The organism is Paenibacillus tyrphae (genome assembly GCF_027925525.1).
Classification (GTDB): domain Bacteria; phylum Bacillota; class Bacilli; order Paenibacillales; family NBRC-103111; genus Paenibacillus_G; species Paenibacillus_G tyrfis_B.
Genome location: NZ_BSDJ01000014.1, coordinates 57,672 through 115,342, shown reverse-complemented (window position 1 = coordinate 115,342; position 57,671 = coordinate 57,672). Strand labels below are relative to the sequence as shown.

Annotated in this window: 46 protein-coding genes and 2 riboswitches (2 of these 48 cut by a window edge); of the genes, 36 read left to right on the top strand and 10 right to left on the bottom strand. The window is 56.6% G+C overall.

The features are described from left to right. The 4 genes from QMG93_RS18610 to QMG93_RS18595 all read left to right on the top strand — a co-directional run. Positions 1-10: the 3' end of a sensor histidine kinase gene (locus QMG93_RS18610; RefSeq protein ID WP_281939019.1), read on the top strand. The gene continues 1,073 nt to the left of window position 1, outside the view; only the last 10 of its 1,083 coding nucleotides appear in the window; the start codon falls outside the window, past its left edge; its stop codon occupies positions 8-10. Between the two features lie 249 nt (positions 11-259). Continuing rightward, complete coding sequence (locus tag QMG93_RS18605; protein WP_281939017.1) at positions 260-1,264, top strand: LacI family DNA-binding transcriptional regulator; 1,005 nt, start codon at positions 260-262, stop codon at positions 1,262-1,264. Positions 1,265-1,315: 51 nt separating this feature from the next. Beyond that, a complete protein-coding gene (locus QMG93_RS18600) occupies positions 1,316-2,080 on the top strand; it encodes a glucosamine-6-phosphate deaminase (RefSeq protein ID WP_281939015.1) in 765 nt (254 codons plus the stop codon). Positions 2,081-2,105: 25 nt separating this feature from the next. Next, a complete protein-coding gene (locus QMG93_RS18595; RefSeq protein ID WP_281939013.1) occupies positions 2,106-3,335 on the top strand; it encodes an N-acetylglucosamine-6-phosphate deacetylase in 1,230 nt (409 codons plus the stop codon). A gap of 43 nt (positions 3,336-3,378) precedes the next feature. On the opposite strand, the gene QMG93_RS18590 is transcribed toward QMG93_RS18595, so the two are convergent. Both QMG93_RS18590 and QMG93_RS18585 read right to left on the bottom strand, forming a co-directional pair. Next, complete coding sequence (locus QMG93_RS18590) at positions 3,379-3,741, bottom strand: response regulator (RefSeq protein WP_281939011.1); 363 nt, start codon at positions 3,739-3,741, stop codon at positions 3,379-3,381. A gap of 97 nt (positions 3,742-3,838) precedes the next feature. Continuing rightward, complete coding sequence (locus tag QMG93_RS18585; protein WP_281939009.1) at positions 3,839-4,975, bottom strand: response regulator; 1,137 nt, start codon at positions 4,973-4,975, stop codon at positions 3,839-3,841. 484 nt (positions 4,976-5,459) lie between these two features. Here QMG93_RS18585 and QMG93_RS18580 point away from each other — a divergent pair, with 484 nt between their 5' ends. The 7 genes from QMG93_RS18580 (at position 5,460) to QMG93_RS18550 (ending at position 16,100) form a co-directional block, all read left to right on the top strand. Then, positions 5,460-6,032 carry an S-layer homology domain-containing protein gene (locus tag QMG93_RS18580; RefSeq protein WP_281939007.1) on the top strand — a complete coding sequence of 191 codons (573 nt, stop codon included), beginning with the start codon at positions 5,460-5,462 and terminating at the stop codon, positions 6,030-6,032. A gap of 209 nt (positions 6,033-6,241) precedes the next feature. Further along, positions 6,242-7,402: a glycosyl hydrolase family 8 gene (locus tag QMG93_RS18575; protein WP_281939005.1), complete on the top strand. Its 1,161-nt coding sequence runs from the start codon at positions 6,242-6,244 to the stop codon at positions 7,400-7,402. Continuing rightward, positions 7,383-8,237 carry a GGDEF domain-containing protein gene (locus QMG93_RS18570; protein WP_281939004.1) on the top strand — a complete coding sequence of 285 codons (855 nt, stop codon included), beginning with the start codon at positions 7,383-7,385 and terminating at the stop codon, positions 8,235-8,237. Before QMG93_RS18575 ends, QMG93_RS18570 begins: the two co-directional genes overlap by 20 nt. After that, positions 8,203-9,951: a polysaccharide deacetylase family protein gene (locus QMG93_RS18565; protein WP_281939002.1), complete on the top strand. Its 1,749-nt coding sequence runs from the start codon at positions 8,203-8,205 to the stop codon at positions 9,949-9,951. Before QMG93_RS18570 ends, QMG93_RS18565 begins: the two co-directional genes overlap by 35 nt. Next, positions 9,944-11,218 (top strand): glycosyltransferase family 2 protein, encoded by a 1,275-nt coding sequence (locus QMG93_RS18560; protein WP_281939000.1) that lies wholly within the window; start codon positions 9,944-9,946, stop codon positions 11,216-11,218. Before QMG93_RS18565 ends, QMG93_RS18560 begins: the two co-directional genes overlap by 8 nt. A 23-nt stretch (positions 11,219-11,241) precedes the next feature. After that, positions 11,242-13,530 carry a cellulose biosynthesis cyclic di-GMP-binding regulatory protein BcsB gene (locus tag QMG93_RS18555; protein WP_281938998.1) on the top strand — a complete coding sequence of 763 codons (2,289 nt, stop codon included), beginning with the start codon at positions 11,242-11,244 and terminating at the stop codon, positions 13,528-13,530. Positions 13,531-13,601: 71 nt separating this feature from the next. Beyond that, complete coding sequence (locus QMG93_RS18550) at positions 13,602-16,100, top strand: stalk domain-containing protein (protein WP_281938996.1); 2,499 nt, start codon at positions 13,602-13,604, stop codon at positions 16,098-16,100. Positions 16,101-16,158: 58 nt separating this feature from the next. Here QMG93_RS18550 and QMG93_RS18545 read toward each other — a convergent pair whose 3' ends face one another. From QMG93_RS18545 to QMG93_RS18530, 4 genes are all read right to left on the bottom strand, one after another. Further along, complete coding sequence (locus QMG93_RS18545; protein ID WP_281938994.1) at positions 16,159-16,506, bottom strand: DoxX family protein; 348 nt, start codon at positions 16,504-16,506, stop codon at positions 16,159-16,161. A gap of 110 nt (positions 16,507-16,616) precedes the next feature. After that, positions 16,617-17,759, bottom strand: a complete 1,143-nt coding sequence (locus QMG93_RS18540) for a GNAT family N-acetyltransferase (protein ID WP_281938992.1) — start codon at positions 17,757-17,759, stop codon at positions 16,617-16,619. A 32-nt stretch (positions 17,760-17,791) separates the two neighbouring features. Beyond that, on the bottom strand, positions 17,792-18,703 hold the full coding sequence (gene murQ / locus QMG93_RS18535; protein WP_281938990.1) for an N-acetylmuramic acid 6-phosphate etherase: 912 nt from the start codon (positions 18,701-18,703) through the stop codon (positions 17,792-17,794). Positions 18,704-18,717: 14 nt separating this feature from the next. After that, positions 18,718-19,659: a BadF/BadG/BcrA/BcrD ATPase family protein gene (locus tag QMG93_RS18530; protein WP_281938988.1), complete on the bottom strand. Its 942-nt coding sequence runs from the start codon at positions 19,657-19,659 to the stop codon at positions 18,718-18,720. Between the two features lie 209 nt (positions 19,660-19,868). Here QMG93_RS18530 and QMG93_RS18525 point away from each other — a divergent pair, with 209 nt between their 5' ends. The 13 genes from QMG93_RS18525 (at position 19,869) to QMG93_RS18465 (ending at position 34,724) form a co-directional block, all read left to right on the top strand. Next, complete coding sequence (locus QMG93_RS18525) at positions 19,869-20,741, top strand: MurR/RpiR family transcriptional regulator (protein ID WP_281938986.1); 873 nt, start codon at positions 19,869-19,871, stop codon at positions 20,739-20,741. A gap of 16 nt (positions 20,742-20,757) precedes the next feature. Beyond that, complete coding sequence (locus tag QMG93_RS18520) at positions 20,758-22,134, top strand: ABC transporter substrate-binding protein (protein WP_281938984.1); 1,377 nt, start codon at positions 20,758-20,760, stop codon at positions 22,132-22,134. Between the two features lie 97 nt (positions 22,135-22,231). Further along, positions 22,232-23,176 carry a carbohydrate ABC transporter permease gene (locus QMG93_RS18515; protein WP_231884857.1) on the top strand — a complete coding sequence of 315 codons (945 nt, stop codon included), beginning with the start codon at positions 22,232-22,234 and terminating at the stop codon, positions 23,174-23,176. Positions 23,177-23,188: 12 nt separating this feature from the next. Then, a complete protein-coding gene (locus QMG93_RS18510) occupies positions 23,189-24,022 on the top strand; it encodes a carbohydrate ABC transporter permease (protein WP_216790982.1) in 834 nt (277 codons plus the stop codon). A gap of 17 nt (positions 24,023-24,039) precedes the next feature. Continuing rightward, the gene (locus QMG93_RS18505; RefSeq protein ID WP_281938981.1) at positions 24,040-25,152 is read left to right on the top strand and encodes an ABC transporter ATP-binding protein; all 1,113 of its coding nucleotides are present in this window, start codon (positions 24,040-24,042) and stop codon (positions 25,150-25,152) included. A 208-nt stretch (positions 25,153-25,360) separates the two neighbouring features. Further along, complete coding sequence (locus QMG93_RS18500) at positions 25,361-26,080, top strand: hypothetical protein (protein ID WP_281938979.1); 720 nt, start codon at positions 25,361-25,363, stop codon at positions 26,078-26,080. Between the two features lie 3 nt (positions 26,081-26,083). Next, positions 26,084-27,259: a DUF1343 domain-containing protein gene (locus QMG93_RS18495; protein WP_281938977.1), complete on the top strand. Its 1,176-nt coding sequence runs from the start codon at positions 26,084-26,086 to the stop codon at positions 27,257-27,259. After that, positions 27,256-28,875, top strand: a complete 1,620-nt coding sequence (gene nagZ / locus QMG93_RS18490; RefSeq protein ID WP_309299675.1) for a beta-N-acetylhexosaminidase — start codon at positions 27,256-27,258, stop codon at positions 28,873-28,875. Before QMG93_RS18495 ends, nagZ begins: the two co-directional genes overlap by 4 nt. Next, complete coding sequence (locus QMG93_RS18485; protein WP_281938975.1) at positions 28,869-30,059, top strand: anhydro-N-acetylmuramic acid kinase; 1,191 nt, start codon at positions 28,869-28,871, stop codon at positions 30,057-30,059. The genes nagZ and QMG93_RS18485 overlap by 7 nt, the downstream gene beginning before the upstream one ends. A 163-nt stretch (positions 30,060-30,222) precedes the next feature. Further along, the gene (locus QMG93_RS18480) at positions 30,223-31,323 is read left to right on the top strand and encodes a PAS domain-containing sensor histidine kinase (RefSeq protein ID WP_281938973.1); all 1,101 of its coding nucleotides are present in this window, start codon (positions 30,223-30,225) and stop codon (positions 31,321-31,323) included. Then, complete coding sequence (locus QMG93_RS18475; protein ID WP_281938971.1) at positions 31,247-31,891, top strand: response regulator; 645 nt, start codon at positions 31,247-31,249, stop codon at positions 31,889-31,891. The genes QMG93_RS18480 and QMG93_RS18475 overlap by 77 nt, the downstream gene beginning before the upstream one ends. A gap of 133 nt (positions 31,892-32,024) precedes the next feature. Beyond that, positions 32,025-33,224 carry an FAD/NAD(P)-binding oxidoreductase gene (locus QMG93_RS18470; protein ID WP_281938969.1) on the top strand — a complete coding sequence of 400 codons (1,200 nt, stop codon included), beginning with the start codon at positions 32,025-32,027 and terminating at the stop codon, positions 33,222-33,224. Between the two features lie 54 nt (positions 33,225-33,278). After that, positions 33,279-34,724 carry an MBL fold metallo-hydrolase gene (locus QMG93_RS18465; protein WP_281938967.1) on the top strand — a complete coding sequence of 482 codons (1,446 nt, stop codon included), beginning with the start codon at positions 33,279-33,281 and terminating at the stop codon, positions 34,722-34,724. 81 nt (positions 34,725-34,805) lie between these two features. Here the strand turns inward: QMG93_RS18465 and QMG93_RS18460 are convergent, their stop codons facing one another. From QMG93_RS18460 to QMG93_RS18445, 4 genes are all read right to left on the bottom strand, one after another. Beyond that, positions 34,806-36,200, bottom strand: coding sequence for a hypothetical protein (locus QMG93_RS18460; protein ID WP_281938965.1), 1,395 nt, complete (start codon positions 36,198-36,200; stop codon positions 34,806-34,808). A 172-nt stretch (positions 36,201-36,372) separates the two neighbouring features. Beyond that, entirely contained in the window at positions 36,373-37,170 is a 798-nt protein-coding gene (locus QMG93_RS18455; RefSeq protein ID WP_281938964.1) for a transglutaminase-like domain-containing protein, read from the bottom strand. Positions 37,171-37,184: 14 nt separating this feature from the next. Then, positions 37,185-37,275, bottom strand: a riboswitch (cyclic di-GMP riboswitch). 42 nt (positions 37,276-37,317) lie between these two features. Further along, on the bottom strand, positions 37,318-37,995 hold the full coding sequence (locus QMG93_RS18450) for a class D sortase (protein WP_281938962.1): 678 nt from the start codon (positions 37,993-37,995) through the stop codon (positions 37,318-37,320). 72 nt (positions 37,996-38,067) lie between these two features. Then, on the bottom strand, positions 38,068-42,375 hold the full coding sequence (locus QMG93_RS18445) for a SpaA isopeptide-forming pilin-related protein (protein ID WP_281938960.1): 4,308 nt from the start codon (positions 42,373-42,375) through the stop codon (positions 38,068-38,070). 58 nt (positions 42,376-42,433) lie between these two features. Continuing rightward, a riboswitch (cyclic di-GMP riboswitch) is annotated at positions 42,434-42,515 on the bottom strand. A gap of 302 nt (positions 42,516-42,817) precedes the next feature. On the opposite strand from QMG93_RS18445, the gene QMG93_RS18440 reads away from it, so the two are divergent. The 12 genes from QMG93_RS18440 to QMG93_RS18385 all read left to right on the top strand — a co-directional run. Beyond that, a complete protein-coding gene (locus QMG93_RS18440; RefSeq protein WP_281938958.1) occupies positions 42,818-43,996 on the top strand; it encodes an ROK family transcriptional regulator in 1,179 nt (392 codons plus the stop codon). A gap of 78 nt (positions 43,997-44,074) precedes the next feature. Continuing rightward, positions 44,075-45,172, top strand: a complete 1,098-nt coding sequence (locus QMG93_RS18435; protein WP_281938956.1) for an extracellular solute-binding protein — start codon at positions 44,075-44,077, stop codon at positions 45,170-45,172. 57 nt (positions 45,173-45,229) lie between these two features. Then, a complete protein-coding gene (locus tag QMG93_RS18430) occupies positions 45,230-46,309 on the top strand; it encodes an ABC transporter ATP-binding protein (protein WP_281938954.1) in 1,080 nt (359 codons plus the stop codon). 15 nt (positions 46,310-46,324) lie between these two features. Continuing rightward, the gene (locus QMG93_RS18425) at positions 46,325-48,040 is read left to right on the top strand and encodes an ABC transporter permease (protein WP_010498458.1); all 1,716 of its coding nucleotides are present in this window, start codon (positions 46,325-46,327) and stop codon (positions 48,038-48,040) included. A 112-nt stretch (positions 48,041-48,152) separates the two neighbouring features. Continuing rightward, complete coding sequence (locus tag QMG93_RS18420) at positions 48,153-50,702, top strand: NEW3 domain-containing protein (protein WP_281938950.1); 2,550 nt, start codon at positions 48,153-48,155, stop codon at positions 50,700-50,702. A gap of 96 nt (positions 50,703-50,798) precedes the next feature. After that, on the top strand, positions 50,799-51,563 hold the full coding sequence (locus tag QMG93_RS18415) for a creatininase family protein (protein ID WP_281938948.1): 765 nt from the start codon (positions 50,799-50,801) through the stop codon (positions 51,561-51,563). A gap of 4 nt (positions 51,564-51,567) precedes the next feature. Then, on the top strand, positions 51,568-53,076 hold the full coding sequence (argH, locus tag QMG93_RS18410; RefSeq protein ID WP_281938945.1) for an argininosuccinate lyase: 1,509 nt from the start codon (positions 51,568-51,570) through the stop codon (positions 53,074-53,076). Further along, a complete protein-coding gene (locus tag QMG93_RS18405; RefSeq protein ID WP_281938943.1) occupies positions 53,076-54,077 on the top strand; it encodes an N-acetylglucosamine kinase in 1,002 nt (333 codons plus the stop codon). Before argH ends, QMG93_RS18405 begins: the two co-directional genes overlap by 1 nt. 237 nt (positions 54,078-54,314) lie before the next feature. Continuing rightward, a complete protein-coding gene (locus QMG93_RS18400) occupies positions 54,315-55,064 on the top strand; it encodes a PIG-L deacetylase family protein (RefSeq protein WP_281938941.1) in 750 nt (249 codons plus the stop codon). Positions 55,065-55,213: 149 nt separating this feature from the next. Next, positions 55,214-55,984: an NUDIX domain-containing protein gene (locus QMG93_RS18395; RefSeq protein ID WP_281938939.1), complete on the top strand. Its 771-nt coding sequence runs from the start codon at positions 55,214-55,216 to the stop codon at positions 55,982-55,984. An 82-nt stretch (positions 55,985-56,066) separates the two neighbouring features. Beyond that, positions 56,067-56,711, top strand: coding sequence for a nicotinamide riboside transporter PnuC (gene pnuC, locus QMG93_RS18390; RefSeq protein WP_281938938.1), 645 nt, complete (start codon positions 56,067-56,069; stop codon positions 56,709-56,711). After that, positions 56,708-57,671, top strand: the 5' portion of a protein-coding gene (locus QMG93_RS18385; protein WP_281938936.1) for an AAA family ATPase. It continues 65 nt past the right edge of the window; only the first 964 of its 1,029 coding nucleotides appear in the window; its start codon is at positions 56,708-56,710; the stop codon falls past the right edge of the window. The genes pnuC and QMG93_RS18385 overlap by 4 nt, the downstream gene beginning before the upstream one ends.

The window sequence follows — 57,671 nt, the reverse complement described above, 5'->3', positions numbered from 1 at the left end:
TCTGCCTTGAGCGGTTGCACCCGAGAATATCCGTATAAAATCGAGGGTGCCGCTTCGGCGCACGCTCGATTTTTTTACGTCGACGTTCGCAGCGCTAGCCTTGCTGCAGCTTGACAGGACGAGCAATGAGGGCATATAATACAGAAAAATTGAACCGGTTCAAATTAGTTATAGATTATGATGGAAATGTTTTTATTAAAGCATTTCCTTTTATTAAAAAATAAATTTGAACCGGTTCAAAATTGAGGAGGCGCGGATCGTGAAGCTCACCATTAGCGACTTGGCGAAAATGACCGGTCTCGCCAAAAGCACCATATCGGGCGTGCTGAACAACAAGGACGGATTTTCGGAGAAAACGAGACAGAAGGTGCTGAAGGCAGCCGAGCAGTACGGCTACGTTCCGAATGAGATTGCCCGGGGATTGTCTACGAAATATACGAAAACGATCGGGCTTGTCATCAAGGACATCACGAATCCGTTCTATAGCAAGCTGACCAAGGGGGTCCAGGAGGTCGCAAGCGAATACGGCTATACGGTATTTCTATGCAGCAGCTTCGAGGATCACCGGACTGAAAAAGAGCAGATTCAAGCGATGCTAAGCAGACGCGTGGATGGCCTGATCGTTGCACCGCTGCTCGAGGAGGTGACGTTCGACCACTTGTTCGATCTGAAAGCGAAGTCCGTCCCTTTCGTATTGCTCGGAAGCGTGCCGGGGCTGGACAACTCGTATGTCGAGTTCGACGATTACGACGGCGGGCGGCAGGTGACGGAGCATTTGCTCGAACGGGGCCATCGCAGCATCGGCTTCGCTGCCGGGCTTCCCACGTCCAGGGCCTCGCGGGAGCGCCTTCGGGCATGCCAGGATGTTTTGTCGGCGCGCGGGCTTGCTTTGCGGGCGGAGTTTACTTTCGAGGGAGCCCAGGAGCTCGCGGATGGGGTAGAGATCGGCCGGAAGCTGATTGCGTTGAAAGAACGGCCGTCGGCGCTCATCTGCTTCGACGACGTGGTCGCGCTGGGAGTCGTCAAAGCTTTTCAAAGCGAAGGCCTTCGGATTCCGGAGGATATGTCCTTGATCGGCTTTGACGATATCGACCTGATGATTTTTCCGCTGACAACCGTCTCTATCCCAACCTATGAGGCGGGCAAAGCGTTGGCACGTACGCTGTTCGGGCGGATTTTCGGCGGGCCGGATACTCCGGCGCAGCGCATCATCTTCGACGAGAAGCTCGTCGTACGGCAGTCCGTCCGAACGGTGACGAACTGAAATAAGTCTTGAGACTTGAGCCGGAAACAAACGATTGGAGGAGGACGGATAATGAAGCAATGGACGATCGAACAGGTGACCGCCGAGGCGTACGATAGCCGGGAAGCCATGGGGCAAGCGGCGGCGCAGCGGCTGGCGGAAGTGATCCGGACGAAGCTGCAGGAGAAGGAGACGATCGCGGTCGTATTTGCTTCTGCTCCGTCGCAGAACGAATTTTTGCGTTCATTGCGTACAATAGACTCGGTCGCATGGGAGCGCATCCGCTGCTATCATCTGGACGAATATGTCGGTCTGCCGACTGAGGCGCCGCAGAGCTTTGCGACGTATTTGCGGACGGAGCTGTTCGCATTCCGGACGCCGCTCAAATTTCATGCATTGAACGGCTTGAACGATCCTGTCGAAGAGTGCGTCCGCTACACGGAGCTGCTGGAGCGGCACCCGATCGATATTGCCTGTATCGGAATCGGCGAGAACGGACATATCGCCTTCAATGATCCTCATGTGGCGGACTTTGCCGATCCCGCCCGCATTAAGAAGGTCGTGCTGGACGAGACGAGCCGCAGGCAGCAGGTCAACGACGGCTGCTTCCCGCAGCTTGATGCGGTGCCTCGCGAAGCGCTGACGCTAACGATTCCGTCCATCGTATCGGCTTCGCATATTATTTGCACGGTGCCTGGCGAACGCAAAAGCGATGCGGTACACCGGACGTTGTTCGGCCCGGTCGACTTGTCCTGCCCGGCGTCTATCTTGAGACGGTCGGCCCGCTGCGATATGTTTCTGGATTTCGCCAGCGCTTCCCGCATTGCATCGCAATAACGGCGCATATAAAGGAGGGACGAAAATGACCGATCCCAATACGACGGTAATCGAAGGACGGCGGGCGGATACGGGGAGACGGGTTCGTTTGGTTGCATCCGGGGGTATCGTTGCTTCGATGGAAGAGACGGAAAGCTCAGGCAAAGCCGCGTCAGGATCTGACGAGCTCTGGATTGCTCCGGGCTTCGTCGATCTGCAGATCAACGGGTACGGGGGAGAGGACATCAACCTGACGGGGGCCGACATGCACCGGAGGGTGGAGACCGTGAAGCGGGTGGTCCGAGCGGTACTGGCTTCCGGTACGACGTCCTTCTGCCCGACAGTTATTACGGCGAGCTTCGAGCAGATGAAAGACTGTATGACGGCGGTACGGCTCGCTTGCGAGCAGGATGAGCTGACGGCTTCCGCCGTAGTGGGCATTCACATGGAGGGACCTTACATATCGGGCGAAAACGGACCGCGGGGCGCCCATCCGGCGGAGCATGTGCGGGACCCGGACTGGGCCGAGTTCAACGTATGGCAGGAGGCTTCGGGGGGCCGCATCCGGCTGGTTACGCTGGCGCCGGAACGCCCGGGCGCTGCGGCATTTATCCGCAAGCTGACGGAGGCGGGCATCGTTGCCGGCATCGGCCATACGGCTGCCGATCACGATCACATCGCGGCTGCTGCGGAAGCGGGAGCTAGGATGAGCACGCATCTCGGGAACGGGGCGCACCCGCAGCTTCCGCGCCATCCGCACTATATTTGGTCGCAGTTGGCGGAAGATCGGCTTGCTGCCAGCGTCATCTGCGACGGACATCATCTGCACCCTTCCGTCGTGAACGTAATGCACAAAGTGAAAGGCGACGCCCTGCTGCTTGTCAGCGATGCCGTACATTTGGCGGGCTTACCGCCGGGCACTTACCGCACGCATGTCGGCGGCCAGGTCGAGCTGCTGCCGTCCGGCCGGCTGCACATGGTGGAGAATCCGAACCTGCTGGCTGGAGCGGCGGTCGGTCTGGCGGACTGCGTAGGGCGATTCTCGCAGATGACAGGCTCCCCGCTGGCTACGGCCGTAGCCATGGCGACGGATAGACCTGCCCGCCTGCTCGGCTGCACAGGGATCGGTACGCTGGAAATCGGGCAGGCTGCGGATGCGGTGACGTTCCGCTGGAACGCCGAGGCGGGCAAGCTGGACGTGCAAGCGGTGTACAAGCGGGGTCGGCTCGTCGGGCCGGAGCGGCATGGAGATTCCGCCTCGGACACGAGGGAATAGAAAAAAGGAGGCACTCAAGCCTCCTTTTTTCATGTTTTTCCCTCTAGACCTCAAGCAGCCTGTCGACGGCGTCAAGCACCCGCGAGCCTTGGAGCGGCTTGACGACAAAATCTTTTGCTCCGCTTCGGATCGCCTCGAGAATCATCTCCCGATGCCCCATCGCCGAGCACATGATGACTTGCGCCGCAGGGTCCCGCTCCATAATCAATTTCAACGCTTCGATGCCGTCCATATCGGGCATGGTAATGTCCATCGTGACGAGGTCCGGACGAAACGTAACATACTTCTCAATTGCTTCCCTTCCGTTGGCCGCTTCGCATACGACTTGATGCCCAGCAGTCTCCAATATATCCTTCATAAACATCCGCATAAATGCGGCATCGTCTACGACCATAATTTTGGCCAATGGTATCACCGCCTCAAGAAACTACGCTTCTTGCACGTGCCTGCACCGCACGCGAAGAAACCGCCTCCTGAGTATAGACGAAGGTTCTGAACATTTTTTAAACAACCCGCTCCCGGTACCATTGCTCAAGCGTTCTCGTCGGCTTCGTACCGAATTCGTCGTGCAGCATTTGCGACAGCGTATCGTACTGCCGTTCCACTGACACCCGGTCCCCGATGTACGTGAAGAGCTTGATCAGCGCCCAGTACACCTCTTCCGTGAACGGGAATCGGCGCTGGATGAGGAAATAGAGCTGGAAAGCTTCCGCTGCATTGTCCCGCGTTTCCAGAAAAGCCGCAACGCGCATCGCGTGACGGTACCACAACATCCGCAGCCGCTCCCGTTCGTTCTCCGCCCACCAATAGCCGCAATCCTCCAGATAGTCGCCGCGATACAGCTCCAGCAGCTGCAAATGCCGTGCGAGCGTATGCTCGCTGAGCAGAGGGGCCGTCTGCAGTCCCTCCTCCCACGTCACCACGTCAACGCCGACGCCGTTCAGCTCGAGCCGGTACCCTTTATCGCCACTAACGATTCGGATGCCGGGATGGACGGCATTTGCGGTTTTGCGGATTTGGTAAATGGTCGTGTAGAGCTGCGTGTAGCCTTTCTTCGGATCGATATCGGGCCAGAACAGCTCTAGCAGTGCATCTTTGCGCACGGGCTGGTCCCGAAGGTGAACGAAGTAGGCGAACAGCTCCTGCGCTTTGTTCGTTCGCCAATGCACGGGCCCGGATTCGCCGGTGTCGACCTCCAGCGTCTGAAAGCAGCGGATCATAAGCTGATCCTTCGTCTTAGACGACCGGGCCGCGAGGTGCTCCGGTTCGGTTTTGGCGGCCTTGGCCTGCGACAGCCGGGTTAATGTTTTGGCAAGCCTTTGAGTGGAGACAGGCTTCAGCAAATAATCGATCGCCGCCAGCTCAAAAGCCTTGAGTGCATATTCCTCATAAGCCGTCGCAAAGATGATCTCAGTTTCCGGCAAGTGCGACATGATGATCTCGGCCGCCTCCAAGCCGCTCATCTCCGGCATGTCGATGTCCAAAAAGACGGCTTCCGGCTTCTCGCGCAGCACCGCCTCGACGGCTTCCGTCCCATTCTGGTAGGCGCCCACAACGCCGCCGCCGTTCAGCTTCTCAAGCTGCTTTTGCAAGCTGAACAGCGCCAGCGCTTCGTCGTCTGCAATAATGATCCGAATCATCGGTGCACCTCGCTTTGCGCAAACCGTACAAACCCGACCCCATTGTCGTGTAGTTGAGTGGCCAAATTCGCGCCCTCCTCTTTCTGTATGCAAAAGCAATCTATTTGTTATAAAAGCCTATTTACACAACAAAAATGTTCGTTCCAACGAACGGCATAAAACCGCCATTTTCCTATTTATGATCATATCAAAATTTCGTCCTCTTCTGCATTTTAAAACGAAAAAATGTTAATTATTTCACAAAATTAAGATTTGGATGATCTGGTAAAAAGAAGCTCTTTCACCCGTTTCCAGCAAGTCTTGCGACTAGACAGACTCGAACGGCTGTCTTTTGTCGAAAGGTGTTCAGATTTTGTTCAGAAGTGGTTGGTAAAGTGAGCAAAAATTGTTCTTTAAAAAGAATGAGGGTGAGACGTGAAGACAAAAACCGGAAAGTAGAATTGCTATTTCAGGAGAGAGAAGATGAAAAAGGAGCGGGAACACGGTGACGCGGAAAGTCGGCAAGCTGTCGGCCGGTCAAGCAGGAAGCTACAAGCTCAAGCTGAAATGGAAAGCGGTCGCCGCAGCGGATGCGGAATTCGATATTCAAGGAAAGTTCACGGTGGAAGGAAATACATCGAGCTCTGCGAAGGCCGACTCTGCGGTCAAGATGAAAGTGTTTTCCGACCGTTACGGAAATCTGAACCATCAACGTTACATTTTAGGCTATCCGGATGGCAAGTTTCACCCGGAGAACGCTCTGACGCGTGCAGAGCTGGCAGTGATTGTTGCGAGAATGAAGGAAAATGCAAAGCTGTACCGCAGCAAGTTTCTTGCCGGTTACGAGGACGGCACCTTCAAGCCTGCGGATAGCATCCGCAGGGTCGAAGCGGTGACGATGATTAACCGGATGCTGTATCGCGGTCCGCAGAAAGGGGTTGCCCCTCAGTTCCCGGATGTGGCGGAAAGCCATTGGGGCTTCGGTGACGTGCAGGAAGCTACCGTTTCACACGAATCCGTAAGGAACGCTGACGGAAGCGAAGCCTGGAAGAGCAGCATGACGGACGATGTGCAATAAATCAGTGGAACGGGCGTAAATTTGCGCCTGATGGAAGTAACGCCCGGAGATTGTGAACCGGGCGTATTTCCATTGCCTGACAGCCTCTCAAAAAAGTTTCGTAACCAGTTGTGAAATGAAAGCATCGGTGGTACGCTGTTCGTAAAAACAAACATCTTTGTTCGCAAATACAAACACGGACCGCAGACCTTAGAAGCTGACGCTGCCGGATGGGAAAGGAAGAACGGGACGAAATGAGGCTGGCTTATGTTACCGTCGCTCTATTGGTTATGCTGATGGCCGCCGCTTTACTGCTGGCAGGAGGGCCATTCGCATCGAATGCTTTGAAGGGAAAGGCGGACGATTCGGAGTCCCGGAGCGACAGGCTGCCCGGAGAAATTTTTATCCGGCGGCACATGGTGAACGCGGACGGGACGCTGAAAACGAATTTGAAGCCGCACGCTTCCGCTGGTCGGGATGTGGCGCAGGGCGAAGAGGCGCTTTCCGAATCGATCGGGCTATGGCTTCAGTACGCGGTCCAGAAGGGCGACCAGACCTTGTTCGAGCAAAACGTCGGCGTTCTGCGAGACCGTTTTCTCAAAGACGACGGCTGGATTTACTGGAAGGTCGGCGCGTCGTCCGAAGCGGTCAGCACCAACGCTTTGATCGACGATTTGCGGATTGCGGACGCCTTGTACAAGGCCGGCAGCAGGTGGGACAAGCCGGCTTACACGGCGCTGGCGGATACGATCTCCGGCAGCATCGCCCAAAATATGGTCGCGAATGAAGGCCGGTTCTCCGACTTCTACGACCATGCCTCCGCATGGAAAAGCAATGTTTTAACCTTGTCCTACTTGCAGGTCTCCGCATTCAAAGTGATGTACGAGCGCGGCAAGCTGAGCGAACCGGTCTACACGGGTGCCGTTGATTTTCTGAAGAACCTCCCGACGCGCGACACGTGGTTTCCGTTCTCCTACGATTCGGATAAAGGAACCTATCTGTATAACGACGAGATCAACTGGATCGATCAACTGTATATCGTTTACCATCGCGCCCAGGCGGGCATCCCCTCAGACGAGGTCTGGTCCTTGCTCAAGGAACAGTTCAAGAAGTATGGCGTCCTGTACGGAAGGTACCATGCTCAATCCAAATTGCCCGCGGTAGACTTCGAATCTCCGGCGGCCTACGGGTTGGCGATCCTGAGCGCTGTGGAGCTTGGGGACCGGGACTTTGCCCAAACGCTGTATTACCGGATGCTGCGCTTTCAAATCTTGAACCCCGCGAACGAATGGTATGGCGGTTTTGTGTTCGACGACGACACGCATATTTTCGACAACCTCGTTCCGTTATTGGCGGAAAGGAAAATGTACGATGAAGGGCTTCTACGCTAAAAATCAAACCTATCTTTTCTATCAGCTCCTCCTGCTGCTGCTTACGCCGCTTGTCTGCTTGTTTGCGGCCGGGTTTCCTCCGGTCTCCTGGAGCAACGCGCTTTTGCTGGCTGCCGTCCTGCTCATTGGCATCGCGGGGACGGTATTCGGCTTGGTGGCCGGTCTGGGCCTCAGTCTCGCCGTCCTGTTCGTATTCGGGTCCATTTTGCTATGGAAGGCGTTCGTTTCTTCCGCGATCTTCCTGTCACCGGGAGAGATTGTCATCTGGATGGCGGCGATCCTTGCGGCGCCGGTCGTCACCGGTATGCTTCACAAGTGGGTCGCGACAACCACGGCCGAAAATCAAGAGATGAAGGACAAGTTCGATCAGCTTGTCACCATTGACGAACCGACCGGCTTCGACAATTACAAGCGCTTCTTGTTCGAAATGGAGGACGAGTTCAAGCGCTCGCGAAGAACCGGCGCGCCCTTTACGCTTCTGTTGATCCAGGTCAAGTACTTCCAGCAGTTTCAAACCTTGTACGGCGCCAAGGAGACGCTTCATCTGCTGCAATCCCTTTCTAGTATTTTGTGGAACCATACCCGAATGACCGACCGCAAATTCCGTATTGCGGACGATACGTTTGCTGTCATCTTGTCGAACACCGAGGAAGAAAATGCGGATATCGTGATCGGAAAAATCGGCAGTTTGTTCAAAACCCACGTGCTTGCCAATCAGAAACAAGCCGTTACGCTAAGCGTGGCTTTCGGCGTTGCAAGCTACAACGAGGGACTTGGCGACGCGAAGGAGCTGGTGCAGCATGCGAACGATGAGCTTGAGCAGTACATTCCATAGAACGTTCCGGACCGTTGTCTTGTTTGGCGCCCTGCTGCTGCTGATAGGAAATGCGCACGGGGCGTGGGCTTCGGCGGCGAAAGAAACGGAAGACGCCCGCAAAATCCTGGTGGTGTACACGACGGAGGACGGGGCGATTAGCGAATCGGTCCGGATTTTGGATCTTCTGCTGGGCCGTTTTACGGGGAATGTCGTATTCAAGAGCGACGAAGCCGTGGAGAGCGAAGATCTTCGCGGCATCACGCATTTGGTGTATTACGGCGTGGTGCCCAAGGCTTTGCCGCAGCAGGCCGTGCAGCTCATGGCGGCCTACAGCGGGCCGTTTCTCGCTGTCGGCGACAATGTCGGGCAGCTGGGCGAACGTTTTTCGTTCGTATCGGTCGAGCAGAAGGTGGCGATCCACAAAGTATCGAAGCGGGACGACTCCTCCTACGACCTGCTGGAGCAGACTTATCCGATTGCGCAGATCGCGCTCCGCCGGGGCGAAGCGATTCTGCAGGGATGGAAAGGGGAGCAGGCGTATCCGCTGCTTGCGGTGGACCGGAACAGCTATTATTTTTCCGCGGTCAACCTGGATGCACCGTTTCTGAATTATTTGGGAGAAGGGCTCTATCCCTTTTTCCGGGAGCAGCCTGCGGCGGGCCATCCGGCTTACATTCGCCTGGAGGACGTCCACCCGCAGTCCGATCCCGTGCTGTTGAAGGCTGCCGGCGGGGTGTTGGAGGAAAAAGGCATCCCCTATATGATTGCGCTCATCCCGGTGTATACGAATCCGGTTACGCACGAGCAGCTGCGTTTGAAGGATGCGCCGCAATTGGTGGAAGTGCTGAAAGAGCTGCAGAAGCGCGGCGCAAGCATCGTTCTGCACGGGTATACGCACCAATACAGACAGTCGGAGACCGGAGAGGGCTTCGAGTTCTGGGACGTGGAAAACAACGCCCCGATTATGGACGAGCCCGACCGGGAGGTCACGGTCCGGTACAGGCACGACTTTCCGAGCAAGGAAGCGTACGAGAGCTACGCGGAAAAGAACAGGCAATTCAACGAAGCGTATACCCGTCACCGGCTGGAGAGCGGTATCAAGGAGCTGACGGAGCTTGGGCTGTCTCCGCTCGGCTTCGAGGCTCCGCACTATACGATGAGTCAGGAAGGGTACCGGGTGGCGGCGGAATATTTTCAATACGTGCTCGGGCAGGTGCAGTTGGGCGACCGGGATTGGCAGCGGATGAGCGCGGCTCCGTACGTTACAGCCCCTGCGTTCCTGCACGGCATGACCCTGCTGCCCGAGACGATTGGCTACTACGATGCGGCCTCGCCTTCAGCGGCTGCGGATACGGCCCGAAAAGTAAGACAAATGCAATTCGTGAACGGCAGTGTCATCGGCATGTTTTATCATCCGTATCTCGGAGCGGACCGGCTGAAGGAATTTCTTGCGGCGGCGGAGACCGTTCCCGGGCTGGAATGGATCGATCTGAAGCGTCTGGAGCATAAGCCGTCGGAGCGGTTTCGGGCGGTGGATCGTACGGATACACTCGTCCTGACGGCCGCCTCCCGCCCGCTGCCGGAGCTCGGGGATATGGGCGTTTCGCAAAAAATTTTATGGGGCATTGCGGCGGTCGTCGCGCTGGCCGTCATTGCGTTTCTGATCTATACGCTGCGTATTCGAATGAGCTTACGAAAGCAGTTGTTTGAGGAGCGGAGCATCCATGGCTGAAATTTTATTTTACGTCTCGTTAACGATGATCTGGATCATGCTCTTGTACCACATGTTTCTGATGCAAGGAGGGTACCTGCATTATTTGCGGTACAGGAAGCCGATCGAGAAATGGGAGCAAGCCAAGGCTCCGCTTCCCAAAGTAAGCATCCTAATCCCTGCGCACAACGAGGAAGTCGTGATTGAACGGACAATTAAAGCGATGGTCCGGCTCGATTATCCGAAGGACCTGCTGGAGATCATCGTCGTCAATGACAATTCGTCGGACCGGACGGGCGAAATCGCGGACAGCTACGCGGCCAAATATCCGTGCGTCCAAGTGGTGCACACCAAGCCGCCCAATGCGGGCAAAGGCAAATCGGGCGCGCTGAACCAAGGCTTGCTCCATTCCAGCGGCGAAATTATCGTCGTCTATGATGCGGACAATACACCGGAACGGCTGGCGGTTCGTTACCTGATTCTGGCGATGCAGAACGATCCGTCGGCAGGGGTCATTGTCGGGAAATTCCGCGTTGTAAACGCAGCCCGCAACCTGCTTACGCGCTTCATCAACATCGAGACCATTTCCTTCCAGTGGATGGCGCAGGCCGGCCGCTTCAATTGGTTCGGGGTGACGACGATTCCGGGGACGAATTTTGCCATCCGCCGCAGTCTGATTGAGCAGCTGGGCGGCTGGGACGAGAAGGCGCTCGCCGAAGATACGGAGCTGACGATCCGCGTCTACGATGCCGGCTACTATATCCGGTTTTTTCCCGCGGCTATCACGTGGGAGCAGGAGCCGGAAACGTGGAAGGTGTGGTGGAAGCAGCGGACCCGGTGGGCGCGCGGCAACCAGTACGTCGTGCTGAAATTTATGCGGCATCTGTTCGCGCTGAAAAAGAAACGGATCGTGTTCGATCTGGTGTACTTCTTTTTCACGTACTTCATGTTTTTCATGGGCGTGATCGTATCGGACCTGCTGTTCGTCATCAACCTGTTTGTCGATTTGCATCTGGATGTCGGCATTGTTTCGATCATTCTATGGATACTGGCGTTCTTCCTGTACGCCACGGAAGTGATGATCGCGCTCAGTATCGAAAAGACGGAGTTTACGCTGAAAAATTTTGCGATCGTTCTGCTGATGTATTTTACCTATTCCCAGTTGTGGATCGCACTGGTCATTTATGCCTTATATTTGGAAATCAAACGCGTGCTGTTTCGTCAGGAGACGAAATGGTACAAGACGGAACGCTTCTCGAAAGACAAGAAGGGCGAAGCCGTATCATGACAACGAATAGGTGTGAGAGAACAATGAACAACGGTTTCGGCCTGAGGAAGGCCATCTTATTGCTGGGTACCGTCCTTGTGGCGTCGGGATCTTACTCGTCCCTCGTCAAGGCGGAGGGAGCGGACGGCGGGCGGCAGGTGAAAGCGACCCCTTGGAAAGAGGGAGCGGCGGTCGCGACCGATTCGAACGTATCGGCGTTGTCGCCGGGTTACGTGCACCGCTTCGCGAACGATCCGATCATGCTGACCGGCGTAGACCGGTCTTACAATGTGTATTATAATGTGCCGAAAGCCGAGCTTGGGAGCAATCATTATTTGGAGCTTGATCTGAGCTACTCCGACCTGCTGCTGCCTTCCCAATCTACCTTGACCGTCCTGGTGGACAATAAGCCGCTGAAGAGCGTGTTTTTGACCAAGGAGGAGGCGAAGCAGCGCAAAGTGACGATTGCGCTCGGGGCGGACGAAGCGAAGCCCGGCTTTCACAAGCTGACGTTCGCCAAGCACGGCGTCGTCTCGGACGATTTCTGCGAGGACCCGGACAACCCGGCCAACTGGCTGCAAATCGCGCGTTCGTCTTTCGTCTATATCGATTCGAAGGAGACGTACACGACAGCGGACCCGCTGAAGGAGTTCCCGTATCCCTTCATCGAGCCGGGGACGACGGACGAGGTATATGGAGTGATCGTCGTGCCGGATGCCCCGTCGTCCGAGCTGCTTTCCTCCGCTTTGGAGCTGGCGGCCCGGTTATCGTCGCTGACGGCGGCGAAAAAGCCGATTCCGATGATGACGGAGTCGGAATGGGCGAAAGCGGACGGCAAACCGGCCCATGTCATTGCCATGGGAAGCGTCGGAGCCTGGACCGGCCCGGTAAAAAAAATCGTCGAGGAGAACGGCGTTCGCGCCGAGAACGAAGAGCTGTCGCTGAACTATATGTCCCTGGAGGAGGCCGGGAAGAACGGCTCGAAGCAAATGCTGCTGCTGTCCGGGGCCAAGGATGAGGCGATCGCGGAGAAGCTGCGCGTACTAACGAATCCGAAGCTGGCGGAGCAGCTTACCGGAAGCCATCTGGTCATCCGCCAGACGCCTGCGGTGGCGGATGAAAGAGACGAACTGAAAATGCTGACGCTCGCTTCGTTCGGCTCCGAGCACCTGCTGCTGAACGAGACGAAGCCGGAATCCGGCAAGCTTAACGTCGCCGTGCCGTCCTATTGGAAGCTGACCGGCGAGAGCTCGCTGGAGCTGAAGCTGAAGGTATCTCCGCTGCTGATGGCCGAGGTCGGAGAGCAGACGGAGCGCAAGACCGAGAAAAAAACAAAGGAGACGGGGGCCGGCCGTTACGGAAAATACGGACTGACGGTAACGGTGAACGGCATCCCCAAGACGGTATCCCTTCAGGAACTGGCCAAAACGAAAACGCAGGGCGATACCTATACATTGAACATCCCTTTAACCTCCGCTTTGCAGGATAAAGACAGCAGCGGCGCGCTGGATATTGTATTTACGGCCAATATCGGCCTGACCGAGGGACCTTGTACCGGGGACAGCAACAACGGCCGGTGGATTTTCGTTGACAAGGCAAGCACGTTCAACGTGCCTCACGAAATGGCGAAAAACAGTTCGTTCCAGCATTGGCCTGCGCCTTTTGTCAGCGACCAGGGAACGGATCGTACGGCGATTCTCGTGCCGCAGCAGGTGAACGGGACGTTCTTGTCGCAGCTTTCCCGGCTTGCCGGAGACTTGACGTCCGCTTCGGATACGAACCGTCGGATCGCCGTATTCCGCGAACCGCTTGACGATCAGGCGCTCAAGCAACTGAAGGATTACCATGTGATCGTGCCGGGAGACCTCGGCCAATTCCCGTCACTGCTGAAGCTGCGCGACAAACTGCTGCTCCCGACGGAAAACGACCGGCTGCAGCTTGGGAAGTACGCCGCAATTAACGAAACGACCGATTATGCGGCTTGGATCCAGCCGTCGGTCTGGAACGAAAACCGGGTGATGGCCGTCTTCCAGAAGGTGAACGCCGGGGCAGGGGAGCAGGGCTCTTTCGTTCATCCGAATTTGCTGCAATATTTGAAGAGCACGAAGAAGCCGGGCCAAGTCGTCATTATGAACAAGGCGAAAGCCGTGTTCACCGTTGCGGCCCCCTCGGATTCCAGGACGGCTCAAGATGACAATGCGTTGAATCCCGCAGGGAAAGCGCCCGGTATTCCGGTATGGCTTATGGTGCTGATCCCGGTGCTGCTGGTCGGGATGCTGATCGTGTTTATTCGGGTGCGGCGCAAGGAGAAGCGGGACGCCGGAAAGCAGTAAAACAGCAAGAGCGACAATGGACGGCTCCCCGGATGAAGTAGCAAGGCATACTAATCGGCGGGGTGGAAGCGTTGAGCAGGAAAACGGTACTTTCGATGCTTTTGATTTTTGTTATGTTGGCTGCCTGGCAGCCTTATGCCTGGAGCAGGGTTTACGCGCAGGACGCCTCAACGTCGCCAAGAGAGAACATCGTCCTGGTTTCGGCTCCCGAGGCGAAAGAGAACGAACCGTACGTCCGGATGCTCCGGACCTTGGGCCGGTCCGTCACGTTGACGGACTCCGGCTCCCTCGAACGGCTGGACTGGGCGAAGGTGAAGCTGCTCGTCCTGCCGGGACGCGCGGCAAGCGCATTGGATGGAAGCGCGGCGGAGCGAATCGCAGCGGAGGTATCCAAAGGGATGCCGCTCTATACCGAGCAGCGCACTCCCCTAAGCGAAAAGCTGGCCTTGGCGTTTGACGGAACGCAGGTCACGGTGTCCGGGCTTTCCGACGCCGGCCATCCAGAAGCCGACATTCGCTGGGCCAACTCGCAGACGATAGAGGGTTTCGCTTCCCGCGAGCTGTCGGTTTTCGCCAAGGACGCGGCTTCCGGGACACCTGTCGTTGCCGGAGGAAAGCGGGGTGAGGGGAAGTTTCTGTACAGCGCCGTCGCTTTGGGCGAAGGCGGCAGCTATGGGTACGAGAGGCTCCCTTACCTGCATGAATACCTGGCGCAATGGTTCGAATGGAAGCCACAGGCGGAGCGTCCCCGGCTGTCCGTATTTATGGATTGGGGCTATCATTATCAGGAAGACCCCTATGAGCTTGCGGATCGGCTCAAGAGCTACGGCGTGAGCGAAGTGCATTTGAGCACATGGTATGAATTGGAACAGATCGCTTCCTTTTATAAATCGTTCATTGAAGCGGCCCACAGCAACGGGATATCCGTTTATGCCTGGATCGAGCTGCCGATGGTCAGCCAAGCGTTCTGGGAGGCGCATCCCGAGTGGAGGCAGAAGACGGCGCAGGGGGAAGACGCGCATCTCGACTGGCGGTATTTGATGGCGCTGGAAGATCCGGCTTGCATGGAAGCGGTCAAGGCCGAGCTGCGGAAGCGATTGGCGGCGTTCGCATGGGACGGAGCGAATCTGGCGGAGCTTTATTTCGAATCGCCGGCGTCGGGTCCGGAAGACCCGTCGAAGTTTACTCCGATGAGCGGGGCTTTTCGCCAAAGCTTTCAGGCGAAGCACGGCTACGATCCGCTTGAGGCGTTCGATGCCGGCGGCAGCCGTTACTTCAAGACGAATGCGGAGAGCCTGAAGCAGCTGACCGACTTCCGGGCGCAAACGGTGCTCGATCAGAACCGGGAGCTGATGCAATACCTGAAATCGTTGTCCGGCGAGCTTTCTTTGGGCTTGTGGATGACGCAGATCGACAGCTTGCATGAGAGTAACATGCGGCAAAATATCGGCGTCGATTCGCAGCAGTTCATTCGGCTTCAGAACGAACAAGACTTTACGCTGCAAATTGAGGACCCGTACACGATGTGGGGGCTTGGCCCGGACCGCTACGAGAAGTTGGGGAAAGCCTACCGGGCACAGCAGCGCAAGGGCGAAAAGCTGGCCATCGACATCAACATCGTGGAACGCAGCGCCGGGCTCCCGACGAAAAAGCAGACGGGCCTGGAGTTTCTGATGCTGGTTTCCGAGGCGGCCAAGCAAGCGGATACGGTCACGGTCTATGCGGTCAATACCGTGAACCCTCAGGATTGGAGCCTTGCCTCGCAAGCGCTGGCAGGCACCACTTCGATCGTGAAGCGGGGGGAGCAAGCATGGGAAACCGCTAACGATCGAACCGTCCGCTATGCGATGAACACGCAGGGCAAGCGTTTTTCGCTGGACGGCAAGCCGTGGCCTTTCGTGGACCGCAGCGGCATTTGGGTGCCCGGAGGAAGGCACCGGATCGAGGCGGCGGACGATACGCAGCGGCAGGCTGCAAGCTTAAGCATCACGGATTTGAACGCGGAGATCGTCGACGGCTCGGTCACGGAGCAGGGCGTCGCCTTCTCGTATGAGGCGAGCGGACCGGCGTACATACGCGTCAGCGAATGGCCGGGAGCCGTGATCGTCGATGGGCAAGCCGTGACGGCTCCCGTATTTTACAAAGACGGGCAGTATGTCGTGAAGCTCCCCAAAGGGAAGCATGCGGTACAATTGAGCCCGTCCTCCGGAGGCCAAACGGTTCGTCTGGCGCTGAACCGGACGATCGTCCCGTTTACAGAGCCGCCCGTGGTCGTTGACGGAACGTCCTTGTTTCCGCTGGCCGACCTGCTGCAGGCGATGGGGGCGAAATACGAATGGAGTCCCCGGGAGGAGACTGTCTCGGCGGAGCGCGAGGGCTACGTGCTGTGGCTGCAATTGAACAATCCGCTGGCCAGAGCGAACGGCGAGGATGTCCGGCTGGAGGTGCCGGCGATCCTGCGGAATGAGAAGACGATGGTGCCTTTGCGCTTCGTCAGCGAGGCGCTTCATTATGAAGTGAAGTGGAATGAACCTAAGCAAGTGATCGAAGTAAGGACCAAAAAAGATTGAACGAAAAATAGACCGATCCGTCCCGGTGGGATGGCGGTCTATTTTTGTTTTTAGAGGTTCAATATGTGGCAGCGATCATGACCACGGACAGCGCAAGCATCGCAGCGGCATTGACAGCCATCACCGGCCGGTGCTTCGCCCGGAACAGATGCGCGTGAATCGCCCCCAGCATCAAAGCGACGAAGAACAAACCGACGTACGGCAGCAGCGCGGGAAATCGGAAGCCCGCGAGAAGCGCGATGATACCCGCAAGCTCTCCCAAGCCCGTAAGGGTCAAGAACCACATCGGGTAACGGTACTCGTTCCAGTGCCGAACCATCGACGGCGTCCGTTTGAGCTTCATAAAGGAAGAAAGCGAGAACATCCCGGCCAGTATAATTTGAATGACGATAACGAGCGTGGACAAAACAATCGCTCCTTTGCAGAAAAAAATACTTAAAAGTAATATTACTATAAAGTAATATAAATCTGCTGCGAGCGTTTGTCAACGCAAATAAAAGCGGGCCCGAGGCCCGCTCACACATAATTCAACCCCGCCGTAAAAGGAAACGGCACCGGGAACAGCTCTTTCAGCCCGCTGCGAAGCTCGGAATGCTCCGCCATGCCTTCGTCTCCGCCGAAGACGAGCGAGATGAACGCTTGCGGGTCCAACTCCGCCGACAAGCCGTCGTATTCGAGCTTGACCCGGCCGTCGCCCGCGGATTGCACGCGAAGCGCTTCATGACGGCCCGGAGCGGTTTCCTCCCAGTACGGCCGGAGCTGCTCGATCAAGCGCTCGGGCCGGATCACATAGACCGTGCCTTGATTCGGCTCCTCTTGGTACGGCACCGATTCGAGCGCCTCCAGCCAATCGCTTTCGTGCACGGAAACCGGGAGCTGGATCTGCTCCAGCTCCAGCCGCTTGAGCGCATGCGCGGCCAGCAGCGCAACGGCCGGGCCGTCCCCGGCGGCTTCGATCAGAAACGGAACCCGCTTCGGGACGAGCGGCGGATTCGGTACGGCAGCTACGAGAAACGCCGCAGGTTTGCCGTTCCGCTCAGCGACGAGCACCCGGTGCTTCATCTTAATGCAGCTGACGAGCGCCTCGTTATGGACCAGATTCGCCAGGTCGGTGACGCTGTGCTCGAAGCGGGCCACTCTTGCACCCGCCAGTTCACGCATATACAGCCAATCGGTCGGCTCTAGATCGCGCACCCGCACTCCTTCGGAAGCGTGCCGGCTTTGCAGGGCCTGCGCCGAGGCAGCATCCACCGTATACCTCCGGACAACGCCGAACGGCAGACAATTCACCCGCGTATACAAGGAACGACCGCCCGAAATGAGCAGCAGGGAGGCTCCCGCTTTGTCGATATGTTCAAAAATACGCTGTAAAATCAGGCTGGCGTAGCCTTTGCCCCGGGCAGCCGGATCGGTGCCGACGGAGCCGAGCTGATATGTGCCGAGCGCTGCTTTTCCGATACGTATCGTGACCGGCACGAGTCCCATGAACGAGACCAGCTTGCCGTCCTCGAACGCTCCGTAAGACTGGCCCAAGGCCGTTGAAAATACATCGGGAAACGCAGGTTGCATCGAAATCTGCTGCGCATCGCGAAAAATCGAGTCCGAAAGCGTGACCGCTTCAGCCATCTCGTCCGGACGGACGAGCCGTATGTCTGCCACCGTAAATTCTCCTCCTTGTTCTCGATCTCGTGTTAATTGCCGTTTGCCAGCGCCACCGCCTGGCGTACAAAACCGCCCGAACGCTCCAGCAGCTCGCGCGCGCCGTCCCGGTCCGTCTTCGCCAAAATCATGACGATTGCGGTTTTGACATGTCTTCCGGACTCGTTATACGCTTCGCTGATCACATCCTCCGGTGCGCCGGTCGCCATGCCGATAATCCGTTTGGCACGGTAGACGAGCTTCTCGTTGGAAGGGAGAACGTCGACCATGAGATTTTCGTACACTTTGCCAATGCGGATCATGGAGGCGGTCGTCAGCATGTTCAGGATCAGCTTCTGCGCGGTGCCCGATTTCATCCGGGTCGAGCCGAGCACGACCTCCGGGCCGGCGACGGCTTCCAGCATCAGATCGGCGATGCCGGCCATCGGGGTGTGCTCGTTATTGCACAGACCGATCACGGTCGCTTGCTTTTCCTTCGCGCGCTTCATGGCGCCGAGCACATACGGGGTGCGGCCGCTGGCGGCGATGCCGACGACCACGTCCCGGTCCGTGACGCCATGCTCGTCGATATCCTTCGCGCCAAGCTCCTCGCTGTCTTCCGCGCCTTCGACCGGGTCCTTGACCGCCTGAAAGCCTCCCGCGATGATGCCCTGCACCATGGACGGGTCCGTTCCATAGGTCGGCGGACATTCGGACGCATCGAGAATGCCGAGCCGCCCGCTAGTGCCGGCGCCGATGTAGAACAGCCGGCCCTGACGCTGAAAAGCGGCGACGATCCGGTCGACGACCTGCGCGACTTGCGGCAGGATGCGGCCGACCGCTTCGGTAACCAGACGGTCCTCCGCGTGGATGAGCCGGACGATTTCCTCGGAACTGAGCCGGTCAATTTGCGTCGTATTCGGATTGCGCTGTTCGGTAGTTAATTCGTTCAGCAGGTTATACATAGGGATTGCTCCTTTTATCGCATTCTTTGAAAGAGCTCGAAGCCGAGCAAGGCGGCGCCGTAAGCGGCGGGCTGCTCGGAAGCCGGGTGCAGGCGCAGCCCAGGGAACGTTTCGGAGATCGTCTGCCGGAACGTATCGGCGAACAAAGGAGAATGCTTGAACACCGAGCCCGTCGTCACAAGATCAGAATCCGGGAACCAGGCGTCCTTACGGACCAAGGCTGACACTGCGACGGCAAGCTCCGCAGCCGCGCTTTCAATAATGCGCACGGCAACGGCATCCCCTTGCTTGCTTGCGTTGATGCACAGCTCGGCGAAGGTGGCGACGTCTTTTTTGCGAATGTCCGGTCCGTAGATGTACGTTTTCAGTTCGGTAATTGAGTCAAAGCTATACGTGTGCCGGATCATATCCGTTAAGGCCGTTGCCGGACTGATGCCGTCATGACTGCGCATAACGGCTTGCAGCGCGTGAAGTCCGATTTGGTAACCGCTTCCTTCATCGCCCAGCAGATGCCCCCAGCCGCCGACCCGGTATCGCCGGCCTTCCGGCGTACAGCCGAAGACGATCGAGCCGGTGCCGGAGACGACGGCAATGCCGTACTCGCGGCGCAGCGAAGCCATCAGGACGATTTCCGCATCGTTGCGCACGAACACCTCGAACGAAACGCCGACTCGGGTCTGGTAAGCCCGGAGGACGGCTTCGACCGCTTGCTTTTCCTCCGGCGTATCGGTGCCGGCCATGCCGATGCAGACGGCCAGACAGCGTCCGCTTGCACAGGCTTCATGCTGAAGCGTTTCGTCCAGCACGGCTTCCAGATGACGGGAGGCCTGCTCGAAGCCGATCGCCTTCGAATTCGTCGATTCGCCCGTACAGCCGAAGAGCCGGTTGCCCGAAGTGTCGATGACGACTGCTTCCGTTTTGGTGCCCCCGCCATCGATTCCAACGATATAGTCCATCCTTATCACCCTCTTTGCATAATTCGAGTATAAGACAACGAGGCTTGGTTTGTAAAACAAAATTTCACGTTGTAAAAATAATATTGATTTAAAATTTCAAATGCGATATAATGAGTTTGATCGTTGGAAACGGTATCAATAACATGATTTTGTTTAAATTAATAACCTTATGTGTAATAATAACTTACATATAAGAGGGGGTGAGCGCAATGCATGGAGGTTTGGTTCGGTTAAGAGAGATTTTAGAAGGGCTGAATCCTTCGGAGAAAAAGGTCGCGGAATACGTGCTCGCGCATCCCGAGCGGATGATCGAGCTGTCCGTCGCCCAGTTGGCCGAAGCGAGCGGAGCCAGTCAGGCCGCCATCATCCGGTTGTGCAAATCGATGGGCGTGAAGGGTTACCAGGATTTGAAGCTGAAGGTGGCGGGGGACCTCCGGGAAACGGGGGGCGTGCAAGGCTATCAGGAAATCCGGCCGCAGGATTCGATTGCGACGATCGTGCAGCACGTTTCCAACAATAATATTCAAGCGATCCACGACACGGTGAAAATTCTCGATTTGGAGCAGGTGTCCAAGGCGGTGGAGGCGCTTCATCGGGCGAAGCGGATTTATTTCTTCGGCATCGGTGCTTCCAATCTAATCGGGCAGGACGCGCAGCAGAAATTTTTGCGCATCAACCGGACGTGCTTCTGCTTCGCCGATCCGCATGTGCAGCTTGCGTCGGCGGTTACCTTGACCGAGGAGGACGTCGCCGTCGGCATCTCATACTCCGGCGAAACAAAGGAAGTCATCGCCGCACTGAAGGCCGCTCAGCAGAACGGTGCCGTCACCATCGGCATCACGAAGTACGGCAGCACGACGCTCGCCCAGTACACGGACATTCCGCTCTGCATCTCCTCGACGGAGAACGAGATCCGAAGCGGAGCGATGTCGTCCAGGATTACCCAGCTTAACGTGATCGATATTCTATACCTCGGGGTCGCCAGCAACAACTACGAGCAGTCCGTCATGTACCTCGACCGGAGCCGTCAGGCGATCCGGGAACTTGCGAACGGCATGGCCAAACTTAATCATAAAAGCTAACTAGGGGGATGGATGTATGAAGGTCAGCAAACTGCTTGCCATGACGGTAGCTTTAAGTCTCGTATTTGTTTCCGCCTGCTCTAAAAAAGAAGGGGGAGCCAACGCCCCGGCCGGCGAAGCTGCGAAAGACGACAAGAAGCCCGATACCGTCAGGGTATGGGCCTACCCGGTTCATGGGGATTACGAGAAGGACATCAAGGAACTGATCGCCGATTTCAACAAGCAGTACCCGCATATTAAAGTAGAGTACGAAGTGCTGTCCTGGGCCGAAGGTCCGAAAAAATTCGACATTGCTCTGAACGCGGGCGACCCGCCGGATTTGTATTACCATGCGGTGTCGGGGCACTATGTCAACACGGGGCTTGCCATCCAGCTCGACCAGTTCCTGACCCCGGAAATTAAGGACGATTACTTGCCGGGTATGCTGGATCTGGGCAAAATTCAAGGCAAGCAATACGGGCTGCCGCTGACCGCAGGACAATGGAATTGGGGCGGCAACAAGCGCATTTTGGAAGAAGCGGGTGTCGACTGGAAGAAGATTCAAGAGAAGGGCTGGACCTGGTCCGAATTCAGCGACATCGCCAAGAAGATGACCAAGAAGCTGCCTGATGGCTCGATGCAGTACGGTCTCGCGACGGACGGCACCAGCCTCGATTTCAGCCAGTTGATTGCGCAAAACGCCGGTCTGGTCGATGTATTGGACGAGAAGGGCAAGTTCATTTGGAACGACGACAAAATTCTCGATTCCCTCAAATTCATCGACGGCTTGATGAAGGACGGCGTAATGCCGAAGGAAACGGGCGGACTCAACCCGCAGCAAAGAACGCAAATGTTCTACGACAGCAAAGCCGCCGTCATCAGCAAAGCGCTGCCTTATTACGATACGATTATCGCCAACCGCAACAAAGATATCGACGCGGGCAAAGTGAAGGGCGAGAAAATCGAATTCGTCCTGCTGCCGGTTCCGCATCATGAGAATGCGCCGGGCAAGACGTACGTGATGGGCGAAGGTTATGTCATGTTCAAGCAGAAGAACGATAAGGGCGAGCAGCACGCGAAGAACGCTTTCCTCGTGATGGAAGCGCTGAGCGGCGCGAAAGCGGGGAACTCCTCCAACGAGCTGAACCTGCCGTTCGTCCGCAAGTCCCAGGCGAAAATGTACGAAGGCAAGGGCAAAGCCCAGAAGTACAACTGGGAAGCCGCACAAAATTTCATGAAGAGCACCACGAGATCGGTCGAGAGCAATCTGGACGTCGACAAGTCGACGAAGCTGAAGCAGTTCCAGGAGCAAGTGCAGAAGCCGGCCATCCAGGCGCTGTTCGCCGGGGAGAAAACGCCGGAGAAAATCGCCGAAGAATTCAAAACCAAAGGCAAGCAAATGTTCGGCCAATAATGCAGTAACAAGCCGCGCGAAAAGGTGCCCTGTATGGAGTCATATGGGGCCTTTTTTTTCGGACTCGCCGGCATAGGCATGATGAAGGAGGATCGCCATGAACAATTTACACAACGGGCCGGGTGTGCCGGGCCCAGCCATCCGGCAGAGGAAGGCGAACACTTCCGTCAAGCAGTTCATCCGGGATTACGGTTGGTCGTACTTGTTTATCCTCGTTCCGGTGCTGCTCTTTCTGGTGTTCACCCTGTATCCGGTCATCTCGGCGTTTCTAATGAGCTTTCAGAAGTACACCGTCATGAAAACGGACTGGGTTGGCCTGGATAACTACAAGTTTATGTTTCAGGACGAAGTGTTCTGGAAGTCGATGAAAAATACCGTGATTTTCACCATCGGTACGGTGCCGGTCAACATTATTTTAACGTTCGTGCTCGCTTTTCTCATCTTTCAGATGCGCCAGTCGTGGCAGACGTTTTTTAAAGCGGCCTTGTACTTGCCGGGCGTCGTCTCGGGCGTGACAATCTCGCTCGTCTGGCTGGCGATCTTCGATCCGACCCCTTGGGGACCAATGAACACGGTGCTCGGCTGGTTCGGCATCGATCCGGTCATCTGGCTTGGAAAATCCAACAGTGCGTTGTTCTCGCTGATGCTGATGACGTACCTCGGCTCGCACGGGGGAGGCATCATCCTGTACCTTGCGGCGATGGGCGGCATCCCGAAATCGCTGTACGAGGCGGCGGACATCGACCATGCGAGCGGCTGGACGAAGTTCACGAAAATTACGTGGCCGCTTCTTAAGCCGACGACGCTGTACTTGCTGGTGACGGGGGTCATCACCTCGTTTCAGGTGTTCATCAGCGTGTACCTGATGACGCAGGGCGGCCCGAACTTCGCCACGACGACGATTGCCTATCTCATTTACCAGACGGCGTTCGTATTTTACGATTTCGGTCTGGCTTCCGCGCAATCGTTCGTGCTCGCTATCGTCATTATTCTCATCTCGATCATTCAATTCAAATATTTCTCATCGGACATCGAATATTAAGGGGTGAACGCGTTGAGCAACCAATCGAAAGTAATCTTCATCGGCGTTGCAGCGATCATTCTTGCTTTCTGGGCGGTCATCACGGTCATCCCCTTGTACTGGATGATTATCGGCTCGTTTCAGGATTCGCTGGCCTCGGCCGTCTTTAAGCCGCAGATGATTCCGGACATTTGGTCCGTTGCGCCGTACGAGCGCTTTTTTACGAAAAATAACGCCGTTCAATGGCTGTTGAACTCGCTGTTCGTCTCTTCCGTGCTGACCGTCACGAACCTGCTCTTCGCTTCCATGGCGGGCTATGCGTTCGCAAAGCTCAAATTTCCCGGGAGCAATTCGATCTTCTGGGTGTTGCTCGGCACGATGATGATTCCGGCGCAGGTCACGCTGATTCCGCTGTACGTGCTGGTGATCAATGTTTTTGACCTGGCGGATACGTATACGGCGATGATTGTGCCGACCTTGGTCAGCGTCGGGAATATTTTTCTCATGAAGCAGTATATGTCCACGTTACCGACATCGCTTATTCATGCCGCACGCATCGATGCCTGCAGCGAATTCGGTATTTTTTATAAAATCATCCTGCCGATGGCCAAGCCCGGTCTCGCCGTTCTGGCGATCTTCACGTTCGTGGCGAACTGGAACGATTTTTTCTGGCCGTTCCTCGTGACGCGCTCAAGTGAGATGCGGACGATTCAGGTCGGTCTCGCCAGCTTCAAATTTGCCGAGTCCACGGACTACGGCGCGATTATGGCGGGCGCGACCATCGGGGCTCTGCCGATGATCATCCTGTTCTTCTCGCTGCAAAAATATTTCCTGCAAGGGATCACCATAGGAGCCGTGAAAGGCTAGAAGGAGGAAGCGAAGCGATGGCACGCGTGGTGTTTCAAAATATACGCAAAGAGTATGTGGACGACAAAAAAGGGACTTTCACCGCGGTCGAAAGCTCCAATTTTGTGATCGAAGACCGGGAATTCGTCGTGTTCGTCGGTCCCTCGGGCTGCGGCAAAACGACCTCCCTGCGCATGATCGCGGGGCTGGAGCGGCAGACAAGCGGCGATATCTACATCGGGGACCGCCTCGTCAATCAGATGCACCCGAAGGATCGCGACATTGCGATGGTGTTCCAGGATTATGCCTTGTACCCGCATATGACCATTGAAGAAAACTTGTCCTTCGGCCTCAAAAACCTGAAGCGCCCGAAGGAGGAGATCCAGCGCAAGGTGAAGGAGGCGTCGGCGATTCTGGGGCTGACGGACATGCTGGAACGCAAGCCGCGGGAGCTCAGCGGCGGGCAGCGCCAGCGGGTGGCGGTCGGGCGTGCGATCGTGCGCGATCCGCAGGTGTTCCTGTTCGACGAGCCGCTCTCGAACCTCGACGCGAAGCTGCGCATTCAGATGCGGGTGGAGCTGGCCGAGCTTCATAAGCGGCTTGGCGCGACCATCGTCTACGTGACCCACGATCAGGTCGAAGCGATGACACTTGGCGAACGGATCGTCGTCATGAACCAGGGGCGCATTCAGCAGATTGCGTCGCCGACGGAGCTGTACAACCGGCCGAGCAATATGTTTGTCGCCGGATTTATCGGGTCGCCGGCCATGAACTTTATGGACGCGCGCATTGAGCGCGGGCACGTGCATGTGGAAGGGGCCTCCTTCGCCCTGTCGGACGCCGCGGTCCGTGGACTGAAGGCGTATGAGGGCAAAAGCATCATTCTGGGCGTGCGTCCGGAGCATATATACGGCGAGGAGTTCATGCCGCCGGCCGCATCGGCGTACCGGTTGAACGCCGTCGTGCAGGTCGTGGAAAATCTGGGCGCAGAGAACCTCGTCTACTTCCGGGTCGGCCAGCGGATGGTCACGGCCCGCGTCCATCCGGAAACGGTGGCGCAGGTGGGGCAGACGAAGCTGTTCGCCTTCGACGGAGGCAAGCTGAATTTCTTCGATCCGGCTACGGAAGAGCGCATCGTACTGGAGGCGTAGGGTAAAAGGAGCCGGAAAGTCCGGTGAATAGCAGACGCTGCGCATCCGAAGCGCTCTTCCGATCGCTCTTGTTCCCGGATTTCATGATCATATAACCCCTTAAAAGGTTGAAATCCGGAAACAAAGGCGAACACTTCGTTTCTACAGAGCGCTTTCGGCTGCTCCGCTCATATTCACCGGACTTTTCCAGAAAAAGGAGGTATGTCCGATGCGGAAGCTTAGTGAAATCATGGTGCGGTCCGGATTGCAAACGTACCGCGAAATCATACATGTCGCCTTGTTCAGCATCGTCAGCTCGCTCGTTTTGTTTCCGGTGCTGCTCTTCCTGCCTGTGCCGCTGGCCCTGCTATTGCTGGTGCTGCTGTACGTGCCTTTGGCAGCGGGCGCGCTCTATGCGTGTCACCGCATCCTGCAGGGAGAGAAGGGGAGCGTGCGAACCATGCTCAAGGGAACGCTGGCCCATTATGGCTCTTCGCTCGTCTTCGGGCTCGTCTGCGCCTTGTTCGTGCTGATCCTCGTTTCCTCCTGGTGGTACTACGGCAGCCGTAGCGGGATGATGCCTTTGGCGCTGGCCGTGTTTCAGACCTACTTCGTGGCGCTCTTTTTCATATCGCAGACGTATACGCTAGCTCTGGTCGTTCAGGAGCGGCTTGGCATCTTCAGCGCCATGGGCCGCAGCGTCAAGCTGTTCGTCGCCCGTCCGATGTATACGATCGGCGCTTGCTTCCAGATGCTGTGCTTCGCCGTTCTATTGGGCGTGACGGTTATTGGATTTGCCTGCTTGTATATGGGCATGATCGGATTTTTTGCGAACCTGGTGACGGCGAACGTGCTGCGGAAGGATGAGGAGGCATCCCCGTCCGGTCGCGGGGCGGACGAATCGACCGCCGTATCCGGCGATTTTCATCTTGCAGGCAGGGAGAGCTGAGCGATGGAGAAGATGGTACAGACTGGAGCAGACCGTCTTTCGCTGCTGGAATCTGAGCTTCACGGATTGCGTTTCGGACTGCTGACGAACCCGACGGGCATCAACCGGCGGTTCGAATCCGTGATCGACCGGTGCGCCGGGTTCAAGTCGGCGGCTTTGACGGCGCTGTTCGCCTGCGAGCACGGCATTCGCGGTGAGCGGCAGGCGGGGGTTCGCTTCGGCGACGAGAAGGACGACAAGACGGGGATTCCCGTCTTTAGTTTATATGGGGACCATAAGCGGCCCACGGAAGAGATGATGGACGGTGTGGATGCCGTCGTTTTCGACATTCAGGACTTGGGCGTGCGCTTTTACACCTATTTAAGTACGCTGGTTTACATGATGGAAGCGTGCGCGGCCTACGGAAAGCGGCTAATCGTGCTCGACCGGCCGAATCCGCTCGGCGGGATCGTCAGCGAAGGCGGGATGCTGGAGGCGGGTTACGAATCAATGGTTGGCGCGTGGGTGGTGCCGTTTCGCACGGGGCTGACCATCGGCGAGTTTGCAGAGTACGTGAACAGCCACATGCCTGTGCGGTGCAGCTTGCAGGTCGTGCCGCTGCTCGGCTGGAAACGTGACATGGAATATCCCGCGACGGGGCTGCCATGGATCATGCCTTCGCCCAATATACCGACGATGGATACGGTTCGGGTATATGCGGGGAACTGCCTGTTCGAAGGCACGAACGTGTCCGAGGGACGGGGGACGACGCGGCCGTTCGAGCTGCTCGGCGCGCCCTGGATGGACGGACGTGCGGTCGGCGAAGCGGTGAACCGTCTGGGACTGCCGGGCGTGCACGCGCAGCCGGTTCATTTTACGCCGACGTTCTCGAAGTATCAGGGCGAGCTGTGCAGCGGCGTGCAGTTATTCGTGACCGATCCGGCGGCATACCGTTCCGTCGCGACGGCGCTGCATCTGTTGCATACGGTTGCGGTGCTCTACCCGGCGCAGTTCCAATGGACGCTGCCGTTTAAGGAAGGGCAGAAGCCTTTTATCGACTATTTGTCCGGCAGCGATCTGGTCCGGACTTCGATTCATACGGAGGCGGGGCTGAACCGGATTTTATCGTTATGGGACGTGCAAGCGAAGGCATGGAATGACGCGAGGCGGCCTTATTTGTTGTACGGAGGGGAAGCATGATGGAGCTTGCAGGCATGACGTTGGAGGAGAAGGTCGGACAGCTTATCCAGGCAGGCTTCCATAGTTTGGAGCCGGACGAGCATATTTTGGACCTGATCGAACGGCGGCGGATCGGCGGCGTTATTTTGTTCGCGCGCAATGTGCAGAGCACGGCGCAGGTCGCGGCTTTGACCGGCAAGCTGCAGGAGGCGGCGCAGCGGGCGGGGACGGCTTCGCTGTGGATTTCCATCGATCAGGAAGGCGGCATGGTGGCGCGTATAACGGAAGGTGTCGCGTTGATGCCGGGAGCGATGGCGATTGCCGCCGGGGGCTCGGTGGAGGCGGCTTACGAAGCGGCTCTCGTTGCGGGCCGAGAACTGCGGGCGCTCGGCGTCAACATGAATTTTGCGCCGGATCTGGATATCAACAACAATCCGGCCAATCCGGTGATCGGGGTGCGCTCCTTCGGCGAAGCTCCGGAGGCTGTTGCGGAGTACGGAGCGGCTTCGATCCGCGGCTTTCAGGACGCGGGTGTGTCGGCCACGGCGAAGCATTTTCCGGGACATGGCGACACCGCGACGGATTCGCATCTCGACCTGCCGACAATCCCGCATTCGCGCGAGCGCATCGAAGCGGTTGAGCTGGTGCCGTTCCGGCGCGCCGTTGCCGAAGGCGTCGATGCGGTCATGTCGTCGCACATCGTGTTTCCGGCGTTCGAGCCGGAGCGGCTGCCCGCGACCTTATCCCGCCGCGTGCTGACGGGACTGCTGCGGGAGGAGCTCAGCTTCGACGGCGTCATCGTGACCGATTGCATGGAGATGCAGGCGATTGCCGCCCATTACGGCACGGTGGAAGCGGCAGTCATGGCCGTGGAGGCGGGCGCGGACATCGTCTTGATCAGCCACAGCCGCGAACTGCAGGAAGGCGCGCTCGACGCGCTGCTGGAGGCGGTTCGCTCCGGGCGGATCAGCGAGGAGCGGATCGACGCGTCGGTTGTCAGGCTGCTTGCACTGAAGCGGAAGCGGCTGGCCGACGGGACGGAGTCGGATGAGGCGGCGCTCCGCCTCGTCGGCTGCGAGGCGCACCGGCAGACGGCCCAGCGGATCAGCGAGGCGAGCGTGACGCTGGTCAAAGACGAGGAACGGCTGCTGCCGTTGCGGCGCGTTCCGACGCTGGTGATCCATACGTCGGCGGTTGCGACTTCGATTGCCGACGAAGCCGTCGATATTCCGCATACGCTCGGAAAAGCGCTGGCCGCGCAAGGGCTGGACGTTATCGAACGGATCATTCCTGTATCTCCGGACGACGAGGCGCTGCAAGCGCTGTTGACGCAGGCCGAGCCGTTCGGGCAGGTTGTCGTGGGCACGTACAACACGTCCTTCTATCCTGTGCAGGTCCGGTTGATCGAAGCGCTGCAAATGCTGGGCAAGCGGCCGGTTGTGGTTGCGCTGCGCAATCCGTACGATCTGCGCGAATTCCCGGACGTATCGACCTATGCAGCCGTGTATGAATCGAGGCCGCTTGCGCTGGAGAGTGCGGCCAAGGGGCTAACCGGTGCGATTCCGATGCGGGGCAGGCTGCCGGTCACGGTTAGCGAAGCTTACCCGGCCGGATGGGGGGCGGACGGATCATGCTAGCGTCCTACTTCCGCAAACCGCAGCGGCTGGTCGTCGGGCTGATGTCCGGCACGTCGCTCGACGGTGTCGATGCCGCGATCGTCCGCATCGAAGGGCAGGGACTCGATACGAAGGTGGAGCTCGTTCATTACACCGCGGTTCCTTACGACGACACGCTCCGCGAGAAGCTGAAGGAGCTGTGCAGCCTGGACCGGTCGAATGTGGCGATGGTGTGCGGCATGAACTTTTATCTCGGCCGCATCTTTGCGGAGGCGGTGCGGCTGGCCGCTGCGGAAGCGAGGGTGCCGATAGACGAGATCGACCTCGTCAGCTCGCACGGCCAGACGGTGTGGCATATTCCCGAGGCTGACCCAAACGAGTGGCACCAGGTCCGTTCGACGCTGCAAATCGGCGATCTGTCGGTGATCGCCAAGTTGACGGGCAAGCCGGTCGTCGGCGACTATCGGACCGCCGATATGGCGGTCGGCGGGCAAGGTGCACCGCTCGTGCCGTACGCCGATTTCATCCTGTTCCGGGACGCGGACAAGGGCCGCATCGCGCAAAATATCGGCGGCATCGGCAACTGCACCGCCATCCCGGCGGGCGCCCTGCCGGAGGACGTCATCGCCTTCGATACGGGGCCGGGCAACATGCTGATCGACGAAGCTGTCTATCAGCTGTCCGGCGGGACGAAGAGCTATGACGACGGAGGCGCTTGGGCGGCGCAAGGGAGGGCGGACGAATCGCTCGTAGACCGGATGCTGAGCCATCCGTACTTCGCGTTGAAGCCTGTGAAGACGACGGGCCGCGAAATGTTCGGCAAGCCGTACGCCGCAGAGTGGATCGGCGAAGCGCGGCGGCTGGGGCTCGCGGACGCGGATATCGTCGCCACGTTCACAGCCTTCACCGCGCGCTCCATTGCCGCAGGCTACCGCGACTTCGTCTTCTCCGTCTGCCGGTCGGACGAAGTGATCGTGTCCGGTGGCGGGGCGCACAACCGAGCGCTACTGCGCATGCTTGCCGGGCTGCTGCCGGAGCAGCGGGTGCTCACGTCGGATGCGTTCGGCATCTCCGGTGATGCCAAGGAGGCGATCGCGTTCGCCTTGTTCGCGAACAATTTCCTGCACGGCATTCCGAACCAGCTGCCGTCTGCGACCGGCGCTTCGCGTCCGACCGTCATGGGCAAGCTCGCTTTACCGGAATGACCGTACCTTAACATTTCCTGCATGGTTAATACATACAGCAAGCCTTTCTCAAGAGAACGCTCTGGGAAAGGGCTTGCTGCTTTTTTTTGCCGCCAATTTGACGCATCGCACATAAAAAAGGAAAATAAATAATATTATTTCCATATTTTGCGAGGTTGCTCTTATGGATCAAAACGATTATTTAAAGCAAATTTACACGCACCTGCAGGACGGGATCATTGTGATGGATCAAGAGCGCAGGATTGTGATGATGAATCCGTCGGCCGAACGAATTACCGGCTGGAGCGAAGGCGGACATGTGCCGTACTGCTCCTACTGTCAAACCAGAGCGCTTGAGCCGGGGGAAGAGCGCTGCTATCTGCTGGCTAAACGGGAGGTCCCGTACTTTCTGTCCTCGATGCCGACCTATGAAGGCGGTCTGGTGGAAATGGAAATGAGCACGGCCGTCATTTACGAGAATGCGGCGCAGAAGCGGCAGGAAGTACTGCTGGTTCTGAAGGACTTGACCGCCAAGCGGAAGGAGGAAGAAGCGAGAATTTCCAAGATGGTGCTGCAAAAGACGCTGGAAGCCCAGGAAAATGAGCGCAAACGGCTCGCTCAGGAGCTGCATGACGGCGTCGGACAATCGCTATATTCCGTGTCGGTGGGCCTTCAGGCGATCCGCTCCCGGACGAAGCATCAGGAGGAGGCATGGGGGAGCTACATGCAGGAGATCGTGGACGAACTGGAAAAGGTCATCCGGGACGTTAAGCTCTATTCGCTCCAGCTTCGCCCCCACAGTCTGGACCGGCTCGGCCTCATTCCGACGGTGAATCATCTCGTCTCCACCTTGAACAAAGCGCATCCGAATCGGCAGCTGACGTTCAGCCACAGCCAAGTCGGCCCCCGGCTGAAGCCGGCTCTGGAAATCCATCTGTACCGGATCATTCAAGAGGCGCTGCACAATGCTTTGAAGTATTCGCAAGCCACACTCATGGAAGTGATTTTGTACCGCGAAGGAGCCGAGCTCGTGTTAACGGTACAGGATAACGGTATCGGATTTATCCGCGACCGGGTGGAGGAAGGACTCGGACTCAAGCACATGGAAGAGCGGGCCGGCCAAATGGAAGGGCGGCTGCACATCCGGTCTCTTCCCGGAGAAGGGACCGCTATCCAAGTGAGAGTACCGTACAAGGAGGCGGAAGAGCATGATACGCGTACTGTTGGTCGACGACCACACGATGGTCCGCAAGGGACTTCGCATGCTGCTGGAAGGCTACCCTGAGCTCGAAATCGTCGGCGAAAGCCAAGACGGCTATGAAGCCGTCGACATGACCGACCGGCTGCTGCCGGATGTCGTCGTGATGGACTTGTCCATGCCCAGCGGGCTGGACGGCTTCGCCGCTTGCCGGGAAATCCGCAGGCGGCATCCTTCCGTCAAGACGGTCATACTAACCATGCACGACGAAGAGATTTTCGTCCGGCAGTCCGTTCAGGTGGAGGCCGACGGGTACATCTTGAAGAACAGTCACGGCGAACTGCTGCATCAGGCGATTGTTGAAGTCGTTCAGGGCAAGCGCTTTTACAAAACCTCCGTTTCGGACGATATCATCAGGCGGTGGATGCATGCCGATGAGGAGCGGCAGCCGTCTCCTCTCACGACCCGCCAGAAGCAGATCGTCCGCCTGACCGTACTGGGCTACGCCAACAAAGAGATCGCCGAGCAATTGTCCATCAGCGTCAAAACGGTGGAAAACCATAAAACGAACATCATGCAAAAGCTGGAGCTGGATACGAAGCACGAATTAATCCAATATGCGATCAAAAACAACTATCTGGAGCTGGCGCTTTGAACGGCGTCCGTAGGGGAGTTCCCCTATGGCGCAAGGAGCGGTACGGCAGTACACTGGCGTTGACGGAAATCACACCGCAAGAACAGCAACCAGCATTCGGGGGCAACCCTAACACGTAAGCGGGAGGATGATTATGACAGCTCCAGAGCATTATTCCGTTGTGATCGTAGGGGGCGGAACCGCCGGCATTTCCGTGGCGGCGCGCTTAGCCCGGGCTTCTCGGGCGCTCCGGGGACGAATTGCGCTGATCGATCCGGCGACGAAGCATTATTATCAGCCTCTATGGACCTTGGTCGGCGCAGGCGCGGCGAAGAAGGAGGAGACGGAGCGGGACATGGCCTCGCTCATCCCCGAGGGCGTCGACTGGATTCAAGAGGCGGTCGTGTCATTTGCCCCGGAGGACAACCGACTGCTGACGCAGCCGGGAAGGGCCGTCAGCTACGATTGCCTTGTGGTGGCGGCAGGGCTGGAAATCGACTGGGGGCGGATCAAAGGCTTGAAGGAAGCGCTAGGCCTTGACGGCGTATGCAGCAATTACGCGTATGAGACGGTAGACAGCACGTGGGACGCGATCCGGAATTTTCAAGGCGGGACCGCGATCTTCACGCATCCGAATACGCCGGTTAAATGCGGCGGCGCGCCGCAAAAAATCATGTATTTGGCGGACGACTACTTCCGGAAATCGGGGGTGCGCGACCGGTCGAATGTGATATTCGCCTCGGCCAAGGACGTCATTTTCGACGTTCCCAAATACGCGCGCACGCTGGAACAAGTCATCCAACGGAAAAAGATCGAGACAAAGTACCGGACCCATCTGATCGAGCTGCGTCCGGGGGCCAAGCAAGCGGTGTTCGAGCATCTGGGAACGAAGGAACAGGAAGTCCTCTCCTACGACATGATTCACGTTACGCCGCCGATGCAAGCGCCGACGTTTATCCGCGAAAGTCCGCTCGCCGACAAGGGAGGCTGGATCGACGTCGATCCTTCCACTTTGCAGCATAAGGCGTACCCGAATGTGTTCGGCCTGGGGGATTGCTCGAATTTGCCAACGTCCAAAACCGGCGCCGCCATCCGCAAGCAGGCTCCGGTCGTCGAACAGAACGTGCTGGCGTTCCTGCAAGGCGAGCCGCTGGCCGCGAGCTATGACGGCTACACGTCCTGCCCGCTGGTCACCGGATACAACCGGCTGGTGTTGGCCGAATTCGATTATAGCCTGACGCCGCAGGAAACGTTCCCGTTCGATCAATCGAAGGAGCGCCTCAGCATGTACTTGTTGAAGAAAAACGTGCTGCCCGTCATGTACTGGAACGGCATGCTAAAAGGACGGATGTAGCGAGGCAAATGAAAGGGGACTGCCCAATCAGCAAATTTTAAAGGGGGAAGGAATATGCTGCTGCGTTATTTTTACGACGAAAAACTGGCTCACGCCTCTTATCTGGTCGGCTGCCAAAGGACGGGCGAAGCGATCGTGATCGACCCCGGCCGCCATCCGGCGCCCTACTTGCGAACCGCCGAAGCGGAAGGGCTGCGCATTGTTGCCGCTACGGAAACCCATATTCATGCGGACTTCGTCTCGGGGGCCCGCGAGCTTGGTGTCGCGCATGGTGCAAAGCTTTATCTGTCGGACGAGGGTGGCGACGATTGGCGGTACCGGTACGCGGAAGAGGCGGAGTGCCGGCTTGTAAAGCATGGGGACCGGTTTAAGGTCGGCAACCTGTCGTTTGAGGTTCTGCATACGCCGGGCCATACGCCGGAAAGCATTTCGTTGCTGCTGACCGATCTCGGCGGGGGCGCCGACGAACCGATGGGCATTTTCACGGGGGACTTCGTCTTTGTGGGCGATGTCGGCAGGCCTGACTTGCTGGAAAAAGCGGCCGGACTTCGCGGCACGTCCGAGGCCGGAGCCCGGGCGATGTTCCATTCGCTCCAGCAATTCAAGCGGCTGCCGGATTACCTGCAGGTGTGGCCGGCGCACGGGGCAGGCAGCGCGTGCGGCAAGTCGCTCGGAGCGGTGCCGTCCTCTACTGTCGGCTACGAGAAGCGGTTTAATCCGGCGCTGTCCTATAGGGACGAAGAGGCATTCGTTCAGGCGCTGCTTGACGGCCAGCCCGAGCCGCCGCGCTATTTTGCCGTGATGAAGCAGGTGAACCGGAAGGGGCCGGAGCTGCTGAACCGTCTTGCGGCAGTGGCGGAATTGGCGTCGCTGGAAGCGTTAACCGCCTTGCGTGAGGCGGGTGCTGCGGTGATTGACACCCGTCCTGCCCAAGAGTTCGCCAAAGGACATTTGGAAGGGACGATCAATATTCCGTATAACAAATCGTTCCCGAATTGGGCCGGCTGGTTGGTCGATTACGACCGACCGCTGGCGGTATTGGCGAAGCCGGACCAATGGCAAGACATCTTGACCGAGCTCCGATCCATCGGCATCGACAACGTGGCCGGTTATATGGACGCGGGCAAGCTGCGCGCAGACGATTCCTCGCGCCTGGAGTCATATGCCGAAGCGACCCCGTCCGATATGGCCGGGAAGGTGGAAGCGGGGGACGTGCATCTGGTGGACGTGCGGAACTGGAGCGAATGGCTGGAAGGACACATTCCCGGGGCGCAGCATCTCATGCTGGGCACCTTGCCCGGTCGCTTGAACGAAATTCCGCGGGATAAGCCGGTCTTGCTGCAGTGCCGTTCGGGCGCGCGCTCGGCCATCGCCGCAAGCGTGCTGCAGGCCGGCGGGATCAAAGAGGTGATTAACTTGAGCGGCGGGTATATCCGCTGGCGGGAAGAGGGACTGCCGCACGAAGACGGCTCGAAGCCGCAGACAGCCGGGAACAAGTAAAGCGTATAAAACAGGGAAGGGGCATGGCGGGGCTGTGGAGCCCTCCATGTCCCTTCCTCAAAAGCGCGGGTTTGCGCACGTTTATTTATAACCGCCAAGCAAATAGTTGTAGAACGGCTCATCGACCCAAAAGCGGTAGGACTCCACTTTGGCGTCCGGACGAATCTTTTGCAGGCCGGATGCGATCTCCCCGGTTTTGTCCGACAAGGAGAACGTCTGCGCATAATAGTGGCCTTCGGTCAGCTTATTGTTCGAGATTTCCTTGTACGCGTCGATCGGGGTGAGCGAATAGTAGAGCGGCTGCCACCAAGAGCTGGCGATCAGGCCTTTGGCGTCTTCGCTGTTCTTTTTGGCGTATTGGAAAATCACGTCCTGAAACTTCGCTTTTTGCTCCGCCGTATCGAATTCGAAGGCAATGTCATATTCCTTCGCATAGGCGATGTAGTTGCCGTTCTCGATCTGCACGACCTTGTAGCTGTCCGTTTGCTTCGGCTCGCCCCACTCCTTCAGGTAGACGAAAGCCGACGTTTTCGGCTCCAGCTGCACTTTGGCGTTCAAGCCCTCGCTGCGCAGCAGTCCGATCAGCTGCACGGCGTGCGTAATATCGTCGTGCCCGTAGGTGAGCGATAGCTTCGGATCGAAGTTCGCGCTATAGCGGGAGTCCTTGAGATTGTAGCCGGTGATCAAGTTCTGCTTCAGTGCTTCGTCAACGACGGCTTGCAGCTCTTTCACCTGAATCAGATCCTGCGTTTGATACGCTTGGTACAGCTTGGCGAAAATATCCGCGTCGGCCACGGAACCGATCGTGTGCTTGTAAGCGCCTTTGAACGACAGGACGCTGCCGAGCAGATCGGCGGCAAAATCGCCGGATGCCGCGTCGCCGAGTCCGAACGAGCCGTGCCATGCGGCAGGGAGCAGACCCGTGTCCACGGCCGCCGCCAGCTCCTGCGCCGCTTGCAGCGACAATTTCGGATTGCCCGGATAGTCGATGCCGAGCTTGCGCAGCGCCGGTTTGATTTTCGCTTCGGGGTATGTATAGGCGAGCTCCTTCAAATCTGCGGCTTTCAGCGCGATGTAGACCGCTGCATCTTCCGTGAGGGGAACTGCCGCCTGCAGCGTTCCGCCCGACAAAACGCCCTTCTCGGCCAAAGCCTGAGCAGCCGCATACGCAGGGTCCTCGGGCTTCAGATCGTTAAACCGGTTCTCCTCGGCAGAGGAGCCGCCGAGCTTCAGCGCCTTCGCCACGTCCTGGATAAATTCGCCCTTCGTAGGCGCAGCCGGCAGCTCAATCTTGTACTGGTTCTGCAAAAAGGCTTTATAAGCCGACGCAGAGGGAGACGACACTGCCGCAGGAACAGCGGCCGCTTCCGCACGAACCGCGGTACCGCCGTACAGTCCGGAGTAGAGCAGAGCCGCCGATAAGCTTACGGCAGCAAGCGGGAATAACGTTTTCTTTTTGTTAACGGAACGATGCATGGCGAAGGCCTCCTCTATGTTGTTAATTCCAATAGAAAAACTTGTATTTGGATCATACCTCCTCGGGTTATCGCTGTCAATATCGGTTTACAAAAATGAACAAAGAAAAACCGTATTCATGCGAATACGGTTAGCGTTCGTAATAGCGTTCAATTTTGTTCTTAATAACGAACTAATAGACCTGAGTAATCGTGTAATCGGCCGCATTTTTGATCATCGGGGTGTTTTCGCCGTTTTGCACGCGGGCTGCGTCGTATGTCGTGTCGATCGTGACCCATTGCCCATTTAAGAAAACTTGATTCCACGCATGGTACGTTGTCGGAGCCGAGGCTTCATATCCCATCATCAAGCGGGTCGGGATATTTTGACTTCTGGCCATCGCCGCGAACAATGCCGCGTAGTCGTAGCAAATTCCTGTCGCCGAATCGTAAACGGCATTCAGGTCCGGAATATAACCGGGTTTGACCGATTGAGCCTTCTCGTAATCGTACTGGATGTTTTTCGTGATGTAAGCATAAATGGCGGCCGTTTTTTCCATATCCGTCATGGCGGCGTTCGTCAGCTTGTTCATCTGGACAACGGCTTTCGTATTGCTGTTCCAGTTAATAAGCGGAATCGATTGGACAAAAACCGCATTTTCGTTATCCAATTTCAGCTCGATGCTTTCTTTCGAAACGACTTTATATTTATTATCGCTCATTAGCTGCGCGATCAGGACGCTGTATGTGCCATTGCCTCGCTGCAATGGATAGTGCGCCCCGTTCGTCAGGGTATAGTCGTAGTTATCATTGCCCTTCGAGATTCGAACAATCGTTTTCGTATCGGTATCTGGAGTATAATTTACCGCGATGAGACCTTTATCCAGAGCGGTTCGGTCAATTTGGTAGTTTTCGGTTGCGGCATATGTTCCTTTTGGTGCTGCCAGCAGCAAAGTTGTGATGAATGTCATCGCCAAAAGCTTTTTGAACATAAAAAAGCTCTCCTTTCGGTAACTGGCTGCCATCTTAGTTACTAAACTAAGGAAGGCCCTGTAGCTTTGCGTCCCCAACTTTCGTTAGGTTTGCCTTTATCGGTTGAAAGCACCGAAATTATTTTTTTATGCTTCTAGCATACCATATTATTGTTTCTCTATCAATTTCCCTTTCACAATGAGACGGTGTGTCGGGTTTTCCATAGGATGACAGGTGATTAGTGTAATTTCCTTGTCTTTGCCGTTGCCTTTCAACACCCAGACGTCCTCGGGGAGAACGTATTGTTTCTCTTGAACCTCATACCGGTACTGCTGCTTTCCCGTATCGACTTCGATGATATCTCCTTTGTCGACCTCATCCAGCCGGTTGAAATTTTTGCCGTACGCGAAGTTGCGATGTCCGGCAATGGCATAATTCCCTACGGCGCCGGCCTTCCCGGTACCTGCGATGCTCGCGACGGAGAGCTTCAGATTGCTCACGGTAGCGTCCGTTATAATCGGCTGCTTCAGTTTAATCTTGTCGATGATTAAAATTCCCTCGATGGGCTTTCCCTGCAAAGGGTCCGGGTCAGCATTCGAAGGCTGCGGCGGACTATCCGCAGGAGCGGGATCGGGAGCGACGACTGCCGATACCGGAACGGGAGTCAGCGTATTCTGCTTTGGAACTGCGGTTTCGGTCGCTTGATCGATACGCTTCAAGGTTTCCGTCCACTGGTCCATCATTTGCTGCTGCTGGTAGATCTCATAGCGATCCATGATCGTAGGGTAAAGAAAAATCGCGATTCCCAGTAAAATACACAGGATCGGCAGCGTTCTTTTGATCATCCGAGCTCCCTCCTTAGTCCTGCTAAGCAGCCTAACGCGCGCCGGAAGAGGCGCGCGTTAGGAATAGTTTTTTTAGGTGTTCTTCATAAATGTACGACGCAGCATAAATCCAAGAACGATCAAGGCAGCACCAGCCAGTTGGATGTAAACAGGGCTGGATTCTCCCGTTTTCGGCAGTGTTTCTTTTTTGGTTTTGTCGCTCGGCGGGTTACCAAGCGGCACTTCCCGATTCACGAGGTCGATCGTTTCGTTACCGTCCGGTTTTTCCGGGATTTTCGGCTGATCCGGTGGGGTTGTTTTATCCCCATTTTGCGGACGGTCAACCGTTGGCGGGCCTAACGGCACCTGAGGGTTGCTATCGATCGTTTCCTGGCCGTTCGGTTTGTTGCCGTCCGGTAGAACTCCTCCAGGTGCCGGATTATTCGGCGTCGTTGTCGATGTGTTTGTCGTCGGCGTTGTTGGTGTTGTCGGCGATGTCGAACCCGACGAACCTGACGAATCCGAATCCGACGAAGACGACGATGATTTAGCGTTAGTTACTGTTAACGAATAGCCGTCCGCAGTTACAATCGAAACCGGATGCTCCTTGGAATCGAGCACATATCCGCTTGGAGCCGCCGTTTCCTTGACAACGTAGTTTCCTGCGGGCAGCTTATCGAATACGACCGTTCCGCTCGCGTCCGTCGTTTTCGTGCCAACCAGCTTCAAGCTTGCGTCTTTCTTCTCATACAGCTCGAAGGTCGCGCCGCTGAGCAGTACATCGTTTTGCGCCGAATCTACCTTTTTCACCGTCAACGAGCCTTGGATGGTGACCGGCGGAATTGGCGGCTTTGGCGTAGTGGTCTTATCGTTTGTGACGGTGAGCTTCACGCTGTCCGCGGTCACAATCGAAACCGGATGCTCTTTGGAATCGAGTACATAGCCTATCGGGGCCGCCGTTTCCTTCACGACGTAGTCTCCTGCGGGCAGCTTATCGAAAGAAACCGTTCCGCTCGCATCCGTCGTTTTCGTGTCGATCAGTGTCAAGCTCGCGCCTTTTTTCTCATACAGCTCGAAGGTCGCGCCGCTGAGCAGCAGCTCGTTTTGCGCCGAATCTACCTTTTTCACTGTCAGCGAACCTTGGATGACCGGTGGCTTCGGCGTTAACTTATCGTTTGTGACGGTGAGCTTCACGTTGTCTGCGGTTTTAATCGAGACCGGATGCTCTTTCGAATCGAGCACATAGCCGTCCGGCGCCGATGTTTCCTTCACCACGTAGTCTCCTACGGGCAGCTTATCGAAAGAAACCGTTCCGCTCGCATCCGTCGTTTTCGTGCCGATCAGTGTCAAGCTTGCGCCTTTCTTTTCATACAGTTCGAAGGTCGCGCCGCCGAGCAGCAGATGGGTTTTCGCCGAATCTACCTTTTTCACCGTCAACGAGCCTTTGATGACCGGAGGCTTCGGTGTGGCAGGCTTGGCGTTGGCGACGGTTAATTGAAAACCGTCTGCGCTATTGATCGAGACCGGATACTCTTTGGAATCGAGCACATAGCCGTCCGGCGCCGCCGTTTCCTTCACAAAATATTCCCCGGCGAGCAATTTCTTGAATAATGCCGTCCCGCTCGCATCGGTTGTCAGCGTGCCGACAAGTACCTTATCCGAGCCGGATTTCCGGTAAAGCTCAAAGGTTGCCCCGCCAAGACGGGTCTTATTGTCCGCTGCGTCCACTTTCACGACGGTAAGCGATCCTCTGACCCCGCCGATCGTACCGGAGCCACTGCTGACTCCAACGACGATGCTGGTGGATGTATCCTTGGTTACCGTAGTTTCGTTATTGCCTGTAAATGCGATTTTGTTGGAGACCTTATCCTGATCTTTCGCAACGATTAAAGATTGATATTCCAGAATCGCTGCGGTAGACAGTTTTTTCAGGAAGCTTAATTCAAAGCTCTGCTTCCCGTCGTCGTCCGTCTTGATTTCCAGGGAGTAATCCACGTCCTTGACCAGTTCGACCGCCTTGGACACCGTGCCGTTCGCGTCTACTTTGGTCGTAAACAATTTGAACGTGCCTGGCAGCAGAAGCTGGTTCTCGGATGGTGTATCGACGATTTTGGCATTGGTTACCGTGGATTGTCCGCGGTTGATGAGAATCGTCCAATTGATTTTATCGCCGTTTTGGGTGCCCTTCTTGTTCAAGTATTCGCCGCCGTTAGGGATGTTGACGGAAGCCGTCAAATTTTTCGATACCGGCGTTGTTCCATCGAATACGTTTGCCGTGTTGTTTACTTTATTGTCAATCAGCTTTCCTTCAAGACTGGTTTTAAAAACAATAATGTACGGAGCCGAGATTGGCTTCGAGAAAGTCACGGTCAGCTTGTTGTTTTTATCGACCGTATAGTTGTAATACGTGCTGTCGACAACGGTTCCCTGCGATGGGTTGCCGTTGGCTGCGATATTCATGTTGTAGACGGCAAGCGAGTTGTCGAGCAGCTTCTGGCCGGACTCGAGCGTATCTTGAACGACTGCCCCGGCAAGCGTTTTGCCGTTGTAGTTCACCCCGACTGTCCACGTAATTTGTTTCATAGTAGCGTCATAGACGCCGTTCTTAAACCCGTTGTTTTTCACTTCGTTCCTTGGATCGAACGTGGCGGATGCCGTCTTCGTCTGTGCCTTGGAATTGCTGTCGACCCATACGACCGAAGCGTTGTTCAGAAAATTCGTCGCGTTGTTGCTGAGCCAATCCATGTTGAACTCGGTGCTGTAAGAAATCGTCACCTGTCCGTACAACGCTCGATTAAATGTAATTTTAAAGCCTTGGTCCGCCGGTACGGAAGCGTCCACGGTGTAATCTGCCGCGTCCATCGGCTTGTTTCCTTCATTAACAGTCAGCGATCCCGGGATGAGACGCATACCTTTGTTAGGGAAGCTGTCCGTCACGACCACGTTGGTCATCGGCTCGCTGTCTTTGTTTAGCGTAATGCTCCAGGCTGCCGTTTTGGCGTTGTAGTCTATGGCCTTGAAGCCCTTGGTAATAATCACCTGGTTAATGTCGCGTGTAGCCGTATCGCTATCTCCGCTCCCGGAAGTTACCTTATTTGTTATCTTAGCCCAGTCGGTCACGCGATGATTGGCTTTGGTTTGATACTTGATTTTGTAAGCGGACGAGATGTCCTGCAGGAACTGCAGTTTAAAGCCATTGCTTTTGGTCGCAGTCTCCGGAGTTACCTTGTAGCTTGCTGCAGGCAGCTCAGCTCCGAGGATCTCGCTTCCCTTCGAGTCGATCGTCACTTGATAGACATGGAGGGAGCCCGCTACCAAATCCTGCGTATCGTTGAACAAATCCGTCAAGAAAGCATTGGCCTGGGTGATCGTCTTCTCGTTGTAATTGTACTTGATTTCCCAGTCGATCGTTTGCGTGTTGGGATCGTACTTCGTCGACGATTTGTCCAGAGCCGTGCCGCGCTGCACCGTGACGGTGGCCTCGGCGCTAACCGGCTGCTTGTTGCTTCCTTCAAATGTCGCCTTGTTCACAAATGAAGTTTGGTCCTCATTGGTCACCGGCGTTGTGTACTGTATGCGGTATGCCGTCCGAATTGGACTTTCATTAAAGCTGAGCTTCAGGACGTTGCCCGCCGTGCTTATGCTGTACTTGCTCCCGTCCACCGGCGCACCCTGAACGACGTTGCCGTTCAACTGTACGTTCAGCTCGTATACCGCGACGGTGACCGGGGCGCCCAGCCCAGCTGGAATCGGATCGGTCACGACCGCGTTCTGTACAGCGGCCAGCTCTTTGTTCACATCTACCGTCCAGTCGATGCTTTTCGCATTGTAGCCTTTCGGCACGCCGCTTTTCCCGATGGTCGAAGTCACGTTCGGCTTAAAGTGCAGCGTATAAACCTGCTCGCCGCCTTTCACCGGAATTTTAATAATCTGCGTCGTGCTGCCATTGATCACCTGCATATCGAACGCCGTCTGGAAAGTCAAAGTTCCTTTGACATCCGCCAGGTTCTCGATCGCCTCCAAGGTCATGACAACCTCGTGGCTGTCTTTGTAGACCTTGAATTTCCCAATCGCTTCGCCACCTGAGATAAGCGGCTGGTCAGGGATATCGTTGTAAAGCTTGAATTGCTCCGGCAGCTTGAACGTGTACGTATCTCCGTTCTTGTAACCGTGGCCGTTAGGCAGGGACCAAGTGTAGTCCAATTTCACCTTCGAACCCGGCTCGTAAACGTCATCCGTTACCACGTTCCCGGACTTGTCGTACACCGCCATCGTTACGCTATCGATAATGCTGCTGGAAATCGGGGCTGCGTTGACTTGCGGCGATAAGCCGAATGCATACAGCCACTGCATCATGATCAATAGAGCAACGAGCAGCGTACTGATTTTCTTCTTTGCCATTACCTCTTTACCACCTCCATCAGTTTCTGTTGGAACGGCAAAAAACACCTTCCAACTGAAAGGTGGTCCGGTTGCACTACTAGCTCCGTCGAATCCAAGTGCCCAGATACAGATTCGAAATCATCGCTTACCATGTGTTTAATAATAATGGAAAATGTCCGGGATTTCTGTGTTGTTCTACACCAAATTTCGAAAATTTTTATAAATTTTTTTTGGAAACGCTTAATGACCAAGTTAGCAGGGGAGGGGCGGTACCAAAGTCCGTAAACCGCACGGGAAGCGATAAAAAAGCGGTGTTCACGGTGGCTTTCATGACGATGAAAAGATGTAGAAAGATGTAGAAATTTGTAGTTGACAATTTGTAAGCGAATACAATAAAATGATGACAAGAAAACTTTGTTAGTCATCTTAACTAACTTAATCGGAGAGGGGGGACAGCATATTGATTGGCAGAGGCCAAACGGGAAACGCCAAGCTGGTGAAGCACATTAACCGCGAAGGCATTCTTCATCAATTGAGAGAAAACCCCCGGGTATCGAGAGCCGATTTGGCGAAATTAACGGAGCTCAGCCGTCCGTGCGTATCGGCCTTGGTGGACGAAATGATCGTGGAAGGCTTGATCAGCGAAGTCGGATTCGGAGAATCGAAGGGCGGAAGAAAGCCCATCCTTCTGGAATATAACTTTCAAGCTTACGGCGTCATCGGCGCGGTATTCGAAGGCAGTACCCTGCAGCTGGCCATCGCCAATCTGAAGGGGGAACTGCTGGTTCAGCGCACGACGTGCCTGCCGCATCCGATGAACGGAGAGACAGCCATTCAGAGCATCGAGCAAGGGCTTGCGGCGCTGCTGAATGAAAGCGGATTCGATAAAGAAAGGCTGCTTGGCATGGGGCTCGGCTTGCCGGGGATTACCCAGCGAAGCGAAGGTACGGTCAGCTACGCCCCCAGTACGGGGTGGATGGGGCTGCCCGTGCAGAAGGAGATCGAAGCGGCCTTGGGGCTGCCTGTGGTCATTGAGAACGACGTTAACTTGATGACGCTCGGCGAATTTCACAAGGGCATCGGCGTCGGGCATTCTAATCTCGTGTATATGTATGCGGGAACAGGGATTGGCGCCGGCATTATGATCGACGGGCAATTATACCGCGGAGCCAAAGAGGCGAGCGGTGAGATCGGTTATATGGTAATCGGTCCGGTCGGGAACCAGACCAAGGGAGAATACGGCGTATTCGAGCGCAACTATTCCGTACGGGCCATTCGCGAGAAGGCCAAAGCCGTCCTCCCTTCGATGGACGAGGAATCGAGCATCGTCAAGCAAATCGCCGATCAAGCGAAAAGCGGGGGCGAAGCGGCGCAGACGCTTCTCGACGACATCTGCCGGCACTGGACCTACGGCATCGCCAATTTAACGAGCGTGATGGACCCGGCGCTTCTGATCCTCAGCGGAGAAATGCTGCATATCGGGGACGAAGGGGTTCATAAAATACAACAATGGTTAACCGACTGGGTTCCTTCCGTTCCCCGAATCGAGATGGCCTCGCTCGGCGATCAGGCGGGACTTATCGGGGCCATTCATTGCGCGCTGGAGGCTTTTCCGTCCACTTCCAAGCTGCAGCGGTAAGCGGGCTTTATCGCTACCGATGCCGTTTGGCTCAAGTGAAGACGCTTACATTTTGTATAAAGTACAGGAGGTCAAAACATGACAAAGAAAAAAGCAACGACTTGGTTAACGGGGGCCGTGCTCAGCATGGCGATGCTGACGGTTACGGCCTGCGGAGGAAGCGCTTCCGACGGCTCTCAGAAGCCGGGAGACAAGTCATCCGACGCCTCGAAGCCTGGCGAGAAGCAGAAGCTGGTCATTTATACGGCCAGGGACAAAAACGTCGTCGAAGAAATTATCCCGAAATTCAAAGAGCAAAACCCGGGGATGGACGTCGAGGTTCTTACGATGGGGGCGCAGCAGGTGCTGGAGCGCGTACGCGGGGAGAAGGCAAACCCGCAGGCCGATTTCTGGTGGGGCGGCACGCAATCGGCGCTGATGACAGCGGCGAACGAAGGGCTGCTCGAAAGCGTCAAACCGAGCTTCGCCGACAAAATCCCGGCGATGTACAAAGACAGCCAAGACCGCTGGTACGGCGAAATGCTGCTGCCGGAAGTCATTATGTACAACTCGAAAGCGCTGAAAAAAGAAGACGCTCCCAAAGATTGGGACGACCTGCTTGATGCCAAGTATAAGGGCAAAATCATCATTCGCGGCGTGCTCGCTTCCGGAACGATGAGAACGATTTATTCTTCCTTGATTTACCGTCAAGATGCGAACGATCCGAAGAAAGGATACGACTGGCTGAAAAAGCTTGACGCCAACACGAAGGAATACGCCCAAGATCCGACCAACCTGTACCTGAAGCTGGCGCGCGAGGAAGGTACGCTGTCGCTGTGGAACCTGCAGGATATTATGATCCAGAAGGAGCTGCAAAAGCAGCCGTTCGACTTCATTTACCCTGCGAGCGGAGCGCCGATTCTGGTTGACGGCGTCGGAGTGGTCAAGGGCGCGAAAAACATGGAAGCGGCGAAGAAATTTTACGAGTTCCTCTTCGATTCGAAGCTGCGTGTCGAGCTGGCGGAGAAGCTGTACCAAATTCCGACGCGTACGGACATCAACAAAGATACGCTTCCGGCATGGCTGAAAGGGCTGGAGCTGAAACCGCTGAATATCGATTGGGCCGTCATGGCGCAAAAAGAGAAAGAATGGATGCAGCATTGGGATGAGAACATCAAAGGGAAAGGTTCCAAATAATGCATTCGGGCGGAGGAGCTCCTCCGCCTGATCATTTTACCAAAGGAGGAAACCTGCTTGATAGAGGTCATACTGGATCACGTAAGCAAACAATTCGGAAACGTCAAGGGAGTTACAGATGTCAATATTCGGATTCAACCGGGGGAGTTCTTCACCTTTCTCGGGCCGAGCGGCTGCGGCAAAACAACGACGCTGCGGATGATCGCAGGGTTTTACTATCCGAGCGAAGGCCGTATCGTATTCGGCGATCAAGATGTTACGAACCTTCCCCCCAACAAAAGAAACACGGGAATGGTGTTCCAAAACTATGCTTTGTTTCCGCACATGACGGTGTTTGAGAATATCGCATTCGGTCTGCAAGTAAGAAAGGTCCCGAAATCCGAAATCGTTCAGCGCGTCGAACGCGCACAGAAGCAGGTTCACTTGGAAGGCTACGGGAACCGCCGTATCGATCAATTGTCCGGCGGCCAGCAGCAGCGGGTTGCTTTGGCTCGCGCGCTGGTCATCGAGCCGCAAATTTTGCTCTTGGATGAGCCGTTATCGAACCTCGATGCGAAGCTCAGAGAAGAAACGAGAATCGAAATCAAGAGACTTCAGCTGGAGCTGGGAATTACGACGATCTACGTCACGCACGATCAAGCCGAGGCGATGGCAATGTCCGACCGGATTATGGTCATGCAGGGCGGAGTCGTCCAGCAGATCGGAAGTCCAGAAGAAATATATAACCGCCCGGTCAACCGGTTTGTCGCTTCCTTTATCGGAGAGTCCAATCTGTGGGAAGGAACCGTGGAACGAGTCGAGGGCGGCGAAGCGGTCGTACGTTTCGCTCCGGGCCTCAGCCTGAGAGGCTTGACCGCCAACGCTGCACCGGACTGCAAGCTGGAAGCGGGCAAGACCGTGACGATGTCCATCCGTCCGGAAGCGGTCCGCGAAGCGCTGCAAGGGGAGCAGCAGGACAATGTGGTCAAAGGAAACGTGGTCATCTCCGAATTTACGGGAGTCAGCGTGAACTATGTATCGCAAGTGGCGGGCCAGCAATTGAAAGCGATGTTCGTTAATCAAGGGCACAGGGTGCGCGGACGCGGGGAAGAGATTTCCCTGGTCATTCCAAAAGAAAGCATCTATTTCTTGGGATAGCGAGGGGATGAATCTATGAGATCTAAACCGGGAACAAGTTCATCCAAGCTGGGCTCCTTCACGCACTCGCCTTATTTCGTCTACGTCTTGGTAGCGCCATTGTTTTTGGTGCTCCTGGCTTATGTCGTGTATCCGTTGTTCCAGACGTTCGTGCAAAGTATCCGGGTAGAGGATCAGATGTCGCTGAAAAACTATGCCAAGTTTTTCAGCCTGGAGCATACGTCCAACCTGGAGGCGCTCTGGACCAGCATTTATATTTCCGTCTTAAGCGTCATCACCTGCGCGATCGTCGGCGTCGCCATGGCGTTCCTGCTGGAGCGCTACGAGTTCCCTGGCCGGAAAATTTTGGCCGTTCTCGTGCTCGTGCCGATGGCTTTGCCGCCCCTTGTCGGCGTGCTGTCGTTTACGTTCTTGTACGGCGAAAGCGGCATTATCCCAAGAGCGCTTAAAGCGCTGCTTCATCTGGACCAGGTGCCGTTTTCCTTGAAGGGCATTTGGGGTGTGCTCGTGGTGCATACGTTCACGATGTACACTTACTTTTACATGACAGCCTCCTCGGCGATCCGCGGTCTCGATCCGTCGCTGGAAGAGGCGGCGGCGAGTCTCGGCGCGGGACGGCTCTATATATGGCGGCGCGTCATTCTGCCGATGCTGACGCCGGCGCTGGTCGCTTCTTCGCTGCTCGTCTTCATGATCGCGATGGCGTCCTATACGGCTCCGCTGATCTTCGGGATCGAACGGACGATGACGATGCAGATTTATTTGTCCCGGACGAACGGCAATCTGGATATGGCTGCGGCGCAGTCCACGATCCTGTCCGTCGTGTCCATTCTGTTCCTGCTCGTGATGCGCTGGTATCAAGGGTTGCGCAATTACCAGAACATGAGCAAAGGCGTCAGCGTGCACCGCACGGAAGTGAAGAGCGCCGCAGGCAAGTATATCGCGATGATCCTGTCGATTATCGGCGTTATCATCCTGCTGCTGCCGATTCTCGTGCTGGTCTTGATCTCGTTCTCGACGGACGGCACTTGGACGACGCAGATTCTTCCTCCGGAATATACGGCGAAGCACTATGTGAAGCTGTTTACGGACAGCAAAACGTGGCGGCCGATTGCGAACAGCTTCCAGATGAGCTTCGTGGCGACGATCGGCAATATCATCTTCGGCGTGGCGGCTGCCTATGCGATGGTCCGCTTGAAGTTCAAAGGCAAAACGCTGCTGGACGTGCTGATCATGCTGCCGTGGGCGTTGCCGGGAACGGTCGTCGCGGTCAACCTGATCGCCGCCTTCAGCGAGCCGACCGTATTCAGCTTCAATCAAGTGCTGATCGGCAGCTTCTGGATTTTGCCTTTGGCGTATTTTGTCCGCCATTTGCCGCTTGTGTTCCGCTCTACGTCGGCGACGCTGGTGCAGATGGACGCCTCGGTCGAGGAGGCTGCGCGCAACTTGGGTGCCTCCTGGTGGTACAGCTTCAGGCGGGTCGTCTTTCCGATGGCGCTGAGCGGGATACTGGCGGGCACGCTGCTCGCGTTCGTGCAGGGCATCGGGGAATTCGTTTCCTCCATTCTGCTCTTCACCGCGAAAAGCACGCCGCTTTCCGTGGAGATTTTCCAGCGGATGTACTCGTTTGAATTCGGTACGGCGTGCGCATACGGCGTGCTGCAAATTACGTTGATCATCATCGTGCTGTTCGTTTCGCGCAAAATGACGGGCGACAGCACAGCCGTGTAAATGACGGTCATCTCGTGGGAACACCTAGGAGTTCATCATCCACGTTATGATATACAGCGGGAAAATGGCCATTTCCGGCTGAGGAACATTCCACCATCAGAGGAGGAGTTAGATGATCAAGGGTAAGTCGACCTCAAAGTTTTGTTCCATTGTCATGAGCGCTGTACTGGCGGGTGGCATGTTGCTGCCTGCTCAAGCTCAGCCCGCGTATGCGGACCGGGGCGTAGTCGATCTGTGGAAATCGATTAAACCGCTGACCACGATTGCCAGCGCGATGAACACAGGGGCTCACCCGGACGATGAACACAGCGCGACCTTGGCGTATCTTTCCTTGGGGAGAGGGGTTAACACCTCCAGCGTGATCGCTGTCCGGGGAGAAGGGGGACAGAACGAAATCGGGAGCGAGCTGGGGCAAGCCCTCGGCATCATTCGGACTCGGGAGCTGCAGGAAGCGTCCAAAATCACCAATGTAACGTTGGGCATGCTGGGCGAGCAGCTGGACGATCCGATTTACGATTTCGGCTTTTCCAAGAGCGTAGAGGAAACGCTGGAGAAATGGGGCGACTCGGTCGCTTACGAACGATTGATCCGCAAAATTCGCGAGCTGCGTCCGGATGTGATCATTCCTTCGTTTTTGAATGAAGCCTCCACGCACGGGCATCACAGAACGATCAACGTCCTTACCGTTCGGGCGTTCAAAGATGCCGCGAATCCGGAGATTTTCCCTGAACATCTGAAACAAGGGCTTCAGCCTTGGCAGATCAAGAAGCTGTATCTGCCAGCCAGTTCCAAGGATTACACCGTGAACGCGCCGATCGGGGATTACAACGAAATCTATGGGGCGTCTTATCTCCAGCTCGGGGAAGAATCCCGCTTCATGCACAAGAGCCAGGGCATGGGGAAAGTATATGACGAAGGTCCCGTACAAGGCGATTTGTTCAGCAATTACTACAAGCTGGATCTGAGCACGGTGAAATCGGCGGACAAGGAAAAAGACTTCTTCGACGGCATCGCCTTCACCTTCGAGGATCTGGCAAAAGAAATCGACGCGAAGGGCAAAGACAACAAGATCGTCAAGCATCTGCGCGATCTGCAGAAGGATGCGGACGAAGTCGTTGCCGCTTACCCGAGCTTTGCCAAGGTGCTGAAGGAAGTCCATGAAATGAAAGCGGACGTCCAGACGGCGCTGGCCGATGTCAAAGCATCCGGCCTGGAGGCAGCCACCAAGGAGGATCTGCTCCACCGTCTTTATGTCAAAGAAGAGCAGTTGAATAAAGCGAGCATGGAATCGGCGTCCGTCGTGGCGAAGGTCAAGCCGGCTACAAACGAGCTGGTTGCCGGTCAGACGACGAAGGTCACCGTGTCGGCCTTCAACGGCGGTTCCGTGAAATTGAACAAAATCAACCTGAGCCTGAACGTACCCGCCGGTTGGACGGCGAAGCCGGCCGGAGCGACCAGCTTCGAGCAATTAGGCTACAACGAGACGGCATCGGCGACCTTCGAGGTAACGATTCCGGCGGACGCACCGCTGTTCAAGCCTTACGATCCTTCGGTATTCAACGCGAAGGTCGAATACCAGGCGTACGATACGGCAACGACGCTGAAGGTCACGCCGCAGAACGCCGTAGCCGTGCTGCCTCCGTATTCGATGTCGCTCAGCCCGAGCGCAACGATTCTGAATACGCTCAAATCGCAAGAGCCGATTCCGGTGAAGGTCACCGTGCGCAACTATACGCCGGGCGCTTCCAAAGCGACGGTGTCGCTGAACGTGCCGGAAGGCTGGACGGCGGACCCGGCAGCCGAAGAGCTGAGCTTTGCCACGAAAGGCGAAACGAAGTCCGTCGCGTTCACAGTCAAGGCCGCTTCGAATGTCGCGCCGGGTAAATTCACCGTGACGGCCGTCGCGAAGAACGGCGACGTGCAGAGCACGCAGGGCGCGCAGGTCATCGAGTATCCGCATATCGGCAAGACGTACATGGTGCAGCCGGCCGAGCTCAAAATCCAGGCCTTCGACCTGAAGGTTCCGGAGAAATTGAAGGTAGGCTACGTCTCCAGCGGCTTCGACAACATCGATCAATACTTGCGTCAAGTGGGCGTCGATGTCGTGAAGCTGGAAGCGAAGGATATCCAATATGGGGATCTTTCCCAATATGACACGATCGTGCTGGGCATTCGCGCTTACGCGTTCCGTCCGGAATTGATTCCGAGCAACCAGCGCTTGCTGAGCTACGTTCAGAATGGCGGCAATCTCGTCGTCCAATATCATAAGCCGGAAGACAAATGGTCGCCGGAGCTTGCTCCGTACCCGATCAAAATCGGCGCTCCGCTCATCCAGTGGCGCGTAACGGACGAGAATTCCAAAGTCACGATGCTGGCTCCGGATCATCCGATGTTCAATTCGCCGAACAAGATTACGGACCAGGATTGGAACAACTGGATTCAAGACCGCTCCGCCTACAATCCGTCGGAATGGGGCAAGGAGTATACGACGCTCATCTCGAACGGGGACCCGGGCGAGAAGGAGTTTACCGGCACATTCCTCACGGCGCATTACGGCAAAGGGGTATATACTTACAGCTCGTTAGTGTGGTACCGCGAGATTCCGGCTTTGGTTCCGGGCTCGATCCGCATGTTTGTGAATATGATTAGTCAAAAGCAATAATCGCACGTTATTGTCGTCGCGCAACATTACAGCAGTGGGCGGGGACCCTTCAGGGTCCTCCCCCATACGATGAAGAAGCGGAGGTTTAAGGAGCATATGAATGTAATCGGAGTTCACGGGCGGGAAATCGGTCAAGTGACGCAGCGGGCGCAATTTGCTGTCGTCCCTCTGGGTTCGGTGGAATACCACGGTCCGCATTCCCCACTCGGGACCGATACGATCTTGGCGGACGGCTTCGCCGAACGGGTCGATGCCTCGCTGCATCCTTTGATCTATCCGACGGTACCGTACTCGGCCTGCCCGGGCAAAACGCAGCATTATCCCGGAACGATATCCGTCCGGCCCTCGATTTTTATCGACTATCTCACCGATGTGGTCGAAGGGATCTGCCGGTTCGGCATCCGCAATATCGTGCTGCTGAACGCTCATGACGCCAATATGGGCCCGTCCCGGACTGTCGCTGAGGCGGTGACCGGCAGCTACCCCGACGCCAGCTTTCTGCTGATCAACTGGTGGCAAATGGCGACCGTCGATTTTACGCAGCGGTTGGGGCTGTTCCAAGGGATGGCGGGAAGAGGGCACGGCGGTCCGTATGAGATGTCGGCCGTGAAGGCGTTTCGCCCGGAAATGGTGATCGTGCAGGAATCGGACTTGGAATTAGATTCATGTCCTCCTTTATCTCCTTTGCCTTACGTATTGGTGGAAGGAACCCCCCAAGGCTGGGACGGCTATACGGGCCGCATCCGGCAGTGCTCCTTGGAGGCGGGACAGAGTATCGTAGAAGAAGCAAGCCGCAATATGAACTTGCTCATTAAAGAATGGCTGGATATGAGAACAGGAAACAATGGGGAGGCCAAGTGACGCTATGGGATATCGCGAACAATGGATGGAGACCGAAGGAACGACGTTTCCCGGCAAAACGTATACGGAGGTTGTGCTGGAGCCGGCTTTTAACGAAGCCAAGACTCATTTGCTGGGCCCGATGATGGCCATCAACAAGGCTCATTTGATCATGCTGGAGAAACAAAAGCTGGTGACGACGGACGAAGCGAAGCAGATCGCCAAAGCGATCCGCTCGATCGACCCGGAGGAGCTCCGCCAAGCGAGCTACACGGGGCAGTTCGAGGATTTGTTCTTCCAGGTTGAGCATCAAATGCTGGAGCATGCGGGCGATATCGCCGGCAATTTGCATCTGGCACGGAGCCGCAACGACATGGGCATTTCCATCTACCGGATGGTGCTGCGGGAGAAGCTGATCGTGACGCTGACCTCCGCGCTGAAGCTCAATGAGCAGCTGCTGCTGTTCGCCAGAGACCACGCCGATACGCTGATGATCGGCTACACGCATACGCAGCAGGCTCAGCCGACGACGCTCGCGCATTATTTTATGGCGGTCGTCGATTCGCTGAACCGGGATATCCGCCGGATCATGGCATCTTATGCAAACTGCAACCGGAGCAGCATGGGGGCGGCGGCGCTGACGACGTCAGGCTTTGCGATCAGCCGGGAGCACATGATGGAGCTGCTTGCCTTCGACGAGCTGATCGACAATTCGTACGACGCGATCGGCGGGGCCGATTACTTGGGCGAAGTGGCGACGGCCGTGCAATTGGCGGCGATCAACCTGGGCCGGGTCGTGCAAGACATGCTGCTGTGGTGCACGCAGGAGTTCGGTGCGCTGAAGGTAGCGGCTCCGTACGTGCAGATCAGCTCGATCATGCCGCAGAAGCGCAATCCCGTCTCGTTCGAGCACATGCGCGCCTTGCTGTCGAGCTGCGTAGGCAATACGAACACGGTGCTGTCGATGATTCACAATACGCCGTTCGGCGACATTGTGGACACCGAGGACGATATGCAGCCTTATGCCTGGAGAAGCCTAGATATTATGGATAAAATGTACCGGTTGTTCGCCGCCGTCGTCGGTACGATGGAAGTGAACAAAGAGGCGCTGCGCGAACGGACGAAGGGAAGCTTCGCCACGGTGACCGAGCTGGCGGACACGCTGGTGCGGACGGACGGCTTGTCGTTCAGAAAAGCCCATCATATCGTCAGCGACGTCGTTAAGCTGTCTTTGGCGCAAGGCTTGGCGGCCAACGAAATTACGCTGTCCATCGTCAACGAAAGCGCGCGCCGCCACATCGGGCGGGATACGTCGCTTACCGAAGAAACGCTTCGTCAGGCGCTCGATCCCGTGCATTTTGTGGAAATCCGCTCGCTGCCGGGAGGACCGAGTCCGAAGGAAATCAACCGCATGGTCGACCTCCGGATGTATCAGCATCAAGCGCATCTGAATTGGCTGGGACAAGCGGAGGGCAAAATCCAGCGGGCGATGGAGCATCTGGACCAAGTCATGACGGAGTGGAGTGGTTCCTGATGGCAGAACGCAGCATCCCTCTGCTGGCGATTGACGGCGGAGGGACGAAATGCCTTGTCATCTTCATGGACCGGCAGGGCAACGTACTCGGGCAAGGAAAGGGCGGCTCGTCCAATTATCAGGGCATCGGGAAAGACGGTGCGATACGAGAACTGGTGTTCGGAATCGAGGAAGCGATTGCGGATTTGAGTCAAAAGGACGATAGCGCTCTGCCGCAGGAGGAAATCGAGGTGGAGTGCGCCGTATTTGCCCTTGCGGGGCTGGATACGGAATATGACCGGCGCGTGATTACCGGGCTGGTGCAGGAGGTGCTGGAGCAGCTGCCGATTCGAGTCCAACATCTGATCGTGGAAAACGACGGCTATGCCGCATTGCTCGGCGCCACCGGCGGCCAGCCGGGGATTCTGGCCATTGCCGGCACAGGCTCCATCATCTTCGGGATCAACGAGCAGGGACAGACGGCCAGAGCCGGAGGCTGGGGCCACCGCGTCGGAGATGAAGGCAGCGGCTATTGGATCGGCAAGCAGGCGGTTATGGCAATTCTCAAAGCCTATGACGGCAGGGAGGAGGGCACCCGGCTCGGCGACTGGGTGCTGCCGCATCTAGGCATGGACCAGGAAGAGGACTTGTTCAACTGGATGTACGGCCCGGACTACTCGGTCGAGAAATTGAGCGAGCTGTCCCGTGTGGTCGGCCAGGCGGCTTCGGCAGGGGATCGGGAAGCGCAGCGGATTCTTGAGGCGGCCGCCCACGAGCTGTTCATCGGCGTCGCTGCGGTCGTCCGGCGCTTGTCGTTCCTAGACAAACCGTTTACAATGATACTACAGGGCGGCGTGCTGCAGAACGAAGGGCACGTCAGGGAGCTGCTGATGAACAAGATCAAAGCGTACGCTCCGCAGGTTCAACTGGACGAGGCCCGGAAGGAGCCGATTTACGGCGTAACGGCCATGGGACTCTCCTATTTGCAAACGAAGACGTCTACAGAGGCGTCAGAGTGTTGAGAAAGTGGGCTTTTGCAAAAATAGAGATGCAAACGGAAGTGGGGTATCCACTGGAGAAGCGATAGCGGCCGCCTTTGTCTTCGGGAAATGTCCGCTCCTAAGCGGATTTCAATCAAATTTCCCGAGGACAAGAGTGGTCGGAAGTGGATACCCCACCCCTTCGTAACCTCTATTATCTCAATTGACCACTTTCTCAACAAGCTCACTACGATACGAACAACAGGGGGCTGAAGGGGAATGAAGAAAAGATGGTTATTCGTTTTCGCCCATCCCGACGACGAATCCTTTGCAGCCGGAGGAACGATCGCCAAGCTTAGCGGCACCGGCCACGAGGTCGTTCTGGCGTGCGCCACATCGGGATGCAAGGGAAAGTCGGGCGAGTTTCAATTCGCCACCCGCGAAGAGCTGGCCCGGCATCGGGAAGAGGAGCTGCGCAGCGCGTGCTCCGTACTTGGCGTTGCCGAACTGATTCTGTACCGTTATCGGGACGGCGAATTAAAGTCGATCGATCCGGAAGCGTTGGCAGAGCGGATTCGCTCGACCATTGCGGAGCTGAAGCCGGATGTGGTGCTTACGTTCCCGCCGGACGGGGTAACGGGGCATCCCGACCATATCGCGATTTCCCAAGCGACGGAGAAGGCGGTCGCGCTGGCGGAAGCGGAATACCCGGAGGGGCGGCGGCCATCTTTTTATTACACCTCGATCCCTCATTATTATGATCACTGTCAGGATTCGGGACCGAAGGATACGTGCCCGATTACGGCACGGGTTGATATCAGCGACTACCGTCAGCACAAGGGACGGGCTTTGCAGGCTTACCGGAGCCAGATTTACTCGGTGAACCGCGCCTACCCCGGCGTGATGGAAGACGACTTCACGGTGATCCGAAACTACGAATATTACACCTTGGTTCGCGCCAACGGCCAGCACGTTCAAGACATGACGAAGACGGCTTTGAGCGAGCTGCCGACGATGGATTTGACCTGACGGATCGCGATAAAATCGAATAAGCTGATTTCCGAGTTGGTTCCTGCCGTTCCTTTGCGAGCGGCAGTTTTGTTTGTTCGGCCTTGACAAATGAATCAAAAATGTCATAATGATATTATCGAAACGGAGAATATAAGGAGGAGCGGCGCATGACTATGGAAAACGGTTCGAACTATACGGCAAGCAAATACCGGACGCCGGACGGGGCGCCGGCGGATATCGTCATCTTCACCATTACGTCCGAGCCGCAGCCGACGGCGACGAAATCGCTGCCGAAGCGGGAGCTGCAAGTGCTGCTCATCAAGCGGAAGGTATGGCCGTTCGAGGGCATGTGGGCGCTGCCCGGAGGCTTCTCCCGGGAGACGGAGTCGATGTATGAGACCGCGAGACGCGAGCTGCAGGAGGAAACCGGTGTAGACGGCGTTCACATGGAATACTTCAACGTCTACAGCGACCCGGGCCGGGACCCGCGGGGATGGATTATCTCCCATGCTTTTTTCGCGCTGGTGCATGAGAAATATTTGGCCGCGCGGGCTGCTGCCGACGATGCGGCGGAGGTGGCGCTGTTTCCGGTGTCCGAGGCGCTGACCCGGCTGGAGCTGGCCTTCGACCACAGGCGGATTCTCTCGGATGCGCTGGAGCGGGTCAAGCAGAGCATGCTGGTCACCCCGATTGCCGGAGAGTTTCTGCCGGACGAATTCACGCTCGGCGAGCTGTATCAGGTCATCCGGACGGTGGTGCCGGACTTCGAGGAAGCGAATTTCATCCGCAAAATGAAAGCGACCCAGAGCCGCAGCGGAGTATTGGAGGAGATTCGCGACGCGAACGGGGAACCGAAGAAATCGAACCGCTACTCGCAGCGCGCCGCACAGTTGTACCGTTTTACCGGCAATCTGCCGAAGCTGTCGTTGTACAGCTAATTTTTTTGGGATTCAATATAGTCGTTTTGAAAGTATTGAAATTGAATTGTCAACGAAGAACTACATCGGGAGGATGAGATTCATGGATCGATGGTATACGATGGTCGGACTGCTCGCCTGCATGCTGCTGGTCGCTTATTTCACGTCGTCGACGCCGCTGGAGATTGCGGCGACCACAAGCGGACTACTCAGCGTATGGCTGACGGCGCGGCAAAACATTTGGTGCTTTCCCGTCGGGCTGGTGAATGTAGCATGCTTTTTCGTTATGTTCTACGATGCGAAGCTGTACGCGGATATGACGCTGCAGGTGGTGTTTTTCGTCTTGAGCATTCAAGGCTGGATCGTCTGGTTGACCAAGCGCGGTCAGGCGAAGGTGCGGCCGACGCGGCGGATGACGCCCCAGCTCGGCTTGTGGCTGGTGCTGCTGCTCGTCGTCGTGACGGCAGGCTGGGGCTACGTGCTCGCCCGGTTCACAGACGCGTCGATCCCTTATGCGGACGCGTTCATTGCGACGCTGAGCATTCTTGCGCAGCTGCTGTTGTCGAACAAGGTGCTGGAAAACTGGCATTTCTGGATTGCGGTCGACGTGCTGTCGATCGGGATGTATGCGTATAAAGAGCTGTATGTTTTAGCGGCGCTGTACGTTATTTTCCTCGGCATTGCGACAAGCGGGCTGATCCAGTGGCGCAGCGAATACCGGGCGGACCGCATGGGGGTGAGCTTATGAGCGACAAACAGTTAACGGTAGGCCTGACGCTCGGCAAATTCGCGCCTTTGCACCGGGGGCACCAATATATGATCGAAACGGCCCTCGCGGAGACCGATCACGTGATCGTCGTCATCTACGATTGTCCCGAAACGACGGACATTCCGCTGACGGTGCGGGCGGACTGGATTCGCGCCCTGTATCCCGAGGTCGAAGTGATCGAGGCTTGGGACGGGCCGACGGAAACAGGGTATACACCGGAGATCAAGAAGGCGCAGGAGGATTATATGCTCGGCCTGCTTGGCGGGCGAAGAGTGACGCACTTTTATTCCAGCGAGCCGTACGGCGAGCATATGAGCGAAGCGCTGAACGCCGTGAACCGGCAGGTTGACCCGAAGCGGGAGGCGTTTCCGGTATCGGGAACGGCGGTGAGGCAAGACCCGCCCGCGAACCGTGAGTTTGTCCATCCGCTGGTGTACCGGGATCTGATGACGACCGTCGTCTTCCTTGGCGCGCCCTCGACCGGCAAAACGACCGTGTGCGAAGCGCTGGCCCGCGAGTTCGGAACGGTCTGGATGCCGGAGTACGGACGCGAGTATTGGGAGCAGCATCAGACCGACCGCCGGCTGACGCCGGACCAACTGGTAGAGATAGCCGAGGGGCATGTGGCCAGAGAGGAAAAGCTGCTGCCGGAGGCGAACGGGTATCTCTTCGTCGATACGAATGCGATCACGACGTTCATGTTCGCGCACTATTACCACGGAATGGCGCTGCCGCGGCTTCGGGACTTGGCGGCGCAAGCGGCTTCGCGTTACGATCTCGTCTTCATGTGCAGCGACGACATTCCGTACGACGACACGTGGGACCGTTCGGGCGACGTGCAGCGCCGCGTGTTCCAGAAGCAGATTGCGGCCGATCTGGCGGCGCGGCGGGTGCCTTACATCCCGCTGCACGGCAGCTTGGAGGAACGGATCGCGCAGG

What these genes read in the sequence shown, in the direction of transcription:
- QMG93_RS18600 (WP_281939015.1), top strand. Translation starts at nt 1,316, where the DNA reads ATGAAGCAATGGACGATCGAACAGGTGACCGCCGAGGCGTACGATAGC.
- QMG93_RS18595 (WP_281939013.1), top strand. Translation starts at nt 2,106, where the DNA reads ATGACCGATCCCAATACGACGGTAATCGAAGGACGGCGGGCGGATACG.
- QMG93_RS18585 (WP_281939009.1), bottom strand. Translation starts at nt 4,975, where the DNA reads ATGATTCGGATCATTATTGCAGACGACGAAGCGCTGGCGCTGTTCAGC.
- QMG93_RS18575 (WP_281939005.1), top strand. Translation starts at nt 6,242, where the DNA reads ATGGGAAAGGAAGAACGGGACGAAATGAGGCTGGCTTATGTTACCGTC.
- QMG93_RS18570 (WP_281939004.1), top strand. Translation starts at nt 7,383, where the DNA reads ATGAAGGGCTTCTACGCTAAAAATCAAACCTATCTTTTCTATCAGCTC.
- QMG93_RS18565 (WP_281939002.1), top strand. Translation starts at nt 8,203, where the DNA reads ATGCGAACGATGAGCTTGAGCAGTACATTCCATAGAACGTTCCGGACC.
- QMG93_RS18560 (WP_281939000.1), top strand. Translation starts at nt 9,944, where the DNA reads ATGGCTGAAATTTTATTTTACGTCTCGTTAACGATGATCTGGATCATG.
- QMG93_RS18555 (WP_281938998.1), top strand. Translation starts at nt 11,242, where the DNA reads ATGAACAACGGTTTCGGCCTGAGGAAGGCCATCTTATTGCTGGGTACC.
- murQ (WP_281938990.1), bottom strand. Translation starts at nt 18,703, where the DNA reads ATGTATAACCTGCTGAACGAATTAACTACCGAACAGCGCAATCCGAAT.
- QMG93_RS18530 (WP_281938988.1), bottom strand. Translation starts at nt 19,659, where the DNA reads ATGGACTATATCGTTGGAATCGATGGCGGGGGCACCAAAACGGAAGCA.
- QMG93_RS18525 (WP_281938986.1), top strand. Translation starts at nt 19,869, where the DNA reads ATGCATGGAGGTTTGGTTCGGTTAAGAGAGATTTTAGAAGGGCTGAAT.
- QMG93_RS18520 (WP_281938984.1), top strand. Translation starts at nt 20,758, where the DNA reads ATGAAGGTCAGCAAACTGCTTGCCATGACGGTAGCTTTAAGTCTCGTA.
- QMG93_RS18515 (WP_231884857.1), top strand. Translation starts at nt 22,232, where the DNA reads ATGAACAATTTACACAACGGGCCGGGTGTGCCGGGCCCAGCCATCCGG.
- QMG93_RS18505 (WP_281938981.1), top strand. Translation starts at nt 24,040, where the DNA reads ATGGCACGCGTGGTGTTTCAAAATATACGCAAAGAGTATGTGGACGAC.
- QMG93_RS18500 (WP_281938979.1), top strand. Translation starts at nt 25,361, where the DNA reads ATGCGGAAGCTTAGTGAAATCATGGTGCGGTCCGGATTGCAAACGTAC.
- QMG93_RS18495 (WP_281938977.1), top strand. Translation starts at nt 26,084, where the DNA reads ATGGAGAAGATGGTACAGACTGGAGCAGACCGTCTTTCGCTGCTGGAA.
- nagZ (WP_309299675.1), top strand. Translation starts at nt 27,256, where the DNA reads ATGATGGAGCTTGCAGGCATGACGTTGGAGGAGAAGGTCGGACAGCTT.
- QMG93_RS18485 (WP_281938975.1), top strand. Translation starts at nt 28,869, where the DNA reads ATGCTAGCGTCCTACTTCCGCAAACCGCAGCGGCTGGTCGTCGGGCTG.
- QMG93_RS18480 (WP_281938973.1), top strand. Translation starts at nt 30,223, where the DNA reads ATGGATCAAAACGATTATTTAAAGCAAATTTACACGCACCTGCAGGAC.
- QMG93_RS18475 (WP_281938971.1), top strand. Translation starts at nt 31,247, where the DNA reads ATGATACGCGTACTGTTGGTCGACGACCACACGATGGTCCGCAAGGGA.
- QMG93_RS18470 (WP_281938969.1), top strand. Translation starts at nt 32,025, where the DNA reads ATGACAGCTCCAGAGCATTATTCCGTTGTGATCGTAGGGGGCGGAACC.
- QMG93_RS18465 (WP_281938967.1), top strand. Translation starts at nt 33,279, where the DNA reads ATGCTGCTGCGTTATTTTTACGACGAAAAACTGGCTCACGCCTCTTAT.
- QMG93_RS18460 (WP_281938965.1), bottom strand. Translation starts at nt 36,200, where the DNA reads ATGCATCGTTCCGTTAACAAAAAGAAAACGTTATTCCCGCTTGCTGCC.
- QMG93_RS18455 (WP_281938964.1), bottom strand. Translation starts at nt 37,170, where the DNA reads ATGTTCAAAAAGCTTTTGGCGATGACATTCATCACAACTTTGCTGCTG.
- QMG93_RS18450 (WP_281938962.1), bottom strand. Translation starts at nt 37,995, where the DNA reads ATGATCAAAAGAACGCTGCCGATCCTGTGTATTTTACTGGGAATCGCG.
- QMG93_RS18445 (WP_281938960.1), bottom strand. Translation starts at nt 42,375, where the DNA reads ATGGCAAAGAAGAAAATCAGTACGCTGCTCGTTGCTCTATTGATCATG.
- QMG93_RS18435 (WP_281938956.1), top strand. Translation starts at nt 44,075, where the DNA reads ATGACAAAGAAAAAAGCAACGACTTGGTTAACGGGGGCCGTGCTCAGC.
- QMG93_RS18425 (WP_010498458.1), top strand. Translation starts at nt 46,325, where the DNA reads ATGAGATCTAAACCGGGAACAAGTTCATCCAAGCTGGGCTCCTTCACG.
- QMG93_RS18420 (WP_281938950.1), top strand. Translation starts at nt 48,153, where the DNA reads ATGATCAAGGGTAAGTCGACCTCAAAGTTTTGTTCCATTGTCATGAGC.
- QMG93_RS18415 (WP_281938948.1), top strand. Translation starts at nt 50,799, where the DNA reads ATGAATGTAATCGGAGTTCACGGGCGGGAAATCGGTCAAGTGACGCAG.
- argH (WP_281938945.1), top strand. Translation starts at nt 51,568, where the DNA reads ATGGGATATCGCGAACAATGGATGGAGACCGAAGGAACGACGTTTCCC.
- QMG93_RS18405 (WP_281938943.1), top strand. Translation starts at nt 53,076, where the DNA reads ATGGCAGAACGCAGCATCCCTCTGCTGGCGATTGACGGCGGAGGGACG.
- QMG93_RS18400 (WP_281938941.1), top strand. Translation starts at nt 54,315, where the DNA reads ATGAAGAAAAGATGGTTATTCGTTTTCGCCCATCCCGACGACGAATCC.
- QMG93_RS18395 (WP_281938939.1), top strand. Translation starts at nt 55,214, where the DNA reads ATGACTATGGAAAACGGTTCGAACTATACGGCAAGCAAATACCGGACG.
- pnuC (WP_281938938.1), top strand. Translation starts at nt 56,067, where the DNA reads ATGGATCGATGGTATACGATGGTCGGACTGCTCGCCTGCATGCTGCTG.